This window comes from Oerskovia sp. 140933 (genome assembly GCF_059651515.1).
Window position 1 is genome coordinate 1 of record NZ_JAMXIO010000006.1, and the last position, 57671, is coordinate 57671.

At 73.8% G+C, this 57671-nt stretch carries 49 protein-coding genes (1 of these 49 running past the window's edge); 16 read left to right on the forward strand and 33 right to left on the reverse strand.

The genetic code is table 11. From position 1 onward, the window contains the following. Positions 1–33 precede the first annotated feature (33 nt). The 6 genes from NHG27_RS04900 to hisC all read right to left on the reverse strand — a co-directional run bounded on the left by NHG27_RS04900 (position 34) and on the right by hisC (position 7920). On the reverse strand, positions 34–2370 hold the full coding sequence (locus tag NHG27_RS04900) for a choice-of-anchor A family protein (protein ID WP_497014949.1): 2337 nt from the start codon (positions 2368–2370) through the stop codon (positions 34–36). Between the two features lie 44 nt (positions 2371–2414). Continuing rightward, positions 2415–3908, reverse strand: a complete 1494-nt coding sequence (locus NHG27_RS04905; protein WP_497014950.1) for a dihydrolipoamide acetyltransferase family protein — start codon at positions 3906–3908, stop codon at positions 2415–2417. A gap of 67 nt (positions 3909–3975) precedes the next feature. Then, complete coding sequence (locus NHG27_RS04910) at positions 3976–4980, reverse strand: alpha-ketoacid dehydrogenase subunit beta (protein WP_193719069.1); 1005 nt, start codon at positions 4978–4980, stop codon at positions 3976–3978. After that, complete coding sequence (gene pdhA, locus NHG27_RS04915) at positions 4977–6155, reverse strand: pyruvate dehydrogenase (acetyl-transferring) E1 component subunit alpha (protein WP_497015024.1); 1179 nt, start codon at positions 6153–6155, stop codon at positions 4977–4979. The genes NHG27_RS04910 and pdhA overlap by 4 nt, the downstream gene beginning before the upstream one ends. A gap of 354 nt (positions 6156–6509) precedes the next feature. After that, on the reverse strand, positions 6510–6791 hold the full coding sequence (locus NHG27_RS04920) for a DUF805 domain-containing protein (RefSeq protein ID WP_193719071.1): 282 nt from the start codon (positions 6789–6791) through the stop codon (positions 6510–6512). 55 nt (positions 6792–6846) lie between these two features. Continuing rightward, positions 6847–7920, reverse strand: coding sequence for a histidinol-phosphate transaminase (gene hisC, locus NHG27_RS04925; RefSeq protein ID WP_497015025.1), 1074 nt, complete (start codon positions 7918–7920; stop codon positions 6847–6849). Positions 7921–8084: 164 nt separating this feature from the next. Here hisC and NHG27_RS04930 point away from each other — a divergent pair, with 164 nt between their 5' ends. Then, complete coding sequence (locus NHG27_RS04930) at positions 8085–8474, forward strand: phage holin family protein (protein ID WP_193719073.1); 390 nt, start codon at positions 8085–8087, stop codon at positions 8472–8474. A gap of 72 nt (positions 8475–8546) precedes the next feature. Here NHG27_RS04930 and NHG27_RS04935 read toward each other — a convergent pair whose 3' ends face one another. The 6 genes from NHG27_RS04935 to NHG27_RS04960 form a co-directional block, all read right to left on the reverse strand. Beyond that, positions 8547–9224 carry a response regulator transcription factor gene (locus tag NHG27_RS04935; protein ID WP_193719074.1) on the reverse strand — a complete coding sequence of 226 codons (678 nt, stop codon included), beginning with the start codon at positions 9222–9224 and terminating at the stop codon, positions 8547–8549. Then, on the reverse strand, positions 9221–10645 hold the full coding sequence (locus tag NHG27_RS04940) for a sensor histidine kinase (protein WP_497014951.1): 1425 nt from the start codon (positions 10643–10645) through the stop codon (positions 9221–9223). The genes NHG27_RS04935 and NHG27_RS04940 overlap by 4 nt, the downstream gene beginning before the upstream one ends. Before the next feature lie 63 nt (positions 10646–10708). After that, positions 10709–11650: an ABC transporter permease subunit gene (locus NHG27_RS04945; RefSeq protein WP_497014952.1), complete on the reverse strand. Its 942-nt coding sequence runs from the start codon at positions 11648–11650 to the stop codon at positions 10709–10711. Then, entirely contained in the window at positions 11647–12603 is a 957-nt protein-coding gene (locus tag NHG27_RS04950) for an ABC transporter ATP-binding protein (protein ID WP_193719077.1), read from the reverse strand. Before NHG27_RS04950 ends, NHG27_RS04945 begins: the two co-directional genes overlap by 4 nt. A gap of 189 nt (positions 12604–12792) precedes the next feature. Next, positions 12793–14289 carry a hypothetical protein gene (locus NHG27_RS04955; protein WP_497014953.1) on the reverse strand — a complete coding sequence of 499 codons (1497 nt, stop codon included), beginning with the start codon at positions 14287–14289 and terminating at the stop codon, positions 12793–12795. After that, complete coding sequence (locus tag NHG27_RS04960) at positions 14286–14573, reverse strand: hypothetical protein (RefSeq protein WP_497014954.1); 288 nt, start codon at positions 14571–14573, stop codon at positions 14286–14288. The genes NHG27_RS04955 and NHG27_RS04960 overlap by 4 nt, the downstream gene beginning before the upstream one ends. Positions 14574–14748: 175 nt before the next feature. On the opposite strand from NHG27_RS04960, the gene purB reads away from it, so the two are divergent. After that, entirely contained in the window at positions 14749–16221 is a 1473-nt protein-coding gene (purB, locus tag NHG27_RS04965) for an adenylosuccinate lyase (RefSeq protein ID WP_497014955.1), read from the forward strand. An 87-nt stretch (positions 16222–16308) separates the two neighbouring features. On the opposite strand, the gene NHG27_RS04970 is transcribed toward purB, so the two are convergent. Then, entirely contained in the window at positions 16309–17358 is a 1050-nt protein-coding gene (locus NHG27_RS04970; protein ID WP_497014956.1) for a hypothetical protein, read from the reverse strand. Next, positions 17355–17753 carry a PadR family transcriptional regulator gene (locus NHG27_RS04975; protein ID WP_193719082.1) on the reverse strand — a complete coding sequence of 133 codons (399 nt, stop codon included), beginning with the start codon at positions 17751–17753 and terminating at the stop codon, positions 17355–17357. Before NHG27_RS04975 ends, NHG27_RS04970 begins: the two co-directional genes overlap by 4 nt. Before the next feature lie 260 nt (positions 17754–18013). Here NHG27_RS04975 and NHG27_RS04980 point away from each other — a divergent pair, with 260 nt between their 5' ends. Next, positions 18014–19681 (forward strand): glycoside hydrolase family 10-like protein, encoded by a 1668-nt coding sequence (locus tag NHG27_RS04980; protein WP_497014957.1) that lies wholly within the window; start codon positions 18014–18016, stop codon positions 19679–19681. Between the two features lie 123 nt (positions 19682–19804). On the opposite strand, the gene NHG27_RS04985 is transcribed toward NHG27_RS04980, so the two are convergent. Further along, the gene (locus NHG27_RS04985) at positions 19805–21172 is read right to left on the reverse strand and encodes an FAD-binding oxidoreductase (RefSeq protein ID WP_497014958.1); all 1368 of its coding nucleotides are present in this window, start codon (positions 21170–21172) and stop codon (positions 19805–19807) included. Positions 21173–21373: 201 nt separating this feature from the next. Here NHG27_RS04985 and NHG27_RS04990 point away from each other — a divergent pair, with 201 nt between their 5' ends. Next, a complete protein-coding gene (locus NHG27_RS04990) occupies positions 21374–22816 on the forward strand; it encodes a DUF2252 domain-containing protein (protein ID WP_497014959.1) in 1443 nt (480 codons plus the stop codon). A 65-nt stretch (positions 22817–22881) separates the two neighbouring features. Here NHG27_RS04990 and NHG27_RS04995 read toward each other — a convergent pair whose 3' ends face one another. The 4 genes from NHG27_RS04995 to NHG27_RS05010 form a co-directional block, all read right to left on the reverse strand. Then, positions 22882–23805 (reverse strand): Ppx/GppA family phosphatase, encoded by a 924-nt coding sequence (locus NHG27_RS04995; protein ID WP_497014960.1) that lies wholly within the window; start codon positions 23803–23805, stop codon positions 22882–22884. Positions 23806–23868: 63 nt separating this feature from the next. Next, positions 23869–24138, reverse strand: coding sequence for a hypothetical protein (locus tag NHG27_RS05000; RefSeq protein ID WP_193719086.1), 270 nt, complete (start codon positions 24136–24138; stop codon positions 23869–23871). A 5-nt stretch (positions 24139–24143) separates the two neighbouring features. Beyond that, positions 24144–25460: a TFIIB-type zinc ribbon-containing protein gene (locus NHG27_RS05005; protein WP_497014961.1), complete on the reverse strand. Its 1317-nt coding sequence runs from the start codon at positions 25458–25460 to the stop codon at positions 24144–24146. Between the two features lie 10 nt (positions 25461–25470). Next, positions 25471–26700 (reverse strand): SHOCT domain-containing protein, encoded by a 1230-nt coding sequence (locus NHG27_RS05010; protein WP_497014962.1) that lies wholly within the window; start codon positions 26698–26700, stop codon positions 25471–25473. A gap of 273 nt (positions 26701–26973) precedes the next feature. On the opposite strand from NHG27_RS05010, the gene NHG27_RS05015 reads away from it, so the two are divergent. Beyond that, positions 26974–27399 (forward strand): NUDIX hydrolase, encoded by a 426-nt coding sequence (locus NHG27_RS05015; RefSeq protein WP_193719089.1) that lies wholly within the window; start codon positions 26974–26976, stop codon positions 27397–27399. A gap of 50 nt (positions 27400–27449) precedes the next feature. On the opposite strand, the gene NHG27_RS05020 is transcribed toward NHG27_RS05015, so the two are convergent. After that, a complete protein-coding gene (locus NHG27_RS05020) occupies positions 27450–28859 on the reverse strand; it encodes a glutamyl-tRNA reductase (protein WP_497014963.1) in 1410 nt (469 codons plus the stop codon). A 49-nt stretch (positions 28860–28908) separates the two neighbouring features. Between NHG27_RS05020 and hemE the strand changes: the two genes are divergently transcribed. The 6 genes from hemE to hemL all read left to right on the forward strand — a co-directional run bounded on the left by hemE (position 28909) and on the right by hemL (position 36244). Continuing rightward, entirely contained in the window at positions 28909–30018 is a 1110-nt protein-coding gene (gene hemE / locus NHG27_RS05025; protein ID WP_497014964.1) for a uroporphyrinogen decarboxylase, read from the forward strand. Between the two features lie 54 nt (positions 30019–30072). Beyond that, positions 30073–31569, forward strand: coding sequence for a protoporphyrinogen/coproporphyrinogen oxidase (locus tag NHG27_RS05030; RefSeq protein WP_497014965.1), 1497 nt, complete (start codon positions 30073–30075; stop codon positions 31567–31569). A gap of 160 nt (positions 31570–31729) precedes the next feature. Next, complete coding sequence (gene hemC, locus NHG27_RS05035; RefSeq protein WP_497014966.1) at positions 31730–32881, forward strand: hydroxymethylbilane synthase; 1152 nt, start codon at positions 31730–31732, stop codon at positions 32879–32881. After that, complete coding sequence (locus NHG27_RS05040) at positions 32881–33873, forward strand: uroporphyrinogen-III synthase (RefSeq protein WP_497014967.1); 993 nt, start codon at positions 32881–32883, stop codon at positions 33871–33873. The genes hemC and NHG27_RS05040 overlap by 1 nt, the downstream gene beginning before the upstream one ends. 32 nt (positions 33874–33905) lie before the next feature. Next, positions 33906–34868 (forward strand): porphobilinogen synthase, encoded by a 963-nt coding sequence (gene hemB / locus NHG27_RS05045; RefSeq protein WP_497015026.1) that lies wholly within the window; start codon positions 33906–33908, stop codon positions 34866–34868. A gap of 5 nt (positions 34869–34873) precedes the next feature. Continuing rightward, on the forward strand, positions 34874–36244 hold the full coding sequence (hemL, locus tag NHG27_RS05050) for a glutamate-1-semialdehyde 2,1-aminomutase (RefSeq protein ID WP_193719186.1): 1371 nt from the start codon (positions 34874–34876) through the stop codon (positions 36242–36244). Between the two features lie 130 nt (positions 36245–36374). On the opposite strand, the gene NHG27_RS05055 is transcribed toward hemL, so the two are convergent. Further along, on the reverse strand, positions 36375–36962 hold the full coding sequence (locus NHG27_RS05055) for an HdeD family acid-resistance protein (RefSeq protein ID WP_193719096.1): 588 nt from the start codon (positions 36960–36962) through the stop codon (positions 36375–36377). Positions 36963–37184: 222 nt separating this feature from the next. Here NHG27_RS05055 and NHG27_RS05060 point away from each other — a divergent pair, with 222 nt between their 5' ends. From NHG27_RS05060 to NHG27_RS05070, 3 genes are all read left to right on the forward strand, one after another. Beyond that, positions 37185–37526, forward strand: coding sequence for a metal-sensitive transcriptional regulator (locus tag NHG27_RS05060; protein WP_193719097.1), 342 nt, complete (start codon positions 37185–37187; stop codon positions 37524–37526). Between the two features lie 26 nt (positions 37527–37552). Further along, positions 37553–37921, forward strand: coding sequence for a heavy-metal-associated domain-containing protein (locus NHG27_RS05065; RefSeq protein WP_497014968.1), 369 nt, complete (start codon positions 37553–37555; stop codon positions 37919–37921). A gap of 263 nt (positions 37922–38184) precedes the next feature. Then, on the forward strand, positions 38185–40845 hold the full coding sequence (locus NHG27_RS05070) for a heavy metal translocating P-type ATPase (protein ID WP_497014969.1): 2661 nt from the start codon (positions 38185–38187) through the stop codon (positions 40843–40845). Positions 40846–40947: 102 nt separating this feature from the next. Here NHG27_RS05070 and NHG27_RS05075 read toward each other — a convergent pair whose 3' ends face one another. From NHG27_RS05075 to NHG27_RS05105, 7 genes are all read right to left on the reverse strand, one after another. Further along, the gene (locus NHG27_RS05075; protein WP_497014970.1) at positions 40948–41259 is read right to left on the reverse strand and encodes a type II toxin-antitoxin system antitoxin; all 312 of its coding nucleotides are present in this window, start codon (positions 41257–41259) and stop codon (positions 40948–40950) included. Then, a complete protein-coding gene (locus tag NHG27_RS05080) occupies positions 41256–42206 on the reverse strand; it encodes an SPFH domain-containing protein (protein ID WP_193719099.1) in 951 nt (316 codons plus the stop codon). Before NHG27_RS05080 ends, NHG27_RS05075 begins: the two co-directional genes overlap by 4 nt. Before the next feature lie 183 nt (positions 42207–42389). Then, complete coding sequence (locus NHG27_RS05085) at positions 42390–43193, reverse strand: ABC transporter permease (protein WP_193719100.1); 804 nt, start codon at positions 43191–43193, stop codon at positions 42390–42392. Continuing rightward, entirely contained in the window at positions 43190–44260 is a 1071-nt protein-coding gene (locus NHG27_RS05090; protein ID WP_497015027.1) for an ABC transporter ATP-binding protein, read from the reverse strand. The genes NHG27_RS05085 and NHG27_RS05090 overlap by 4 nt, the downstream gene beginning before the upstream one ends. Before the next feature lie 95 nt (positions 44261–44355). Continuing rightward, a complete protein-coding gene (locus NHG27_RS05095) occupies positions 44356–44661 on the reverse strand; it encodes a transcriptional regulator (protein ID WP_193719101.1) in 306 nt (101 codons plus the stop codon). Continuing rightward, on the reverse strand, positions 44654–45391 hold the full coding sequence (locus tag NHG27_RS05100) for a hypothetical protein (protein ID WP_497014971.1): 738 nt from the start codon (positions 45389–45391) through the stop codon (positions 44654–44656). The genes NHG27_RS05095 and NHG27_RS05100 overlap by 8 nt, the downstream gene beginning before the upstream one ends. A 229-nt stretch (positions 45392–45620) precedes the next feature. Further along, positions 45621–46766, reverse strand: a complete 1146-nt coding sequence (locus NHG27_RS05105) for a hypothetical protein (protein WP_497014972.1) — start codon at positions 46764–46766, stop codon at positions 45621–45623. A gap of 116 nt (positions 46767–46882) precedes the next feature. Between NHG27_RS05105 and NHG27_RS05110 the strand changes: the two genes are divergently transcribed. Further along, positions 46883–47758 carry a CPBP family intramembrane glutamic endopeptidase gene (locus tag NHG27_RS05110; protein WP_497014973.1) on the forward strand — a complete coding sequence of 292 codons (876 nt, stop codon included), beginning with the start codon at positions 46883–46885 and terminating at the stop codon, positions 47756–47758. A 114-nt stretch (positions 47759–47872) separates the two neighbouring features. Here NHG27_RS05110 and NHG27_RS05115 read toward each other — a convergent pair whose 3' ends face one another. From NHG27_RS05115 to NHG27_RS05135, 5 genes are all read right to left on the reverse strand, one after another. Beyond that, on the reverse strand, positions 47873–49600 hold the full coding sequence (locus tag NHG27_RS05115) for a dipeptide ABC transporter ATP-binding protein (protein WP_497014974.1): 1728 nt from the start codon (positions 49598–49600) through the stop codon (positions 47873–47875). Beyond that, complete coding sequence (locus NHG27_RS05120) at positions 49597–50646, reverse strand: ABC transporter permease (RefSeq protein WP_497014975.1); 1050 nt, start codon at positions 50644–50646, stop codon at positions 49597–49599. Before NHG27_RS05120 ends, NHG27_RS05115 begins: the two co-directional genes overlap by 4 nt. Before the next feature lies 1 nt (position 50647). After that, the gene (locus NHG27_RS05125; RefSeq protein WP_193719105.1) at positions 50648–51760 is read right to left on the reverse strand and encodes an ABC transporter permease; all 1113 of its coding nucleotides are present in this window, start codon (positions 51758–51760) and stop codon (positions 50648–50650) included. 147 nt (positions 51761–51907) lie between these two features. Continuing rightward, positions 51908–53545, reverse strand: coding sequence for an ABC transporter substrate-binding protein (locus NHG27_RS05130; RefSeq protein ID WP_193719106.1), 1638 nt, complete (start codon positions 53543–53545; stop codon positions 51908–51910). 252 nt (positions 53546–53797) lie between these two features. Beyond that, positions 53798–54748, reverse strand: coding sequence for an HdeD family acid-resistance protein (locus NHG27_RS05135; protein WP_497014976.1), 951 nt, complete (start codon positions 54746–54748; stop codon positions 53798–53800). Positions 54749–54943: 195 nt separating this feature from the next. On the opposite strand from NHG27_RS05135, the gene NHG27_RS05140 reads away from it, so the two are divergent. Further along, positions 54944–57671, forward strand: partial view of a lysylphosphatidylglycerol synthase transmembrane domain-containing protein gene (locus NHG27_RS05140; protein ID WP_227748238.1) — the 5' portion only. 149 nt of this gene lie beyond the right edge of the window; only the first 2728 of its 2877 coding nucleotides appear in the window; its start codon is at positions 54944–54946; its stop codon lies beyond the right edge, outside the window.

The window sequence follows — 57671 nt, forward strand, 5'->3', positions numbered from 1 at the left end:
CGGCTCGCCACCCCTCGTCGTCGGCCGGTCCCGCTACGGGGTGCGCGAGGCCGTGCGGCGCCTGGCCACGACCGCGAGGAGCCCCAGGGAGACGAACAGCGCGGACAGCCCGGCGATGGTCGCGACGTCGGCCCCGGACATCGCGAGCTCGTCCCCCGGCGTCGTGGGGACGGGCGGGGTCGTGGGGACGGACGGCGTCGCCGGGTCGGTCGGGGTCGGCGTCGGGGTGACGTCGGCCGTGTTCGTCACGACGACCTGCGCGACGGACCCGCCGCCGACGACGAGCCGGTTCGTCGTCTGGCCGTCGACCGTGATGGTCGGAGTCCCCCAGGTGATGCCGGCGAGCCCCGGGAGCGCGATCTCCTCGAACGTGACGACGGTCCCCTCGGGCAGGTCCTGCGGCCCGTCCACGGCGGTCCCGTCGGCGGGGACCTGGACGTCCTGGCTGACGGTCGTGCCGCCCAGCTCGTAGGAGTAGCGCACGGTGAACGTGGCGTCGGTGGGGACCTGGGCGGCCCCCTCCCCCGCGAGCGCCTTCGCGATCCGGAACCCGCCGAGCGTGCTGCGGAAGGTGTTCGTCACGGTGACCTGGACGATCCCGGGCTCCCCCGTCCCGATCACGACGTCGGCCGGGACCACGTCCGACCCGCTCCACTCGTAGGAACCGTCGGCGAAGTCGCCGGGCCCCGTGGTGGGCGTCGCCTCGGAGAAGGTGCACGTGGCGCCCACCGGGAACCACGCCTCGCCGCCGTCGACGTCCGGTCGGGCCGTCGCGCCCGCGGCGACGCTCACCGTGCCGGACGTGACCGCGGGGTCGACCGCGACGCCGTCGACGTACGCCCCGGCGGAGCACTGCCAGTCGACGTCGAACGCACGGTCCCCCACGTACCCGCCCTCGGGACCGGACACGACCTTCGTCACGTCGACCGTGCCGAGCAGCGCGTTCGCCAGGCCGATCGTGATGTCCTGGCCCGCCTCCGTGATCTCGAAGACGTTCGTCGCCTCGCCGTCGATCGTGAACACCGGCTCGCCCCACTGCCGGTCCCCGACGTCGACGGGGACGAGGACACCCCCCACGTCCTCGTAGACCCCGTCGAGGTTCTCGACGATCGTGCACGTCTCGCCGACGGGGATGTTGCCGAAGACCGTGACCTCGTCGGCCTTGACGGCCCAGCGCGTCACGAAGACCGCCCCGCCCGGGAGCGTGCAGCGTGCCGACCCGGTGAACACGAGGTTCGTCAGCCCGGACCCGGGGGCGACGGTCTTGGTCACCGTGACCTGACCGACCTCGGTGGGGATCTCGGGTACCTCGTCGTCGCACGGGAAGGCCCAGTTCCACGGGTAGTTGTGGTGCTCGGTGCCCGCGCCGCCCATGACGTGGTCGCCACCGACGAGGATGCGGCCGTTGATGCTCGTGGTCGCGGTGAGGTCGATGTCCGGCCCCATGACCGAACCCATGAACTGGCCGTTCTGGCCGATCGTCACCGTGGTGTCCCCGGTGAAGTTCCACAGGAGGCTCGACGCGAACGCCCCGAACCCTGGGAAGCCGAACGCGTCGACCCGCACCCCGTCGGCGGTGAAGTCCTGCGGTGAGAAGGACACGGGCCCCCCGGTCACGTTGACCACGATCGAGTCGCCGTCGGGGATCGAGTTGAACTGGAGCGCGGTCGCGCCGTTGAGGGTGGTGGCGTCGACCTCGAAGACCTGGAGGCCCGCGTGGGCCGGTACGTCGGGCCCTGCGGTGAAGACGACGGTGTTCCCGGTGCGGGCGGTGGTGCCGTTCGCCGCGAACGCGGCCATCTCGGCCGACACGTCGTCCATCTCGTCCGGGAAGACCGTGGGGTCGTAGGGCAGCAGCGCGCTCGGCCCCATGTTCTCGATGGCGCCCGCCCCGTTGGTCAGCAGCCGCGAGTCGTCGTCGATGAGCCCCCCGACGTGCACCGCTCCGCCCCCGGTCGCGCCCGCACCGACGTCGACGGCCGACGACGGACCGATCGTCAGGGTGCCGCCCACGGCCAGCATGGTCGACCCGGGCGTGGGTACCACCCCGGACCCCGCGCCCACGACGCCGACGTTGAAGATCCCGTTCCGCAGGAAGCTCGCGTCGCCGTGGACGACCATGAGGCCCTCGCTCTCGGCAGCGTTCTCGTTCGCCGTGAAGTCACCGCCGACGTACGTCGCGACGGCGTTGTCGGTGAACAGGGGCGGCCCCACGGTCCCGTCGGTGTCGCCGTCGGGGCACGTCGGCAGCTGCACCGCCGCGGCGGGCGGGACGAACGGGCCGACCGTCGCCGCGCCGAGCGTCAGCGCAGCCGTGATTCCGACGACCGACGCCGCGACGGTCCCGGGACGACGAGAGGGGGAGGGCACGTCGCGTGCCCTCCCCCTCCTCGTGCCGGTGTCCGACGAGGCGCTCAGCCCCAGACGAGCGCCTGCGCCGGGTCCTCGAGGATCTTCGCGACGTCCGCGAGGACGTACGCGCCCAGGGCGCCGTCGACGAGGCGGTGGTCGAAGCTCAGGGCGAGCTGCGTGACCCAGCGCTTCTTGATCTTGCCCTTGTGGACCCACGGCTGCTCGCGGACCGCGCCGAACGCGAGGATCGCGGCCTCGCCCGGGTTGAGGATGGGTGTCCCGGTGTCGATCCCGAACACGCCCACGTTGGTGATGGTGATGGTCCCGTCGGACATGTCGGCGGGCGACGTCTTCCCGGCGCGAGCCGTGGCCGTGAGGTCCGAGAGCCCCTGCGCGAGGCCCTTGAGGTCGAGGCGGTGCGCGTCCTTGATGTTGGGCACCACGAGCCCGCGGGGCGTCGCGGCCGCGATCCCCAGGTTCACGTAGTGCTTGTAGACGATCTCCTGGGCGGCCTCGTCCCAGCTCGCGTTGATCTCCGGGTGGCGGCGCACGGCGAGCAGGAGCGCGCGGGCCGTGATGAGCAGGGGCGTGACGCGCACGTCCTTGAACTCGCGGTCCTCGCGCAGGCGCGCGACGAGCTTCATGGTCTTGGTGACGTCGACCGTGTGGAACTCGGTCACGTGCGGCGCCGTGAACGCGCTCTGCACCATGGCCTCGGCCGTGCGCTTGCGCACGGACTTCACGGGCACGCGCGTCTGGCGCCCGTCCGGGGTCACGGTGGACCCCGCGCCCGCGTCGTTGAGCCAGGGCGAGTCGTCGCCCGCGTACGTCGCGAGCGTGCGGGGCTCGGAGCGCGCGTTGTACGACAGCACGTCCTCGCGCGTGATGATCCCGCCAGGCCCCGTCGCGGGCACCGACGCGAGCTCGACGCCCAGGTCGCGCGCGAGCTTGCGCACGGGGGGCTTGGCGAGGACTGTCCGGCCGGTCGTCGCGGCGGAGACCAGGGCGCGGATCGGGCCCGACGGCGCCGGCCGGGCCTGCTGCGCGGGTGCGGCGGGTGCAGAGGCGGGCGCGGTCCCCCGGCTCGGGTCGGGTGCCGGGGCGGGCTGCACGGACGGTGCGGCGGGGGCGGTGCGCTGCGCCGTCGGGCCTGCGGGTGCTGCGGCCGTCGCGCCGCGGCGCGGGCGTCGCGCGCTCGCCTGCTCGGCGACCCCGTAGCCGACGAGGACCGCACCGCTCCCCTCCGACGGCTCGGCCTCCGGGGACTGCGCCGCAGCCGCGGCGGGAGCCGACGCGGACGGCGCGCCCGTCGGGTCGGTGTCGATCACGATGATCGGCACGCCGACCTCGACCGTGACGCCCTCGTCCGCGAGCAGCTCGGTGACGACGCCCGTGTAGGGCGACGGGAGCTCGACGAGGGACTTGGCCGTCTCGATCTCCACGATCGTCTGGTTGACCGTGACCTCGTCACCCACGGCGACGTGCCACTGCACGATCTCCGCCTCGGTGAGTCCCTCGCCGGCGTCAGGGAGCTTGAACTGCTCGAAGGTGGGCACTGCCTGCTCCTCGTGTGAACTGTGGTCGGGAAGGTCGGTGGGTCGAGGACCCGCTGGGCTGGGGGCCTCAGTACGCCAGGGCGCGGTCGACGGCGTCGAGGACGCGGTCGAGGCTCGGCAGGTACTCGTGCTCGAGCTTCGCGACGGGGTACGGCGTGTGGAAGCCGCCGACGCGCAGCACGGGCGACTCGAGCTCGTAGAAGCACTCCTCGGTCACGCGGGCCGCGATCTCGGCTCCCGAGCCGAGGAACGTCGCGGCCTCGTGCACGACCACGCACCGCCCGGTCCTGCGCACCGAGGCGACGACCGTCGCGGTGTCGAGCGGGGAGATGGTGCGCAGGTCCACGACCTCGATCGAGCGGCCCTCGGTCGCTGCCGCGGCGGCGACCTTGAGCGCGGTCGCGACCGTGGGGCCGTACGCGACGAGCGTCAGGTCCGTGCCCTCGCGCCGCACGACCGCGGAGTTGAGCGTCGCGTCCGCCACGGGGGCGTCGAGCACGACGTCGCCCTTGTCCCAGTAGTGACCCTTGGGCTCGAAGAACAGCACGGGGTCCGGGGACGCGATGGCCTCGCGGATCATCGTGTAGGCGTCCTGGGGCGTCGAGGGGGACACGACGCGCAGGCCCGGGGTGTGGGCGAACAGCGCCTCGGGGCTCTCGCTGTGGTGCTCGACGGCGCCGATCCCGCCACCGAACGGCACGCGGATGACCACGGGCAGGTTCAGGCGTCCGCGCGAGCGGTAGTGCATCTTGGCGAGCTGCGTCGTGATCTGGTCGTAGGCCGGGAAGATGAACCCGTCGAACTGGATCTCGCACACGGGTCGGTAGCCGCGCAGCGCCAGGCCGATCGCGGTCCCGACGATGCCGGACTCGGCGAGCGGGGTGTCGACCACGCGGTCCTCGCCGAAGCTGGCCTGCAGACCGTCGGTCACGCGGAAGACGCCGCCGAGCTTCCCGATGTCCTCCCCCATGAGCAGGACCTTGGGGTCGGCCGCGAGCGAGGCGCGCAGGCCCTCGTTGACGGCCTTGCCCAGCGTGAGCCGGGTCGCGGTGGTGGTGGTCGGCGCGCTCATCGTGCTCCTCCGTGCTGGTCGTGCGTCCGCGACGCGCCGTCGTCCGCGAAGGACGCCTCGTACTCCTCGAACCACCGGCGCTCGGCCGTGACGACCGCGTGCTCGGTCGCGTACACGTGCTCGAACATCGACTCGGTCGACGGGCGGCCCAGGCCGCGCACGAACGTCCGCAGCCGCTCGCCCAGGGCGTCGCCCTCGGCCTCGAGGTCCGCGGCCCACTGCACGTCCCACGCGCCCTCGGCCTCCAGCAGGAGGCGCAGGCGGTCGATGGGGTCCCGACGGCGCCACAGCGCCTCCTGCTCGGAGGTGCGGTAGCGCGTGGGGTCGTCCGAGGTGGTGTGCGCGCCCATGCGGTACGTGTACGCCTCGATGAACGTGGGACCGCCGCCCGACCGCGCCCGCTCGAGCGCCTCGGCCGTCGCGGCGTAGCACGCGAGGACGTCGTTGCCGTCGACGCGCAGGCTCGGGATGCCGAACCCGTGCGCGCGCTGGTGGATGGGCACGCGCGACTGCTTGGTCGTGGGCTCCGAGATGGCCCACTGGTTGTTCTGGCAGAAGAAGACGACCGGGGACTCGTTGACCGCGGCGAAGACGAGGGCCTCGCTCACGTCGCCCTGGGACGTGGCGCCGTCGCCGAAGTAGGTCACGACCGCGGCGTCCTTGGTCGCGTCCCCCGTGCCGACGAGGCCGTCGCGCTGGATGCCCATCGCGTAGCCCGTCGCGTGCAGCGTGTGCGAGCCGATCACGAGCGTGTACAGGTGGAAGTTGTGCGCCTCCGGGTCCCAGCCGCCGTGGTCGATGCCGCGGAACTGGCGCAGGATGTCGGCCACGTCGACGCCGCGCGTCCAGGCGACCCCGTGCTCGCGGTAGGACGGGAAGACGTAGTCCTGCGGGGCCAGCGCGCGACCCGAGCCGATCTGCGCGGCCTCCTGCCCGAGCGCCTGGGGGAAGAGCCCGAGCTCGCCCTGGCGCTGCAGCGACGTCGACTCGTCGTCGAAGCGGCGGGTCAGGACCATGTCGCGGTACAGGCCGCGCAGGGCGTCGGCGTCGAGGTGAGCCACCCGCTCGCGGTAGGCCGCGTTGTCCGGGGTCTCGACCCGCACCCCGGCGGGGGTCAGGAGCTGGAGCAGGTCCGCGTCGACGGGAAGGTCCGCCCCGGTGTCCGGCGAGCCCACGAGCGGGTCGCCGGCAGGCTCGGCTGCGAGGTCGGCCGCGGGGGCGGTGTGCTGCTGGTTCACGCGTTCTCCTTCGGTGCGGCCCGAGGCGTGAGCCCGGGTCGCTCGGGGGCGGTCCTCGGTCGTCTCCAACCGAACCTACGACACCGTAGCTTACGCAAGCGTAGGCTACGAGGCCCTCGGCTCCTCCGCCATTGGAGGACAAACCTTCCCCGCACGTCTTTGGAGGTTCCCTCCAAGCGAGCGTCCGCGTCTCCCCCCGAACCAGGGCGTCACGGACGGATCGGTTGGCGCAACCCGTCAGAATCCCGCGCCCGGACGAGGACGCGCGCCCGCCCGCTCCCGGCCTCGCGCTCACCCCGGCGGGTACACCCCGGGGTAGCCCCCGCGTGCACGCAGCGCGTCCCGCTCCCGCGTCACGGGCCACGTCGAGAACGCGAACACCAGGAACATCACGATGTTCAGCAGCGGCACGATCCCCACCAGGACCCACCACCCCGAGTACCCGGCCTTGCGGATGATCTGGATGTACGCGATCAGGAAGATGACGGCGACCGCGGCCCACAGGATCAGGCCCGCCGTGCCGAACAACCAGGCGTACTCGTCCGGGATCTCGTCGACCGTGGGAGTGTCCATACCGGGAGTCTTCTCCCGGGCGGACACCTCGGCAACAGGTGGCGACCGGTACCCGTCAGCGCCAGCCCGCCGCGACCTTCAGGAACGCCTCGGTCGCCTCCTCCTCGCCCACGCTCACCCGGATGCCCTCGCCCGCGAAAGGACGCACCAGCAGCCCGGCGGCCGACGCGCCCGCGGCGAGCTCCGCCGTCGGGCCGCCCAGCGGGAACCACACGAAGTTCGCCTGCGTCTCCGGCAGGTCCCACCCCTGGTCGCGCAGCCCCTCGACCAGGCGCTCGCGCCGCGAGACCAGGTGCTCGACGCGCTCGAGCAGCTCGTCCTTGACCGACAGCGCCGCCAGGGCCGCGCGCTGCGCGACGTGCGAGACGCCGAACGGCGTCGACACCGCGCGGACGCCCGCCGCGAGCGCGGGCTCGGCGACCGCGTAGCCCACGCGCAGCCCCGCCAGGCCGTAGGCCTTGGAGAGCGTGCGCAGCAGCACCACGTTGGGGTGCGCCGCGAGGACAGCGAGGCCGTCGGGCGCCTGCGGGTCGCGCACGAACTCGAGGTAGGCCTCGTCGAGGACCACCAGGACGTCGCCCGGCACGGACGCGAGGAACGTCGCGAGCTCGCCCGCGTGCACCACCGGGCCCGTCGGGTTGTTGGGCGTGCAGACCAGGACCACGCGGGTCCGGTCGCTGATCGCCGCGGCCATCGCGGGCAGGTCGAGGCGACCGTCCTGCGTCACGGGCACGCGCACCGAGGTGCCGCCCGCGACCGCGACCGCGATCGGGTACGCCTCGAACGAGCGCCACGGGTAGACGACCTCGTCGCCCGCGTCGACCACGGCCGACAGGATGTGCGCGAGCACGGCCACCGAGCCGTTGCCCACGACGACCTGCGACGCGTCGACCCCCAGGTCCGTGGCGAGCGCCTCCGTCAGGTCGGTCGCGTACATGTCGGGGTAGCGGTTGGTGTCGGCCGCCGCGTCGACGACCGCCGCGACCACCGCGGCGGGCGGCGGGTACGGGTTCTCGTTGGACGACAGCTTGAACGCGCTCGACCCCGGCGCGAGCCGCGCCCCCGGCACGTAGGCCGGCAGCGCGGCGACGGCGGGACGCAGGGGGACACGGGAGGTCTGGGGGGGCAGCTCGGTCACGCCCCCAGGATGCCACTGTCCCCCGCCGCCCGACGGCGCCGCCCACCTCCCGGGCCCACGCACCGGCCCGGGGAGCGCGGCGCGCGCCGGGCACGACCCACCCCTCGACGGCGTGGCCCCGCGGTCCCGTGGACAGGGATGGCAGGATGACATGCATGAGCTTCGTCATCCGCGTCATCGTCACCGGCATCGCGATCTGGCTCACGAGCCTGTTCATCGACGACCACTTCGCGATCGTCGGCTCCGACACCGTCGGCGGCCAGATCGTCATCGTCCTGGCCGTGGCCCTCATCTACTCGCTCGTCAACGCGATCATCAAGCCGATCGTGCAGATCATCTCGATCCCGCTCTACATCCTCACGCTCGGCCTGTTCACGCTCGTGGTGAACGCCCTGATGCTGATGCTCACGGCGTGGATCACCGAGCAGACCGACTGGGGCATCCGCATCGAGGGCGGGTTCTGGTGGGCGCTGCTCGCCGCGCTCATCATCGGCGTGCTGAACTTCGCGATCTCCGCGGTCGTCGCGCCCAAGTCACGGGTCTGACCGTGCGGGCCTGACCGTGGGGCCTGACCGTGCGGGCCTGACCGTGGGGGCCTGACCGTGCGGGCCCGCCGGTCAGTCGGTCCGCGCGCGCACGAGCCCCGACTCGTAGGCGAGCACCACGGCCTGCAACCGGTCGCGGACCCCGAGCTTGGCGAGGATGCGCCCCACGTGGGTCTTGACGGTCGTCTCCGACAGGAAGAGCCGGTCGGCGATCTCCGCGTTCGACAGGCCCTCCGCGATGCAGTGCAGCACGTCCGTCTCGCGCGGCGTGAGACCCGCCAGCCGGGGATGCGTCGCGCCGGCGGCCGGGGCCGCGCCGGACTCCGGGAACCGGTCGGCGAACAGCTCGAGCATGCGCCGCGTCACCCGCGCCGAGACCACGGCGTCCCCCGAGGCCACCGTCCGGACCGCCGTCACGAGCTCGGCGGGACCCGCGTCCTTGAGCAGGAAGCCGCTCGCCCCGGCCCGCAACGCCGCGAACGCGTACTCGTCCAGGTCGAACGTCGTCAGGACGAGGACCCGGACGCCGGGATGCTCCGCGACGATGTCCCGGGTCGCGTCGATGCCGTTGACGCCGGGCATGCGCACGTCCATGACGACGACGTCCGGCCGCAACGCCCGGACCTGGTCGACCGCGCTCCCCCCGTCGGCCGCCTCGCCGACGACCTCGACACCCTCCGCGCTCTCCAGCAGGAGCCGGAAGCCCATGCGGACCAGCGCCTGGTCGTCGACCAGCAGGACCTTCGTCATGCGACTCCCTCGTTCAGCGGCAGGACCGCACGGACCTGCCATCCTGCCCCGTTCCGCCCCGCCTCGACCGTCCCGCCGAACACCGCGGCGCGCTCACGCATCCCGACGAGCCCGCGCTGCGCCCCGTGGGCCGGCTCGACGGGGACCGTGGGGCCGCCGTCGGTCACGACGACCTCGACGTGCTCCCGGCCCCGGGTGACCCCCACCTCGACCGCAGGCGTGCCCGGCGCGTGCCGCAGCACGTTGGTCAAGGCCTCCTGGACCATCCGGTAGACGGCGAGCTGCATGCTCGCGTCGAGGCCGTCGAGGCCTGCGTCGGTCAGGCCCGACGCCGTGACCGGCAGGTCGGCCGTGCGGAAGCGCTCGACGAGCGCGGTCAGGTCGGGGGTGCCCGGCTGAGGTTCGAGCGGCGCGCCCCCGACGGTGCTCGCCGGCGTCCCCACGTCGCTCGTCGGCGCCCCCGCAGCGGCCACCGGCCCGTCGGCACCGTCGCCGTCGTCGTCGTGCAGGACGTCCAGGACGCGCCGCATGTCGCCGAGCGCCGAGCGTCCCGTCGCGACGAGCTCGTCGAGCGCGGTGCGTGACCGGTCGGGCGCCCAGTCGATCGCGGCGGCCGCACCCCCGCCGAGCGCGACCATGACCGAGATGCTGTGCGCGACGACGTCGTGCATCTCGCGCGCGATGCGCGCCCGCTCCGCCGCCTGCGCCAACCGCTCGCGCTGCTCCAGGTCCCGCGCGAGCGCGTTGGCGGCGTCCACGAACGCCGCGACGTGCAGCCGACGGTTGCGCACGCTCGTCCCCAGCGCGACCGCGAGGAGCGCGAGCACCAGGACGGGGACCGCGGTCTGGTACCAGACCGCGCTCTGGAGGAAGGCCCCCACCCGCCCGGCCGCGGCCTCGGCGGCGTCCCCCGGGTCGAGCCCCATGCTGATGGCGCCCACCGTCGTCGCCAGGGGCAGCAGGCGGGCACCGACCAGCAGGGCGGCCACCGACGCGGCGCACACGGCCCACGTCACGACCGGCCGCCTCGACCGCGCGACCGCGTACAGGGCGATCGCGACCCCCACCTCGAAGCCCGACGTCGCCCCCGTGGCCGCGAGCGCCGCCACGCCCAGGACGCTCATGACCACGGCCACGAGAACCGGACGGCGACGCCGCCAGCACAGCGCCACCGCCCCGCACACCGTGAGCGCCAGCGACGTGAGCTGCATCTGCAGGACCTGCTCCCCGCCCAGGTAGGCGTGCAGGACGTACATCGAGTCCGCGCCCAGGCCCATGAGCGACGCCCAGGCGGCGAAGCACACGACGAGCAGCACGTCCACGACGACCGGGTGCCGCACCAGGTACCGGCGGACCGGCCCCAGCCGGCGCGCGGACAGCTCGGTGAAGACCGGGGGCGGTGCAGACGTCTCGTTGCTCATGCTCTCTCCTCACCACGAGCCACCCGCCCGGGGGCGGTGCCGCGCTGGGGGCGGGTACCACGCTCAGGCGTCCCGACGACGCAGGAGCACCCCGGCGACGGCGAGCACCACGACGACCCACACGAGCAGTACACCGTAGCCGCCCCAGGGGGACAGCGCCGTGCTGCTCGACGTGGTGATCACCGAACCGACGGCCTCCGACTGGAGCAACCGGCTGCCCGCGCTCGACGGCAGGTACGTGACGAACGTCTGGACCGGTCCCCACGGGATCGCGGCGAGCCCGTTCTCCACGACGAGCAGGAGGCCGAGCACGATCGTGACGCCCCCGGCCGAGCTCCGCACGATCGTGCCGATGCCGAACGCGAGCGCCGTCACGGCCGCCAGGTAGAGCGGGACGCCCAGGACGATCCGGGCGTCCTCCGCCCGTGCGAGGTCCACCGACATGCCGGTCGCGTCGAACCACGCGGCGCCGGCCGCCCACGCGAGCGCGACCCCGGCGAGCGAGGCCACCGCCACGGCGCCTACCGTGACCACGAGCTTGGCCCCCAGGGCCGGCACGCGGGCCGGCGCGGCCGCGAGCGTCGACCGGATCTGCCCCGTCCCGTACTCCCCCGTGACGGCGAGCACGCCCAGCGTGCAGAACGCGAGCTGGGACAGCACCACCCCGGACGTCACGTACACGGCCCCGACCAGGCCCGGGCTCCCGACCGCCTCCGGGACCTGGGCGATGCTCGTCATCCGCGACGCGGCGAGCGCGGGCAGGAACAGCAGGCCGACGCCGAGGACCCACCAGCTCGACCGGAGCGAACGGAGCTTGGTCCACTCGGCCGCGACGAGCCGGCCGAAGGTCGCCGGGCGGACGGGCACGAGCCGGGACGGTGTGCCGACGGGCCCTGCGGCGGGCCCCCCGGGGGCGGGCGTGGCCGGGGCGGACCCAGCCGGGCCGAGGGTCGTCGGTCCGGCGGGCGCGCTGGTGGCGGACGCGCTGGTGGCGGGCGTGGTCATCGAGAGCCTCCGAGGCTGGCGCGGCCCGGCGCGGGAGCGCCGGGGACGGGGGTCGAGCGGTACTCGACCGCGTCGGCGGTCAAGCGCAGGTAGGCGTCCTCGAGCGAGGTCCGCACGGGGGCGAGCTCGTGGACGGCGACCCCGACGGTCGCCGCGGCGGCGACCACCTCCGGGGCCGTGCACCCCGTCACGTCGAGCACGTCACGCTCCACGGACGTGACACCCACGCCCGGGCGACGACGCAGCTCCCGTTCGAGCTCCGCGGTCATGGGCGTCCTGACCCTGACCGTGGCCGTCTGGGCCCGGGCCACGATCTCCGCCAGGGGGGCGTCGGCGATCACACGGCCACGGCCGAGGACGACGAGGTGGTCCGCCGTGAGCGCCATCTCGCTCATGAGGTGCGAGGACAGCAGCACGGTCCGCCCCTCGGCCGCCAGACCGCGCAGCAGCGTGCGCACCCACAGCACGCCCTCGGGGTCCAGCCCGTTGACGGGCTCGTCGAGGATCAGCGTCCGAGGATCACCGAGCAGCGCCGACGCGATCCCGAGGCGCTGCCCCATGCCGAGCGAGAACGTCCCCGCACGCCTGCGTGCCACGGGCCCGAGCCCCGTGGACTCGATCACCTCCTCGACGCGGCGGCGCCCGAGCCCGTGCGTCCTCGCCTGGGCGAGCAGGTGGTCCCTGGCCGACCTTCCCGGGTGCACCGCCCGCGCGTCGAGCAGGCTGCCCACCTCCCCCAACGGGGCGCGGTGCCGTGCGTAGGGTGCGCCGTTGACCGTGACCGTCCCGGCCGTCGGCCGGTCCAGACCGACGATCATCCGCATGGTCGTCGACTTCCCCGCACCGTTGGGCCCCAGGAACCCGGTGACCACCCCGGGCCGGACCGTGAACGAGACGTCGTCGACCGCCGTCTTCTCCCCGTACCTCTTCGTCAGGCCTGCTGCCTGGATCATGTGCGTGCTCCTCCGTCGGTGACCTCCTCAACGTAGGAGGGCAGCCCCCTGCCCGGGACGTCCACAGGGACGAGATCCCGCGGCGCGCAGGGTCCTCCCTTCGGAGGACCCTCACGGACCGTCCCGCCTCCGCCCCGCCCCGCCCCGCGCCTCCCTGCGGGCCGACGCCTGCGGCGGCAGCCGGCGACGTCACGGCGGTGCGACGGCGAGCGGGGCGAGCGCCCCGCGGAAGTAGCGCTCCTCGACGCGCCTCCCGGAGACCGCTCGCTCGATCGCGTCGAGGTTGTCCGCGAGTCCTGGCTGGCCGACCTCGCGGGCGCGGCCCAGGACGTCGACGTGGAACGGCACGCCGTGCGGGACCACGGCCCTGGTCTCGGGCGCCCCGGCGGCGTCGAGGTCCGCCCGGACCGTGACGCGGTCGGGGCCGACCGGGTTGTCGGTGCCGTCGAGCTGGGAGATCACCTCCTGCTCGATCTCGACGTGCGTCCCGCGCACCGTCGTGGGCAGCGTCGCCCCGCCGACGGGCGCGCCGGCCGTCAGGACGTGTCGGACGTCGTAGCGGGGGCCTCCACCCGCGCGGCCCGCTCCCGCCCCGGTCGCCGCGGCCGCGACGGCCATCGCGACCATGCCGCCCTGCGAGTGGCCGACGAGCACGACCTCCTCCCCCTCGGGGATCTCGGCCTGACGCATCGCGGCGAGGACGTGCGCGGTGCTGTCGGCGTCGTCCCCCTGCACCAGGTCGAAGTTGGAGGTCATGCTGAACGGCGTCGTCGCGCTGCCGAGCTGGGTGCCCGGCACGGTCACGACCCAGGTGGCCTTCTCGTCCTCGTCGACGTACTTCTCGACCGACACGACCGAGTCCGGGAGGCCGTTGCCCTTGCCGTAGACCACGTCGATCCCGGACAGGAGGTCCTCGGCGCTGTGCGCGACGGGCTTGCTGAAGCCGGCGGGCAGGGCGTCGCCGGTCAGCTCGGTCGTGACGACGGCCGGGGCGAACCTCCGCCGGTAGGACTCGGTCATGCCCCGCAGCATCCCGGCGGCCTCTCCCACGGCCGAGCGGTCCTCGAGGTCGGGCACCGGGTTCACGCGCGCGAGGAAGGTGCTCAGGTCACGGACGGCCTCGTCGTGGTAGGCCGCAGAGCCCCGGACGAACCGCTCCCAGCGGACGCCCTGCCCTGCCGCCGCCCACACCGCGACGTCCACCAGCCCCGCGCCCACGGCCAGCACGACCCCGGTGCCCGGTACGCGCGCGGCCCACGACAGGAAGCCCTCGACGCCGGACTCGCTCTCCTCGTAGATCCCTGCGGCCTTGCGGAGCCTGTCGACCAGCCCGTCGAGCCGGCGTCCGGCGATCAGCAGCGCGTCGGTGCAGGCGGCGATCTCCTCGAGCAGCGCGGAGCGGGCCGCGGCGACCTCCGGCGGGACGGGGGTCCACGACGCGGGGAGCCCCGGGTCGAGCGACGGGTGGCACGCGGCCCTCCCACCCGCCCAGGCCACCGAGGACGGCGGCGGGTCGAGGATCCCGCTGACCAGCCCGTGCGCGCGTCGGCCGTGAGCGAGGGCGGCCTCGACCCGCAGCACGGCCTCGGTCACGACCGCGGCGGCCGCCACCAGGTCGGCCGTCTCGACGCTCGTCACTCCCCCGGAGACGACGATCCCCGCGGTCGGGTCCGGCGGGCGGCTCATCGCAGGCTCGCCTCGGCGTTCGCGGCGTCGACGGCCCGGAGGTACCGGACGGCCGCCCCGACGGCCCGGTCGGCCTCGATGTCCGCCCGGCGCAGCGCGTCCACCGCATCGGCGACGAGGTCGCGGTACCCGTCCGACGCCTTGCCCTTCCACGCGACGTCGGCGCTCCTGCGCACCAGCGCGACGGCCTGGGCCGCCTGGTCCGCCGCGCGCTGCAGCTCGGGGCGGGGATCGGCGGCGTCGAGCGTGGAGGCCCAGGAGGGGGGCGAGGCGAGGGTCGACATGCCGCAGACCGTAGGGCGTGCCGACCCCGTCCTGGCAGCCCGCGCACCTTCCTGTGGGCGGGAGGATCACGTGCTGGGCCTGTGCACGGCCAGGTCCGCCACGGCCCGTGGCAGGGCGGGGAGACGACCGCGAGACGCCCGCTCCGCCGTCGGGCACGCGTGGGAGAATGGCGCCATGCCTACGGACTCCGCCGACTCCGCCGCGCCTGTGACCACCACCCAGCGCGCCACGCTCGCCGACATCACCCCGCCCATCGCCCTGGGCCCGCTCGACGGGCGCTACCGCGGCGCGGTCGCGCCCCTGGTCGACCACCTGAGCGAGGCCGCGCTCAACCGCGAGCGCCTCCACGTCGAGGTCGAGTGGCTCATCCGTCTCACCGAGGGCCCCGTGGTCCCGGGCGCGCCCACGCTGAGCGACGCCGAGAAGGCGTACCTGCGCGCGATCGTCACGGACTTCGACGCCGCGGGCATCGCCGAGCTGGGGGAGATCGAGCGCGTCACGGTGCACGACGTCAAGGCGATCGAGTACTACATCAAGCGTCGCCTCGAGGCCGCCCCGGGCGCCCTGGGCGAGGGCACGGTCCTGCCGTCGGCGGGCGAGCTGGTGCACTTCGCGTGCACGAGCGAGGACATCAACAACCTGTCGTACGCGCTCATGGTGCAGGGCGCGGTGCGCGACGTGTGGCTGCCCGCCGCGACGGCCCTCACGGACCAGCTCGCGGACATGGCGCGCGAGCACGCGGCCGTCCCGCTGCTGAGCCGCACGCACGGCCAGCCGGCGACGCCGTCCACCCTGGGCAAGGAGCTCGCGGTGCTCGCGCACCGCCTGCGCCGCCAGCTGCGCCGCATCGAGGGCGCCGAGTACCTCGGCAAGCTCAACGGCGCGACGGGCACCTACGGTGCGCACACGGTCGCGGTCCCGGGCGTCGACTGGCCGGCCGTCTCGAAGTCCTTCGTGGAGGGCCTCGGCCTCACGTGGAACCCGCTGACGACGCAGATCGAGTCGCACGACTGGCAGGCCGAGCTCTACAGCGACATGGCCCGCTTCAACCGCATCCTCCACAACCTCAGCACCGACGTGTGGACGTACATCTCGCTCGGCTTCTTCAAGCAGATCCCGGTGCCGGGCGCGACGGGGTCGTCGACCATGCCGCACAAGGTCAACCCGATCCGCTTCGAGAACGCCGAGGCGAACCTCGAGATCTCCTGCGCGCTGCTCGACACGCTCGCCTCGACGCTCGTGACGTCGCGCCTCCAGCGCGACCTCACGGACTCGACGACGCAGCGCAACATCGGCCCGGCGTTCGGCCACTCGCTGCTCGCGGTGGACAACGTCTCGCGCGGCCTGCGCGCCCTCGCGGTCAACGCGGACCTGCTCGCCGCAGACCTCGACGCCAACTGGGAGGTGCTCGGTGAGCCCATCCAGTCGGCCATGCGCGCGGCGTCGGTCGCGGGCGTCCCCGGCATGGAGAACCCGTACGAGCGCCTCAAGGACCTCACGCGCGGGCACCGCCTGACGGGCGAGGAGATGCGGGAGTTCGTCCAGGGCCTCGGCCTGCCCGACGACGTCACGCGCCGCCTCACGGACCTCACCCCGGGCACGTACACGGGCATCGCGGAGCAGCTCGTGGGCGAGTACCTGGACTGACCGGGGTACCCAGGTGCCGAGAACGGGGTTGAGGTCGTCATCCGACGGATGACGACCTCAACCCCGTTCTCGTCCGCGGGCGACCGGTCAGGTCGGCGTGCCGAGCAGCGCGCGGTGCGCGGCGCGCACCTCGGCGAGCTCGTCGAGCCGGTTCACGACCCAGCGCGCGGCGACGACCGCGAGCAGCGCGCAGCCGACCAGGGCGAGGACGTTGCCCGCGTCCACGGCCTCGGCGTTCACGTTCCCCGACCAGAACAGCCCTGAGCGCCCGAGCCCGACACCCACGACTCCCCCCAGCAGGACGGGAACGGCTTGCCGGGTCCGCGACCAGAGCGCCGCGCCGGCCAGGACGGCGACGACCGGTGCGACGAACCCCCCGAGGGTCCACGCGCTCCCGTACGGAGCCACCCACCACGGGGCGCCGTTCCAGGCGTTGTCGGGCGCGATCACCATGACGTACGCGCCGAGGGCGCCGACCACGGCCCCCGCCGTCCCGGCCGCTCGGCCCCACCGGCGCCCCGGTGCCAGGCGACGGTCGTGCTCCGCGACGACCACCGCGTGCGCGACCAGCCCGAGGACCCACCCGGCCTCGAGGTAGGCGGTGTGCTCGCGCCCCGACCCCACGAGCACCACGAGCGTCACGAGCCCCGCGACAGCCGCGGCCGCGACCAGTGCGCGGCCCGTGCGGGCGAGGCCCGCGAGCACCGCGACGACCCCGACGCACCAGACCGCCCAGGTCGGCGCCAGGGGCGTGACCTGCAGGAGGAGCGGTGCGCCGTCACCACCCAGGGTCCAGGCGGCGTGGGCGAGCGCCCTCGCCGCATGGATCCCGAGGACCGCCGGGAGCAGCACGGTCAGCAGGCCGGTCGCGGCGCGGCGCTGCCGGGCGGTCGATCCGAGCGGCGCGAGCAGCCACTCCCTCGCGGCGGCGCGCAGCAGGTCGGTGCGCTCGGCCGGTGTCGGGCGGGACTGGCCCGGCGCGGCGCCGTCGAGCAGGTGCCCGAGCACCTCGGTGCCGTGGTCGCGGCGATAGGCGAACGGGAAGAGACGCACCAGGCGGCGGTAGTCACGGACGAGCACGGGCGCGACGGGCAGGGCCTGGTCGGTCTGGCCGTGCTCGGCGCCGGCGGCCGTCATGCGGGCACCGGTCCTGCACCCAGGCCCGACGGCGCTGCCCCCGTCGTGCGTCCGGGCGCGGCGGTTCGTGGGCTGCGTCGGGCGCCCAGGCGTTCCAGGGCGCGGCGGGCCTGGGCCTCGGCCCGGTGCGCCTCGGCCTCGAGCCGCACCCCGCCCTCGGTCGTGAGCCGGTAGTACCGGCGCAGGCGGGAGTCGACGACCTCCTCGTGGTCGACCTCGACGAGCCCTGCGGCGACGAGCCGGTCGATCGCGCCGTAGAGGGTCCCGACGCGCAGGGTGATGCGGCCCTCCGAGCTGGCCTCGACGTCCTTGGCGATGCCGTAGCCGTGCAGCGGGCCGGTCGCGAGCGCCGACAGGACGAGGAACGCGGGTTCCTGGAGCGGTTTGGATGCCATGCCGAGGAACATACTCTCGCCACGAATCCATCGGAATCCGACACGCCGGCCCCGGCGCCCGGAGCACTCACCCCCGGTTCGCCGCGCCGAGAACGGGGTTGAGGTCGCGATCCGTCGAATGGCGACCTCAACCCCGTTCTCGGCAGCGGCCGACCGGCCAGACCGGCCCGGCGCACCCTCAAGCGACGTGGCGCAAACCTTCACAAACTGTGAGAACTATGAAACTCTCTTCCATGCATCGGACCCGTACCAATGGAGGCATGGACATGACGCACCACCCGACCGACCCCGACGAGGCCACCCCCGTACCCGACACCCCCACACCCAGCGGGCTCGGCCGCCGCGGCTTCCTCACGCTCGCGACCGCAGGCGTCGCGGCCAGCACGCTGAGCGTGACGATCGGCTCCCTGTCCCCCGCGGCAGCCGCGACCGCACCCGTCCCCGCGACGGGAGCTGCGCCGTCGGGCCCCGTGCCGCGCAAGCGCGAGCTGCGCGCCATGTGGATCTCGAGCGTCGTCAACATCGACTGGCCCTCGGCCGCCGGGCTCAGCGCCGAGCAGCAGAAGGCCGAGTACCTGCACTGGCTCGACGTCGCCCAGCAGTACCGCCTCAACGCCGTGTTCGTGCAGGTCAGGCCCACGGCCGACGCGTTCTGGCCCAGCCCCCACGAGCCGTGGTCGCAGTACCTGACCGGGACCCAGGGCAAGGACCCCGGCTACGACCCGCTCGCGTTCGTCGTCGAGGAGTCGCACCGGCGCAACATCGAGATCCACGCCTGGTACAACCCGTACCGCGTCTCGATGCAGGCCGACCCCGCCCAGCTCGTCCCCGAGCACCCCGCCCGCCGGCACCCCGAGTGGGTGTGGGCCTACGGCGGCAAGCTCTACTTCGACCCGGGCCTGCCCGAGGCCCAGGAGCACATCCAGCGGGCGATCCTGCACTCGGTCGAGAACTACGACCTCGACGGCGTGCACTTCGACGACTACTTCTACCCCTACGCGGTCGCGGGCCAGACCATCCCCGACGCGCACACCTACGCGACGCACGGCGCGGGCTTCGCGACCGTCGAGGACTGGCGCCGCCACAACGTCGACACGTTCGTGCAGTCCATCTCGCAGCGCATCAAGCAGGTCAAGCCGTGGGTCAAGTTCGGGATCAGCCCGTTCGGGATCTGGCGGAACGCCTCGACCGACCCTCGCGGCTCGGCCACGAGCGGCTCGCAGTCCTACGACATGCAGTTCGCCGACACGCGCAAGTGGGTCACCGAGGGGTGGCTCGACTACATCAACCCGCAGATCTACTGGCAGATCGGGCTCGCCGTCGCGGACTACGCCCGGCTCGTGCCGTGGTGGGCCGAGGTCGCGGCACAGTCCGGCACGCAGCTCTTCGTCGGCGAGGCGCTCTACAAGGTCACGTCGGGGGTCTTCACCGACCCTGCCGAGATGTCGAACCACCTGACCTTCACGCAGCAGGTCGACGCCGAGGTCGCGCCCGTGCTGGGCAACGTCTACTTCTCGGCCAAGCACGTCCCCGCCGACCCGCAGGGCTCCATGACCCGGGTCCTCGAGGACCACTACCGTCACCCAGCGCTCGTGCCCGCGATGCCCCGGCTCGGGGTCTCGCCGCTGCGCGTCCCGGTCCTCGCCAACGCCCGACGGGTCCCCGACGGCGTCCGGCTGCACTGGAACGACACGGGCCCCCGCCGGACCCGGGCCACGTCCTTCGCGGTCTACCGGGTCGAGGGCGACGCCCGCCACATCGACATCGAGGACGCGACCCACCTCGTCGCGACGGTCCGCACCTCGGGGCACGTCGTGCAGGACTGGGTGGACGAGACCGCGCTCACCGGACGCCGCTACACCTACGCGGTGACGGCGCTCGACCGGCTGTGGAACGAGTCGCGGCCCAGCGGGGTGCGCCGGGTCTGACACGCCCTCTGCCCTCGCCGTCGGACGGCGGCGCGGGAGGACGGCGGCGCACGGCGTGACGTCCCGCCTCGTGCTCCCGTCCTCCCGCGGCGCGTCCTCGCGGGACCTGCGGCACGCGCGGCCTCACGCGGGCAGCGCGAACCGCCCGTCCGGGTCGAGCTCGCGGCGCACGGTCGCGAGGTGCGCCTGGTCGCTCGGCGACCACAGGTCGAACGGGGCGGCCTCGCTGATCGCCCCCGCGAAGTTCGCCTGGGTGCGCCCGAGCGACCAGGGGCGTGCGGCCTCGAGCAGGCCGTTGATCGCCGCCGGCACGGCCTCCGCGAACAGCTCCGGGACGGGGAGGCCGATCGTGAAGAGGGCGAACGCGGCGTCACGGCCCGTGACGGAGTCGGGGCCGTGCGTGCCGTCGGCGAGCGCCCCGCCGAGGTGCCGGATCTCGGTCATCATGAGCGGGGTCTGCGTCTGGGGTCCGGCGAACTCGAGCACCGCGTCGGCCGTCCGGGGCTCGAACGTGTGCAGGAGGGTCGACCCGTCGAGGAACGGCATGGGATCGGTCGGGTCGGCGTGCACCCCCCCGATCTGGGCGTAGGGGATCTCGGCGATCGAGTCCATCACGATCGGCACGGTCGTGCGCAGCGGCGCGATGGCCCGCAGGACCTCGGACAGCGGCCGCGTCGAGGCCACGCGGACGTTCGCGACGTACTGGCCGCGCAGCGGCTCGGGCACGAGCTCGAGCGGCGGCAGGCGCAGCAGCGCGACCGAGGTCGTGATGTCCGACGGCGCCGTCGCGACCCAGTCGGCGTAGGTGCGGAAGAGGGTCGCGGCGTCGTCGCCCAGGGCGAAGAAGTTCCCGCCCGTGACCGTCTCCAGGTTCAGCAGGCGAACCGTCACGGAGGTCACGACGCCGAGCCCCCACTTGCCGCCGCGCAGGGCACGCAGCACCTCGGGGTGGTGGGCCTCGTCGACGTGGATCAGCTCGCCGTCGCCCGCGACGACGTCCGCCTCGACGAGGTAGCTCGACCCGAAGCCGACCTCGCGCGCCAGCGGACCGATCCCGCCGCCGAGGAGGAAGCCGACCGCTCCCACGTCGGGCGACGACCCGGTGACGGCCGCGAGCCCGAGGGGGGTGACGACGTCGAGCACGTCCCGCCAGCGGGTCCCCGCCGCGATGCGGGCCGTGCGTGCGGGCTCGTCGACCTCGACCCCGGTCAGGTCCGCGGTGCTGAGCGCGATCCCGCCGTCGATCCCCCGCGCGAACCCGTGGCCCGTGCTGAACACCGTGACGGGCAGCCCGAAGAGCTTGGCGGTGCGGACGGTCGCCTGGACGTCCTCGGGGGACGTGGCGTGGACGACGTAGTCGGGGTGGTGCTCGACCGCGATGTTCATGCCGGAGAGCCGGGCATCGGGGTCCGTCCCGGCGAGGACGCGGCCGGTGACGCTCTGTCCGAGCGCGGCGAGCACGACGTCCTGAGTGGTCTCGTGGGCAGTCATGGGAAGTACCTCTCGCAGGATGGTGGCGCGGAGCAGCGCTATCAGAGAGGGAGGACTGGGAGCGCTTCCGGTGACAGTCCCGCCGTCGGGTGACGGAAATGTCCTCCCCTCGGGTCGTGCGCGCCACGCGGAGGCGCCCCCCGTGGAGCCGCGCCATGATGGGCAAGGGCGCGCGCACGCCCCCGGAGCCGAGGAGCGACGATGCCCCACCCCACGGACCACCCCCAGCCCACCCCCGTCGCCCCGCTGCGCGGCACGCCCCCGCCCGAGCTCCGCCGGCAGGAGGGCCGTGCGGCCCGCACGCTCCTGCCCCGGAGCACCACCGCGACCTGGGCGCCGCCCGCCGACCGTCGCGACCCCGTCGGGATCCTCACCGCGCAGAACGCGAGCCGCGTCCCGGACCTCGTGCCGCTGCGCATGGGCCGCATGGCCGCGACCCCGTTCTCGTTCTTCCGCGGCGCGGCCGCGGTCATGGCCGCCGACCTCGGCACCGGGCCACGCTCCGGTCTGACCGTGCAGCTCTGCGGCGACGCGCACCTCGCGAACTTCGGCGGCTTCGCGTCCCCCGAGCGCTCCCTCGTGTTCGACGTCAACGACTTCGACGAGACCCACCACGGCCCGTTCGAGTGGGACGTGCAACGGCTCGCGGCCAGCCTGGAGATCGCGGGCCGCCACCGCGACCTGCCCCCGGCCGCGAGGCAGCAGATCGTCCTGGCGGCCGCGCGCGCCTACCGGGAGACGCTCCGGACGTTCGGGGACATGGGCCACCTCGACGTGTGGCACGTCCAGCTCCGTGGCACGGAGGTCGTCGAGAAGTGGCGGGACTCCGTCCCGCGGAGCGTCGTCGACAACCTGGGCAAGGCCCTGCGCAAGGCACGGACCAAGGACCGGCAGAAGGCCCGCCGCCGCCTCACCCGGGTCGACGACGACGGCGAGCTGCGCTTCCGCAGCGACCCGCCCCTGCTCGTCCCGGTGCGCGAGCTGTTCGACGACGACGAGCAGTCGCGCCTGCTCCAGGTCGTGGTCGGTGCGCTGTCCGCCTACGGCGAGTCCCTGACGGGGGCCCGTCGCGTCCTGCTCGAGCGCTACCGGCTCGTGGACCTGGCACGGCGGGTCGTCGGGGTCGGGAGCGTGGGCACGCGGTGCTGGGTCGCGCTCCTGGTGGGCCGCGACAACGACGACCCCTTGTTCCTGCAGGTCAAGGAAGCCGAGCCGTCGGTCCTGGAGGCGTACACGTCCCCCAGCCCGTACCCCGAGAACGGGCGGCGCGTCGTCGAGGGCCAGCACCTGCTCCAGGCCACGAGCGACGCCCTGCTCGGGTGGAACACCGTGCAGGGCGCGGACGACCGCCGGCACGACTACTACTTCCGCCAGCTCTGGGACTGGAAGGTGTCGGCGGACCTCGACGCGATGGTTCCCGACGCCATGGCCGCGTACGCGCAGATGTGCGCGTGGGTCCTCGCGCGCGGTCACGCCCGCTCCGGCAACGCGCTCGCGATCGGGAGCTACCTCGGCAAGGGAGACGTCGCCGACCGCTCGTTCGCCGAGTTCGCGACCCGCTACGCCGACCAGAACGAGCTCGACCACCGTGCCCTGCTCGACGCGATCGCCGCGGGGGACGTCGAGGCCGTCACGGGCGTCTGAGGCCGGCCCTCGCCAGGGACGTGCCCGACGGCGGCGCTCGCCTCACGCGCCCGGCCGCGCGGGCGTCAGATCTGGTCGAGGCGACGCAGGATCGCCCCCTCCCGCAGGGCCCACGGGCAGATCTCGACCTCGGCGACCTTGAGCGCCTTCATGGTCTCCTCCGCGACCACGCCGCCCGCGACGATCTGGAAGGTCCGCTCGGCCGTGATGCCCGGGAGCTCGGTGCGGCCCGACGCCGGGATGCGCGCGAGGCGCGGCACCCAGTCCGCGAGCTGCGAGCGCTCCATGCGCCACCGTTCCTCCGGCCCCACGACCGCGACCTTCATGCCCGCGAGCCGCGCGAGCGACCGGAACGTCTTGGACGTCGCGACCACGTGGTCCGGGCGCGGCAACGCCTTGACCTCACCCAGCGCCCCCGCCAGGACCTCCCGCACGTGCGCGCGCAGCGCGGCGACCTGCCTGGCCGAGGGCGGGTCGTCGGGCAGGAACTCGATCGTCATCCGACCGGCGCCGAGCGGGACCGAGACCGCGACGTCGGGCTCCTCGTCGAGGCCCGACGCGATCTCGAGCGAGCCCCCACCGATGTCGAGCACCATGAGGCGGCCAGACGCCCACCCGTGCCACCGCCTCGCGGCGAGGAACGTCAGCCGTGCCTCCTCGGGCCCCGACAGGACCTCGATCGGGACACCGACGCGCTCCTCGATCGCGGCCAGCACCTCCGCGCCGTTGGTCGCCTCGCGCAGCGCCGAGGTCGCGAGGGCCAACGACTCCTCGGCCTCGTACTCGCGGGCCAGGGCAGCGGCCTCGTCGGCGGCGACCAGGAGCGCGTCGACACCCTCGGCCGAGATCGAGCCGTCCGGCTGCAGGTAGCGCATGAGCCGGACGACCGAGCGGCCGGACGCCGCCGGGTCCGGGCGCGCGCCCCGCTCGGCGTCCACGACGAGCATGTGGACCGTGTTGGAACCGATGTCGAGCACCCCGAGTCGCATCAGGCCACGGTAGCGGTCACCCGTCCGGGACGGGCGCGCCGGGACGGCAGGCGCGCCGTCCGCCTACGACTCGTGGTTCGCGCCGTGCATGGTGCGGTTCGTGCGGCCGACGAGGCGACGCACGTGCGTGTCCGCACCCCGCTCGGCCGCGGTCGCGGACCGGGTGTCGCGGCGGTGGTCGTGGCGCTTGCCGGTGTTGCGGTACCGCCCCCACGTGAGCCCGTAGAACAGGGGACCGGCGAGCAGCAGCGCGATGACGACGACCGCCTTGACGGCCCCCTCCTCGCCGGACGAGGAGTCGGCGACGACGGTGAGCGCTTCCAGGGCGAGCACGTGCATCAGAGTCCGATCACGACGAGGAGGAGGGCCGCGACGGCCGCCACGGCCTCCACGACCACGGACACGGCGAGCAGCCGACGGTGGTTGACCGGGACCGACCCCATGGTCTCCCCCGTCCTGCCGTTGACCGCGACGTAGTGCAGGCGCGAGCTCCCGTTCCGGCGGACCTCGTTGTAGGAGTACAACCACACCGGCAGGTACGCGGCGACCCAGCGCTGCCCGACGACCGTGAGCCGCTCGTGGTCCCACCGGACGCCGCGGTCGTAGAACTCGACCATGTCCCGGGCCCGGAACCGGGCGATCTCCTTGGCCTGGGCGAACGCGGGCTCACGCACGCCGTCGACGTCGGTGTCGCGCCGCTCGGCCGTGAACCCCGACAGGTAGCCGGAGTCGTAGCGCACCGCGTTCTCGACGTCGAACGGCAGGATCGTGTTGATGACGTTGTTCGTCCGGGCCCCGGCGCCGTGGTCGCGCCGGTCGGCCGACGACTCGATCGTCAGGTCGTCGACGTGCAGGTCGAACTCGCGCACGACGTCGTACAGGTCGGCGTCGTAGCGCGTCTCCGACCGCTCCTGGCCGTTCGCGTCCTTGATCGTCACGGTGTACCTGCGCACGAGGTGCTCGCCCTGCCCCTCCAGCCGGGCCTTGGCGTTGAGGTCGACGACGAGGTACGGCATGTAGACGCCGACGACGTTCTCCGGGACGAACTCGGCACGGAACCGTGGGTGCGCGTAGAACTGCCGCTTGCCCACGAACTCCCTGACCCGCTCGACCGCGTCGGCCTGCGGCAGCCGGAACGGAAGCAGCACGTCGGGCACGGAACCGTTCGGGACCTGCTGGTTGACCGACAGGACGCTGCGGCACCAGTGGCAGCGAGCCTGGGTGCCGTGCGCCGTGTCGACGACGACGTCCGCCCCGCACCCCGTGCACCGGAACGTCAGGACCTCGTCGGACGAGGGGACGATGTCGGTGCTGCCCGACCCCAGCACGACGCCCTTGAGCGACCCGATGTCCCCGTCGAGCCCGAGGTCGGCGAGCGTCACGGCGCTCACCCACTCGTACCGGCAGAACCCGCAGCGCAGGGTGGCCTTGACGATGTCGTACGCGATCTCGGTCGCCCCGCACCGGATGCACTTGACCAGGCCGTCCTGCGCACCGGCGTCGGTGCGCACCACGGTCGGGCCCCCGGTCTGGCCTCCGGTCTGCGGCGCCCCGGGGTGCGGGCCGCCGGCCCCGGCCGCGCCGGCCTCCGGGGGCATCGACCCCTGGGACGGTGCGTGGGGCGGTGCGACCGGGTCCGGCTCGTGAACGGTCATCGTCGGGCCCTCAGAACCCGAGGACCTTGGCCTTGGCGGCGTCGTAGTCCGCCTGGGTGATGAGCCCCTGGTCGAGCAGCGACTTGAACTGGGTCAGCTTCGCGACGGGGTCCTCGGCCGCAGGGGCAGCGGGTGCCGCGGGTGCTGCGGGCTCCGCGGGCGCCGCCTGCTGGACCGGCACCTGCTGGACGGGCACGACGGGCTGCTGCAGCCCGGACATCGCACCCCCCGCGGCGTTCATGCCCATGCCGAGGATCGCCATGTTCGCCCCGCCTCCTGCGCCTCCGGGGTTCTCCCCCGCGGCCTGGATGCCGCGCGCCGCGGCCTGCTGGAGGAACGAGTTCCCGCGAGCCCCGGCGAGCGCGTCGGCCTTCTTGACGTCGCTGAGCAGCGCCCGCGTGTCCTCGTCGTACTCGATCGCGGCGAGGGCGACCTTGACGATCGACAGGCCGCGGTAGGAGGTCCACTGGTAGCCCTCCTCGACCGCGCCCGCCAACGACTCCGCGAAGCCCACCGAGTCGCTCTGGATCCGGGTGATCCGGTTCCCCTTGTCGGGGTCGTTCGTGTAGTTCGAGAACGCGGCCGCGAGCGACCCGACGACCTCGGTGAAGAGCTGGCTCGCGGCGTCGTTGTCGAGGTCCGAGAAGTCGAAGACCTTCGCGCCGGCCCCGAGGTAGGTGAGCGGCACGAACTGCTTGACGAAGAGGATCGGGTCGACGATGCGCAGCGAGTAGGAGCCGCGGGTGATCGCGCCCACCTGGGCGCCCAGGTAGGCGTCGTCCCAGTAGATCTCCGACTGCGTGCCGAACCGGTTGTTCGGCAGCTCCTTGAGGTTCACGTAGAACCCGAGCTGCTGCGAGCCGGGCTGCCCGCCGAACTTGAACCGCTCCCAGGACGTCGTGACGAGCGGGCTCAGGAAGCCGTTGTCGGCGAAGATCGACTGGGAGTTCTGGTCGTCGGACGTGAACACGTACCCGCCCGGCTCGGCCACGAAGCCCGTGAGCGCGCCGTCCTGGAACGTCAGGAGCCCGTAGCCCTCGGGGACGACGAACCGGCTGCCGTTCGTGATGATGTTCGCCGAGCCCTTGGTGTTGGACCCGCGCCCCGCGTTCTGCCCCTGCGCGACGGCCGGGAAGAGGGCCGCGGTCGGCGCGAGGTGCGGCGGCGGGGTCAGGAAGTCCTTCCACTGGTCCGCGAGGGTGCCGCCGAGGGCACCGGCAAAGGCCTTGATGAAACCCATCGAGCTCTCCGTCCGATCGGGCGGACGGTGCCGCGCGTGACCTGTCGTCTTCGCGTCCGGGCCGTCGTGGACCGTCCGCGATGGGCACAGTATCGACTTTCGCCCTGGAACGTCACGCTCGGCCGCTATGGGGCCTTCTGCTCTCGCAGTGCGGACGTCGGCGTCCCAGCAGCAGGCCGCACCGGTGGCACGACGCCCGCACCCCGGTGGTGCTCATCGGTGGTGCTCACCGGGGGGCGAGGCGGGCGGGCGGCTCGGTGGAAGAATGGCGTCGTGCCCCACGACACCCCCGCAGCCCCCCTCCGGACCGTCGGCTGGATCCACGTCCGGGACGGTCGGCTGCTCGTCGTCCGCAGCCGTGACAACGAGCTGTTCTTCATGCCGGGCGGCAAGCTCGACCCCGGCGAGAGCGACGCCGAGGCGCTCGTGCGCGAGATCGAGGAGGAGCTCGGCGTGCTGCTCGACCCGGCCACGGTCAGGTCCGGGTTCGTCGCCGAGGCGCCCGGGCACGGCCTGAGCGGCAGGCTCGTGCGCATGCACTGCTTCTACGCCGACCCGCTGCCTGGCTCCCCGGACGCCGCCCCGCAGGCGGAGATCGGAGAGCTCACCTGGATCGGCGCGCGGGACGCGCACCGCGTCCCGCCCGCGGGCCGGATCGTCCTGGAGCGGCTGGTGGAGGCAGGGGTCCTGGCGGCCTAGTTCGTCTGCTCGCCGGAGAGCAGCAGCGGGCAGCGGCGGGCAGCGGCGCCTCAGCGCCCTGCGCGCACCTCGTCGCGCCCCGCGGCCTCGGCGCCCAGGACCGCCTCGGCGTCGGCCACCACTGCCGAGGCCTCCTCGCGGGCTGCGGCCAGCGCGGACGACCGGGCGGCGACGATCGCGTCGTGGAGCTCGGCGTGCACGCGCCGCCGGACGGACCGGGCGAGCGCCTCCTCCTCGGCCTCCTCGACCCGGGCCCCGGCCGCACGCCTCTCGGCCACGTGCTCGGCGACCTCGTCCGCGATGCGCCGGTCGGCGTCGTCGAGCAGTGCGACGACCGCCGTGTCGGCCGCGCGTCCCAGGCGGGTCTCCTCGAAGTCCTGCGTCGCCCGGTCCACGATCCTCCGGGCCTGCCCGACGACGAGCGACCCCAGGGCGGGTGAGTGCGCCTTGAGGGAGGCCAGGTCGTAGAGCAGGACCCCGTCGAGGTCCGCGACCCGCGGGTCGACGTCGCGGTGCAGGGCCAGGTCGAGGACGACCATGGGGCGGTGCGGGGCCTCGTCCCCGGCGGCCTCTGCCGCGCGGGAGCGGGCACGGACGACCGCGGCCGCGTCGAGCACGTGCCCCAGCGCGTCACCGCCCCCCGCGAGCACGTCCCCCTCGGCGGGCAGCGCCTCGGCCCGGGCGGCGAGCGCCCGTCCGCGAGCCCCGCTGCACGAGACCACGAGGTCGGCGTCCTCGAGCGCCTCCACGAGGTCCGTCACGGCCTCGACGCCGCGGTCTGCCGCGAACTGCTCGGCTCGCCCTGATCCCGAGTACACGCGCACGTCGTCGCAGCCGCGGGCTCGCAGCGCCGCGAGCGAGGCCCCGGCGTAGGAGCCCGTGCCGATGAGCACGGCGCGGACCTGGCGCCACGGCGGCAGCTCGGCGCTCGCGAGGTCGAGCCCCAGGGACACGACCGACCGGCCGTTCCCGCCCAGGGTGGTCTCGTTGCTGATCTTCTTGGAGGTCCGCGAGGCCGTCTGGAACAGGAGCTCGAGCGTGGACGACGTGACGCCGCCCTCGCGGGCTTCCTCGAGGGCGCGCTTGACCTGCCCGGCGATCTCGCGCTCGCCGACGACCATGGAGTCCAGGCCGGCGGCGACCTCGAAGAGGTGAGCCGCGACGTCGGGCCCGGTGCGGGTCGAGAACGCCCGCACGGCGACGTCCTCCTCGACTCCCGAGGCGGCGGCGACGAGGCGCGCGACCTCGTGCGCGGCGTGCTGGACGCCCCAGCCGTCGACGGGCGAGTCGACGTCCAGGTACACCTCGAACCGGTTGCACGTCGCGACGACGACGGCACCGGTGATCGCTTCGCAGGTCGCGACGGCCGTCCGTCCGACCGACCCGGCGCCCGTGGACAGGAGCTCGAGGGTGGACATGTCCAGCTCGTGGTGACTTGCAGTCATCGACAGGAGAACCACAGTGCTCCGATTCAATCATTGCTGCCTGTGCGGGGCAGAATCGGTTCTTGTGACGTTCACCGCGCTTTCCGACAACCATCCTCTCGTCGACGGTCGGACGACGAATTCCCCGCTCGTGCGTGCATTGCGCGGGGAGCGGCCAGAGACCGCCCCGGTGTGGTTCATGCGCCAGGCGGGCCGCTCGTTGCCCGAGTACCGCGAGCTGCGCCAGGGCGTCGGGATGCTCGACTCGTGCCTGCGCCCGGACATGGCGAGCGAGATCACGCTCCAGCCGGTCCGCCGCCACGGCGTGGACGCGGGCATCTTCTTCTCGGACATCGTGATCCCGCTCAGGCTCGCGGGGGTCGAGGTGGACATCGTCCCGGGCGTGGGCCCGGTCATGGGTCAGGCCTACCGGACGCCCGACGACGTCGCGCGCCTGGTCGAGCACGAGCTCACCCCGGAGTCGCTCGCGCCCGTCACGGAGGCCGTCGCGCTCACGGTCGCGGCGCTCGGGTCGACGCCGCTCATCGGGTTCGCCGGGGCCCCGTTCACGCTCGCGGCATACCTGGTCGAGGGGCGGCCCTCGCGCGACCACCTCGCGGCGCGCACGCTCATGCACGCCGACCCGGAGTCGTGGGCCCGCCTGACGGCGTGGACGGCGCAGATCACGGGTGCGTTCCTGCGGGCGCAGGTCCTGGCGGGGGCGAGCGCTGCCCAGCTGTTCGACTCGTGGGCCGGGAGCCTGTCCCTGGAGGACTACCTCGTGGGCGCCAAGCCGGGCAGCACTGCCGCGTTGTCGCAGGTCAGCGACCTGGGGGTGCCCGCGATCCACTTCGGGACGGGCACCGGGCACCTGCTGGGGGCCATGCGGGACGTGCTCACGGAGGCAGGCGTGAGCCACCCGACCGTGGGCGTGGACTACCGCACGCCGCTCGACGAGGCGGCCCGCACGCTCGGCGGGTACGTGCCGGTCCAGGGCAACATCGACCCGGCCCTGCTGGCCGCGCCGTGGCCCGTGCTCGAGGCGCACGTGCGCGACGTCCTGCGTCGTGGGAGCGCTGCCCCGGGGCACGTGGTCAACCTGGGGCACGGCGTGCCGCCCGAGACCGACCCGACGGTCCTGACCCGGGTCGTCGAGCTGGTCCATTCCGTCCGGAACGTGTCAGAACCAGCGTGACCCCGGGCTCGCGCCTGGTCTGACACACCCTCGCGGCGGGGGCACACTTGACGTGTGCATCCCGTTGCTGATGGATCGTCCGGCCCTTCCTCCACCACGTACGACGCGGTCGTCGTGGGCGCCGGCGTCGCCGGCCTCACCGCCGCGCGCACGCTGCGCCGTCGGGGCCTGCGGGTCCTCGTCCTGGAGGCGGCCGACCGCCCAGGTGGCCCCGTGCACGGCGACAAGCTGGGCTCGACGGGGCTGTCCGTCGACGTGGGCGCCGAGTCCTTCGCAGCCCGTGGGTCCGCGGTCGGCGACCTCGTCGAGGGACTGGGCCTGACCGTCGTCGAGCCTGCGCCGATCAGCGCGTGGGGCTACGCCGCGAGCCGCGCGTTCCCGCTGCCGCAGGCCGGGATCATGGGCATCCCGGCCCACCCGTTCGCGGCCGACGTGCGCCGCGCCGTCGGTTGGCCCGGTGCGCTGCGCGCGGGCCTGGACCGCATCAAGCCGCGCCGCTGGGTCGACGAGGAGAACCTCGAGACGTTCACGCGCTCGCGCCTGGGCCGCCGCGTCGCGGAGCGTCTGGTCGCGCCGGTCGCGGCGGGCGTGCACTCGGCGCCGCTCGAGCGCCTGGACATCGACGCCGTCGCCCCGGGCCTGCGCGACGCCTACGCCCGCGAGGGCTCGCTGAGCAAGGCCGTCGCGGCGCTGCGCGCCCAGGCCCCCGCGGGCTCCGCGGTCCGCGGCATCGAGGGTGGCATGCACCGCCTGGTCGAGGAGCTCACGGTGGCCGTGACGGGCGACGGGCCCGGCGGCGCGGCTCCGGCCGGGGGTGTCGGCCCGGCCGGAGAGCTCCGGACGCGCCACGAGGTGGTGGGCCTGGAGCACGCCCCCGACGGGGGTTGGGCCGTCCAGGCCGAGGGCCCCGGCGGTCCCGTGACCTTCCGTTCCCCGCGCCTGCTCGTGACGACCCCCGCGGTCGTGGACCTGGTGTCCCCGCTCGCGGGCCGCACGGCCGACCCGGTCCCGGACCCCGAGCCGGGAGCGGACATCCGGCTCGTGACGCTCCTGCTCGAGGCCCCCGAGCTCGACGGCGCCCCGCGCGGCAGCGGCATGCTCGTGGCCCCGAAGCCCCGTACGTGGTCGACGCGCGACGAGAACCACCGGGCGGGCGCGCACGACCCGGTCCAGGCCAAGGCGCTGACCCACTCGACCGCGAAGTGGCCGTGGCTGGCCGCCCGGGTGGCGGGCGCCGTCGGGCCGGGGCACCACGTGGTGCGGCTGAGCTACGGGCGCATCGGGGAGACGGTCGAGCCGTCCCTGGAGCAGGTGGTGCGTGACGCGTCGGTGCTGCTGGGCGTGGACCTCGAGGGCAAGGTGCGCGAGCACCTGTCGACGCGCTGGAACGGGTCGCTCCCCCCGCCCACGCCCGTGTACCGGCGCGAGGTCGCGGCGTTCGTCGAGCGGGTCTCGCACGTGGACGGCCTGGGGGTCACGGGCGGATGGATCGCGGGCACGGGCCTCGCGGCGATCGTGGGGCACGCCCAGGAGTGCGCGGAGAAGCTCTGAACAATTGTTCCGGGACCCATTCCGGACGTGCTGACAATTCGTCTTCTCGTCATGACGTGATGTCAGGTCAATGTCACTCCCGGGACAATTCCCCGGAAAGCCGCACCGAACGGGTGCACGCGCATTTCGGGTTGCCCCACCCGCAGAGGACACTGGGACCGTGAGCATTCGTGTCGGAACCCGTGGCAGCGCCCTCGCGACGACCCAGACCGGTCTCGTCGCCCGGCGCATCGAGACGCTGACCGGGCAACCGGTCGAGATCGTGCGCATCCGCACCGAGGGCGACGTCCGCACCGGCTCGCTCGCCCAGATGGGCGGCACCGGGGTGTTCGTGACCGCGCTGCGCGAGGCCCTGCTCGACGGTCGCTGCGACGTCGCCGTCCACTCCCTCAAGGACCTCCCGACCGGGGCCGCCGAGGGCCTGACCCTCGTGACCCCCGAGCGCGAGAACCCGCGGGACGTCCTGTGCGCACGGGACGGCCGGACGCTCGAGACCCTGCCACGCGGCGCCAGGGTCGGCACGGGTTCGCCCCGGCGCGCGGCCCAGCTCCTCGCGGTCCGCCCCGACCTCGAGGTGCTCGACATCCGTGGCAACGTCGACACGCGCCTCGCCCGCGCCCTCGGCCCCGACGCCGACCTCGACGCCGTCGTCCTCGCCTACGCGGGACTGTCCCGCCTGGGCCGCCTCGACGCCGTGACCGAGGTCATCGACGTACGCGTCATGGCCCCCGCGCCCGGGCAGGGCGCGCTCGGGGTCGAGGTCAGGACCGCGGACCTCTCGCCGCTGTCCTCGTTCGACCTGCTGCCCGACGGCGGCACGAACCGCCCCCTCGACCTCGCCGACGTCGTCGCGGGCCTCGACCACCTCCCGACCCGCCTCGCCGTGCTCGCCGAGCGCGCGCTCCTCGCCCGCCTCGAGGCCGGCTGCGCAGCGCCCGTCGGCGCGCACGCCGTGGTCGAGGACGACGAGATCCGGCTCTCGGCCGTCGTCGCCCGGCTCGACGGGGCGCAGGTCCTCACGCACGCGGCCCGGGTCTCGCTGCCCTCGACCGCAGGCCGGGCGGGAGCCGGTGGCACGCACGGCGACGCCGGCACGGCCGACTCCCTCGCCCGGGGCCTGGGCGTCCAGGTCGCCGACGCGCTCCTCGGGGGCGGGGCCGCCGAGCTCGCACCGCTGCGCGCGACCGGGCCGGGCGCTCGCACCGACTCGCTCTGGGCTCCCGGCACGGCCCCGACGGACGGCGGGGTCGGGACCGACGAGCCGCTGACGGCCGGCGGCACCGACGCCCCCGTGGACCCGGAGCAGCGCTGATGCCCGGGCGGCTGCGCGACCCGCAGCGCGGGCGGGACCTGCCCTCGCTGCCGCCGGACCCCGTGACGGACGCCGCCCCGGCGAGCGACGCCGTCGGGCCCGACGGCAACCACGCGGACACCGGCGCCCTGCCCCTGCGGGGGAAGACCGTGCTGCTGCCCCGCTCCCCCGAGCGGGCCGCCGCCCTCGCGGCACGGTTGCGCGCCGCCGGGGCGACCGTGCTCGTGAGCCCCGCGATCGAACGGGCCCCCATCGAGGACACGGCCGCGATGGACGCCGCCGTCGCGGACCTCGGGGAGTTCGCGTGGGTCGTCGTGACGAGCGTCAACGCGATCGACGAGCTGGCCGCGAGCGCCGCCCGTCGTGGCCTGTCGCTCGCCGAGCTGTCGGGACGGGCACGGCCTGGCGGTCCCGCAGGTCCCGGCACGCGGTGGGCCGCGGTCGGTCCGGCGACGCGGCGCGCGCTGGAGGCCGCGGGGGTCCACGTGGACCTCGAGGCGCCCGTGAACTCGGCCCGCGGGCTGCTCGCGGCGTTCGACGCGCTCCCCGCCCCGTGCGCCCCGTGGCGCGTGCTCGTGCCCCAGGGCGACCTCGCGAAGCCCACCATGTCCCAGGGCCTGCGCGAGCGCGGCGGGGACGTCCACGTCGTGACCGCGTACCGGACCGTCGCGCACGCGCTCTCCCCGGACGTCGTCGAGGCGTGGCGGGCCGGTACGGTCGACGTGGTCGTGCTGACGTCGGGCAGCGTGGCGCGCGAGGTCGCGGCCCAGCTCGGCACGGACCCGCGCGTCGCGGGCGTCGCGATCGGTGAGCCGACGGCGGAGGCCGCGCACGCGGTCGGGCTGCGGGTCGAAGCGGTGGCCGAGCAGGCGACCGACGACGCCCTGGCCGCCGCGGTGCTGCGCGTCGCCGCCACCTCGCCCGCACCACCCGGCCCGGGCCGTGCCCGTGCCGACCTCGCATCCCCGACAGAAGGCAGGAACCACCCGTGATCCGTCCCCGCCGCCTGCGCTCGACCCCGCAGATGCGCCGGCTCGTCGCAGAGACCCGGCTGCACGCCGCCGACCTGGTCCTCCCCCTGTTCGTCAAGGAGGGCCTGACCGAGCCCAAGCCGCTCGGGTCCATGCCGGGCATCGTGCAGCACACCGAGGAGAGCCTCGCCGAGGCCGTCGCGCAGGCCGCCGCGGCCGGGGTCGGTGGCGTCATGCTGTTCGGCATCCCCGAGCACCGCGACGCGACCGGCTCGCAGGCCGACGCCCCCGACGGGATCCTCAACCGCGCGATCCGCATCGCGCGCGACGCCGCCCGGGACGCCGCCGCGGGCACGGGCCGGCCGGGCCCCGTCGTCATGGCCGACCTGTGCCTCGACGAGTTCACCGACCACGGGCACTGCGGGGTCCTGACGGCCGGCCCCGACGGCGACCTGGTCGTGGACAACGACGCGACCCTCGTCCGCTACGCCTCGATGGCCCTGACCCAGGCCGAGGCGGGCGCGGAGGTCGTGGCGCCGTCGGGCATGATGGACGGCCAGGTCGCCGTGATCCGCGAGGCCCTCGACGACGCCGGGCACACGGGCGTGAGCATCCTGGCGTACAGCGCCAAGTACGCGAGCGCGTTCTACGGCCCGTTCCGCGAGGCCGTCGACTCGACGCTCCAGGGCGACCGCCGCACGTACCAGATGGACTCCGCGAACTTCCGCGAGGGCCTGCACGAGGCCGATCTGGACCTCGCCGAGGGCGCCGACATGGTCATGGTCAAGCCCGCGGGCTCGTACCTCGACGTGCTCGCGGCCGTGGCCGAGCGCAGCGACGTCCCCGTCGCCGCCTACCAGGTCTCGGGCGAGTACGCGATGATCGAGGCGGCGGCCGCGAACGGCTGGATCGACCGGCGCGGTGCCGTCCTGGAGTCCGTGCTCGGCATCAAGCGGGCGGGCGCCGACATCATCCTGACCTACTGGGCCCTCGAGATCGCAGAATGGATTCGGTGACACCGATGACGATCCACCCCGCCGGCTCGCCGGCGCACGCGACCACCCTCCACGACAACCACGAGGCGTTCGTGCGCGCCCAGGGCGCGATCCCGGGCGGCGTGAACTCGCCCGTGCGGGCCTACGGCTCGGTCGGTGGCGACCCGCGGTTCATCGCGAGCGCGCGCGGCGCGTACGTCACCGACGTCACGGGCCGCGAGTACGTGGACCTCGTGTGCTCGTGGGGCCCCGCGCTCCTGGGCCACGCGCACCCCGCGGTCGTCGCGGCCGTGCAGGACGCCGCGGCGCGTGGCCTGTCGTTCGGCGCCCCGACGCTGGGCGAGGTCGACCTCGCGGAGGAGGTGCGGCGCCGGGTCCCCGCGGCCGAGCGCGTGCGCCTGGTCTCGACGGGCACCGAGGCGACCATGACCGCGGTGCGCCTCGCGCGAGGCGTCACGGGCCGCAACCTGGTCGTCAAGTTCGCGGGCTGCTACCACGGGCACGTCGACGCGCTGCTCGCCGAGGCGGGCTCGGGCGTCGCGACGCTCGCGCTGCCCGGCTCGGCGGGCGTGACCGAGGCGAGCGCGGCCGAGACGCTGGTCCTGCCGTACAACGACCTCGAGGCCGTCGAGGAGGCGTTCACCGAGCGCGGCTCGGAGATCGCCGCGGTCATCACCGAGGCCGCCCCGGCGAACATGGGCATCGTGCCGCCCGGGCCGGGCTTCAACGAGGGCCTGCGCCGCATCACGTCCCAGCACGGCGCGCTGCTGATCCTCGACGAGGTCCTCACGGGCTTCCGGGTGGGCCCGAGCGGCTGGTGGGGCCTGGAGTCGGGGGCGGCCTCGGGCGACACCCCCGAGTACACGCCCGACCTCTTCACGTTCGGCAAGGTCGTCGGCGGCGGCATGCCCGTCGCGGCCCTGGGCGGACCGGCCACGATCATGGACCAGCTCGCACCCGCCGGCCCCGTCTACCAGGCGGGCACGCTCTCGGGGAACCCGGTCGCGGTCGCGGCGGGCCTCGCGACGCTGCGCCTGGCCGACGACGCCGTGTACGCCCGCGTCGACCACGTCGCCCAGGTCGTGGGGGACGCCGCGAGCGCGGCCCTGGCCGCGGAGGGGGTCCCGCACGCCCTGCAGCGCTCGGGCAACCTGTTCTCGATCATGTTCGGCGACTTCGCCGCCGCAGCCGGGGTCCGCAACTACGCGCAGGCCCAGGCGCAGGACGTGTTCCGCTACAAGGCGTTCTTCCACGCGATGCTCGACGCCGGGGTCAACCTGCCGCCGTCGGTCTTCGAGGCGTGGTTCGTGTCGTCCGCGCACGACGACACAGCGGTCGAGCGCATCCTCGCGGCCCTGCCCGCGGGCGCGAGGGCGGCCGCGCGAGCCCAGCGCTAGCCCGCGCGGGGCGAGGTGTCCCGGCGGCGTGAGCTGCGCCGTCGGGCACCTTCCTCCGTGCCCGACGGCGCCGCCCACCTCACGCCCGACCGCGCCGTGGCGAACGGCTCGGCGGGCGGCTCGGGCTCGGTCAGTAGCTGATCTGCCCGACCTTGCGGCCCAGGCTGCGGATCTGGAAGCCGAACAGGACGAGCGACACACCCCACACGAGGGCCAGGATCGCGAGGATCCACACGATCGACACGACGCCCGCGCCCACGTTGAAGAGCACCAGCAGACCGAACACGAGGGACAGCAGGCCCGCGAAGACCCCCCAGCCCCAGCCGCTGCCGGGAACCTTGCGGAGCTCGATGCTCGCGACGGTCTGGAAGATCCCGAGGACCACGGCCCACAGACCGACGATCCACACGAGGACCTCGGCCGTCTTGCCGGGCCACACGAGGAGCACGACGCCGACCGCCACGCTCACGAGGCCGACCGTGACGAGCGCCGCGGTGCCGCCGGTCCCCCGGCGGCGGATGCCCTCGACGATCTCGAAGAGGCCGTCGACGAGCGTGAAGATCGCGACGATCCAGATGAAGACGACCGCCGTGATCTCCGGCCACACGAGGGCGACGATGCCGAAGAGGATCGCGACGAGGCCGCGGATCACGGGCCAGTACCAGACCTGCTTGGCGGTCGTGGAGAAGGCGGTGAGGATCGGGTCCTGCGTGGCCATGGCGGGCTCCTGCCGTCGGGTCGTGTCCCGCCGGGAACGCTGGAGCACCGTCCGTGCGGGCTGTTCGATTCTCATCGAACACCCGAAACGCCTCCATGTCGTGGCGAACGGCGCATTCGTGGCAGGACCTTCGCCCTCTTGACAGCCGCATACCCCTCGGGGGTACCTTGGACCAGTGGTACCCCACAGGGGTATCCGAGCGAGCGATCACGGAGGCCCAGCATGAGCGACACGACCACCCAGCACCCGGTCGAGCCGGGCGCCACCCCTGCCCACACCGGCCCGCACGGGTACGCCTCCGACAAGGAGGCCTACCTCAAGCGCATGCGCCGCATCGAGGGCCAGGTCCGAGGGATCGCCCGCATGATCGACGAGGACGTCTACTGCATCGACATCCTCACCCAGGTCTCCGCGGTGACCAAGGCCCTGCAGGCGGTGTCCATCGGACTCGTCGAGGACCACCTCGGTCACTGCGTCGTCGACGCCGCCCGGTCCTCCGAGGCCGAGGGCGCCGCCAAGGTCCGCGAGGCGTCCGAAGCCATCGCCCGTCTCGTCCGCAGCTGACACCCCACCCCTCCCAAGGAGCACCCATGAGCACCGTCACCACCCTCGGCGTCACCGGCATGACCTGCGGCAACTGCGTCTCGCACGTCACCAAGGACGTCGGCGCAGTCCCCGGAGTGGAGAACATCACCGTGGACCTCAACGTCGGCGGCGCCTCCGAGGTCACCGTGTTCTCCGACGAGCCGCTCGACGAGGCCGCGCTGCGCGAGGCCGTCGACGAGGCGGGCTACGAGGTCGCGAGCTACGAGGTCCAGCTGAACGCGCAGGCCGCGCAGTCCGCCGAGCAGGCCGCCGACCGCAAGGCCCACAACTGCGGCTGCGGCTGCGGCACGGACGCCGCCGCGGACGCCGCGCCGGCCCAGAAGACGTACGACCTCCAGGTCCCGCAGGTCTGACCACCTCGACCGACGCACCCGCCCGACGACGGAGCACCGGCCGGACTCCCGGCCCACGCCCCGTCGTCGGGCACCGCTCCACCCCGCAGGCCGCTTGCCGACACCTCAGCCGCGCCCCTCACGCCGCTGACCCAGGCCGCCCGCGCCGCGCACCCCCCACCCGGAGTGCGCCCACCGCCCCCGCCCGCGCACAGCGGACCGCGGCGGAGACCCCACCCCGGCGGGACCCGCCGGACGCACCACCGGACCTCCGAGGAGCACAGATGACCACCCCCACCGGCCTGACCGCCGGCCCGACCTTCGTCGAGGTCGACCTCGCGATCGAGGGCATGACGTGCGCGTCGTGCGTCGCGCGCGTCGAGAAGAGGCTCAACCGCGTCGACGGCGTCGAGGCCACCGTGAACCTGCCGCTCGAGAGCGCGCACGTCGTGCTGCCCGAGGGCGTGACCGACGCCGAGCTCGTCGCCGCCGTCGAGAAGGCCGGCTACCAGGCACGCGTGACCGGGCGCCGCGCCGCGACCCCGGCCGTCGCGGCGAAGGCCGCGGGCGCCGCCGCCCCCGCACCCGCACCCGCGGCAGGACCTGCGAGCCCGCAGGCGACCGCTCGTCGTGACGACCAGCCCGACACCCGGCCCGCCCCCTCGATCGCACCCCCGACCGCCCCGGCGCCCGACGCGGCCGACACCTCGGCCCCCACGCGCGACCGCGGCGCCGACCTCGGTCGCCGCCTCAAGGTCGCCGCGATCCTCACGCTGCCCGTCGTGCTGCTCTCGATGGTCCCGGCGCTGCAGTTCCCGGGCTGGCAGTGGGTCGTGACGGCCCTGGCCCTGCCCGTCGTGACGTGGGGCGCGTGGCCCTTCCACACCGCGGCGTTCCGCGCGGCCCGCCACGGCGCCTCGACCATGGACACGCTCGTGTCGATCGGTGTGATCGCCGCGACCCTGTGGTCCCTGTGGGCGCTGCTGCTGGGCGGCGCGGGCGAGATCGGGATGCGCATGACCGTCTCGCTGCTGCCCTCGCGCGAGCACGGCTCCATGCCCGAGCTCTACTTCGAGGTCGCTGCGGTCGTCACGACGTTCCTCCTCGCGGGCCGCTGGTCCGAGCACCGCTCGCGCCGCAAGGCCGGCGACGCGCTGCGCTCGCTCCTCGCGATGGGCGCCAAGGACGCCGAGCGTGTCACGACCGACCCCGACGGTCAGCGCGTGACCGAGCGCGTGCCCGTCTCCGCCCTGCGCGAGGGCGACCTGTTCACGGTCCGCCCGGGCGAGAAGGTCGCGACCGACGGCGTCGTGGTCGAGGGCAGCTCCGCCGTCGACACCTCGCTCCTCACGGGCGAGCCCGTGCCCGTCGACGTGACGCCGGGCGACGACGTCACGGGCGCGACCGTCAACACCTCCGGCCACCTGCTCGTCCGCGCGACGCGCGTGGGCGAGGAGACGACGCTCGCCCAGATCGGGCGCCTCGTGAGCCAGGCGCAGACGGGCAAGGCGCCCGTGCAGCGCCTCGCGGACCGGATCTCGGCCGTGTTCGTACCGATCGTGCTCGTGCTGTCGGTGCTGACCCTCGGCGGCTGGCTGCTCGCGGGGGCGAGCACGCAGTTCGCGTTCACGGCCGCGGTGGCCGTGCTCATCATCGCGTGCCCGTGCGCCCTGGGCCTCGCGACGCCGACCGCCCTGCTCGTCGGCACGGGCCGCGGAGCGCAGCTCGGGATCCTCATCAAGGGCCCGGAGATCCTGGAGTCCACGCGCCGCGTCGACACGATCGTGCTCGACAAGACCGGCACCGTGACGCAGGGCCGCATGGCGCTCGAGCGCGTGGTCACGCGCGAGGGCTCGCTCGACCTGGGGTCGGAGGCGGCGCGGGCTGCTGCCGGCTCACCGAGCGAGGGGCCCGACGGCGCCGCGCACCACGCCCTGCAGCTCGCCGGCGCGGTGGAAGGACTGAGCGAGCACCCGATCGCGCAGGCCGTCGCGGCGGCCGCGGCCCGGGTCGCGGGGTCGACCGCAGGGTCGGTCGCGGGGTCGGCCACGGGGTCGGCCACGCCGGAGAACACGGCGGCGCAGCCCGCGACCGTCGAGACCGGGGCCGACGGAGTCGTCATCGGCTCGGCACAGGTCTTCGACTTCGTGAGCTCACCCGGCGGCGGCGTGAGCGGCCTGGTCCGCACCGCGCACTCGGGTCTGTCCCCCGACGGGGCGCTCAACGCGCAGCGGGTCCTGGTCGGTCGCCCGACCTGGCTCGCCGAGCAGGGCATCGCGTTCGACGCGTCGGACGGTTCCGCGGGCGGGACGGACCTGCGCCGCGCGTTCGACGAGGCCGAGTCCACGGGCGCGACCGCCGTCGTCGTCGCCTGGAACGGCGCCGCGCAGGGCGTCCTCGTGCTCCGCGACCCCGTCAAGGAGACCTCGGCCCAGGCCGTGACCGAGCTCCGCGAGCTCGGCCTGCGCCCCCTCCTCCTCACGGGCGACAACGCGGGCGCGGCCCGGGTCGCGGCCCGCCAGGTCGGCATCGCGGAGGAGGACGTGATCGCGCAGGTCCTGCCGCAGGACAAGGTCGACGTCGTCGCCCGCCTGCGCGCAGAGGGCCGCGTCGTCGCGATGGTCGGGGACGGCGTGAACGACGCCGCCGCGCTGGCCGGGGCCGACCTCGGCCTGGCCATGGGCACGGGCACCGACGTCGCGATCGAGGCGAGCGACATCACGCTCGTGCGCGGCGACCTGCGCTCGACCGCGACGTCGATCCGGCTCTCGCGCCAGACGCTGCGCGTCATCAAGCAGAACCTGTTCTGGGCCTTCGCCTACAACGTGGCGGCGATCCCGCTCGCCGCGGCAGGCCTGCTCAACCCCATGATCGCCGGGGCCGCGATGGCCATGAGCTCGGTGCTCGTGGTCGGGAACTCGCTGCGGCTGCGCCGGGCGGGCTGAACCCGACGTTCCGCGCGGTCGAGAACGAGGTTGAGGTCGTCATCCCCGGGATGGCGACCTCAACCTCGTTCTCGGCACGGGGGGCGGGCCCGGTGCCGGCGGCTACTCCGCCGGAGGACGCCCCGGGCGCCGGGCCGGACGGACGTCGCGCGGCAACCTGCCCTCCGCGTCGAGGGCGCGGCGCAGCACCATGTCGATCTGCGCGTTGACGCTCCGCAGCTCGTCCGACGCCCACCGTGCGAGCGCGTCGTGCACCGCCGGGTCGAGGCGCAGCAGGACCTGCTTCCGCTCGGTCCGCGCCCGCCGGGCCGCACCCGTCCCCCCGGCGGACGCGGCGGACGCGGCGGCGTCGGGCTCCGGGACGCCGTCCCCCGGCTCCCCGCCCGGAGCGGGCGCCGGGACCTCGGGGGTCACGAGTACAGCGACCCCGCGTTGACGACGGGGGTCGCACGGCTGTCGCTGCACAGCACGACGAGCAGGTTCGAGACCATCGCGGCGCGGCGCTCGTCGTCGAGCGTGACGATCGACTCGGCCTCGAGACGCTGGAGAGCGTCCTCGACCATGGACACCGCGCCCTCGACGATCCTCGACCGGGCCGCGATGATCGCCCCGGCCTGCTGGCGCTGGAGCATGGCCTGCGCGATCTCGGGGGCGTACGCGAGGTTGGAGATGCGGGCCTCGACGACCTCGACACCGGCGATGACGACGCGCGCCGCGACCTCCTGCGCGATCTCCGCCGACACGAGCTCGGTCGCGCCGCGCAGGGACTCCTCGCCCTCCTCGGCCTGGTCGTACGGGTGGGACATGGCGACGTGGCGCAGCGCGGACTCGGACTGGACGCGGACGAAGTCCTGGTAGTCCTGGACGGCGAACGTGGCCTTCGCGGTGTCGGCGACCTGCCAGACGACGATCGCGGCGATGTTGATGGGGTTGCCGTCGGCGTCGTTGACCTTGAGCTCGCTCGTCTCGAAGTTGCGCACGCGCACCGAGACGCGCTTGTGCGTCGTGAGGGGCACGGTGAAGACGAGCCCCGTGCGGCGGATCGTGCCGAGGTAGCGGCCGAAGAGCTGCACGACGAGCGTCTGGCCCGGGTTGACGACGCCGAGCCCGGTGAGCAGCAGGATCGCGAGGACCGACACGACGACGCCGCCCAGGACCGCGGGCCCCTCTCCCACGGCGAACAGCGCGACCGCGCCGACCGCGAGCAGCGCGACGCCGAGCAGCGCGACCAGGGCGCCGCCCGCACCGGTCGACCAGGCGGGGCGCTCGGTCACGTCGACGCGTGTGCCGTCGTGGCCGACGGGGCGCCCGCTCGGCTCGCCACCCACGGACTCCTGCGGGGGGACGGTGGTGTCGCTCATGACGGTTCCTCTCGTCGGGCTGCGGCGCCTCGCGCCCCGCATCTATCAAAGTGATATCACATTTACCCCGACGGGTGGAAGCGAGAGGACGGTCGTCCCGCTCGCGCCCCGTCGAGAACGAGGTTGCGGTCGCCATCCACCGGACGACGACCGCAACCTCGTTCTCGACACCACGAGACGCGCCTACCTGAACCGGCGCCCCTCGTCCCGCCGGTACGCCCACACCGCCAGCGCCGCGAACACCACGGTCCACCCCAGCAGCACGACCCACGCGAGCCCGTAGGCCGGCTCTCCCGTGAGCGCCTGGATCATCAGGTCACGGCCCGCGCGCGTCGGGGTGGCCTCGGAGATCGTGTTCAGCCAGTCGGGGAACAGGAACGGCGGCACGAACAACCCGCCCAGGAACGCGAGCGGGAACAGGATGACCTGCACCACGGGCAGCGCGGCCTTGGCCGAGAGCGAGTAGCCGATCGCGATGCCCAGCAGCACGAACGGCACCGACACGAGGAGCACGGTCCCCACGCCCGCGAGGAGCTGCGACCACGTCACGGAGGCCGCGGTGAACAGCCACCCGATGAGGATGAGCGGCACGAGCCCGAACAGCGAGAAGATCCCGCCGTTGAGGATGCGCGCGATCATGCGCGGCGCGGGGCCCGCGGGCAGCGAGCGCAGGAACGGGTCGAACGGCAGCGCGCGGTCCTCCGCGACGCCCAGGCCGTAGGTGAACAGGCTCGCCGAGCAGATCGCGAACAGTCCGAGCGACGCGACGGCCATGGTCGCCGCGACGGGGTCGCCCGCGACGGTCGGCTGCGGCACGACGAAGAAGAACATCGCGAGCGCCGGGAAGAGCAGGTTCCCGAGGACCGCGATGGGCACACGCACGGTCTCGAGGAACTGGTACTTGAGGTGGATCCAGGTGAGGGTCGCGGCGCCGGGCGGGCGTCCGCTCACGCCGGGGGTCGTGGTGACTGCGTCGGGGGTGCTCATCGCGCGCTCTCCTCCTCGGAGGTCCGCCGGTCCAGGGTGCCCGACGGCGTCGCGCCCGTCGGGGTCGGCGCCCCACCGGGGGCGGTGGTCGCGCCAGGTCGGGCGCCGGGCGGAGCGGCACCCGCGGGGGCGCGCGCGACCATCTGCTCGAACGCCTCCTCGAGGCTCGCGCCCCGGATCTCGAGGCCGTGGAACGGCAGTCCCGAGGTCACGAGCGTGCGGACGAGCTCGTCGGCGTCGGCCGTGAACAGCTCGTAGCGCCAGCCTCTGGCGGACCCGGCAGACCCTGCCGCCGCGGTGCCACCGACGGCGTCCGGGGCCCCGGCGGTCCTGGCCGCCGGGCCGTCGGGGGTCCGCTCGGACCGCACGACGCCCGGCAGGTCCGTCCCCAGGTCCGCGGTGCTGCGCACGACGACCCGCCGCAGCCCGACGCGGCGCAGGATCGCGTCGAGCGTGTCGTCGGCCTTGACGACGCCCTGGTCGATCACGACGACGCGCTGGGCGAGCGCCTGCACCTCCTCGAGGTAGTGGCTCGTGAGCAGCACGGTCCCGCCGTTCGCGTGATACTCGCGGATCGCGGCCCACAGCGCCTGCCGCGCACCGACGTCGAGGCCCGTGGTGGGTTCGTCGAGCAGGACGACCCGGGGCCGGCCGACGAGCGACAGCGCGACCGCGAGGCGGCGCTTCTGCCCGCCGGACATGGCCCCGGTCTGGCGTCCCGCGAGCTCGGACAGCCCGAACTGCTCGAGCAGCTCTCCCGTGGGCACCGGGTTCGCGTAGTGCTTGCCGACGAAGTCGACGACCTCGCGGACCTTGAGCGTCGCGGGCAGGCCGGTCTCCTGGGGTGTCAGGCCGAGCCCCTGGCGGGACGAGGCGTCGCGCGGGTCGCCGCCGAACAGGCGGACGACGCCCGTGTCGGGTTTGCGCTGCCCGCTCACGAGCGAGAGCAGCGTCGACTTCCCGGCGCCGTTGGGGCCCAGGAGGCCCACGAGCTCACCGGCCCCGACCTCGAGGGTCACGTCGTCGAGCGCGACGACGTCGCCGAAGCGTCGGGTCACGTGCTGCACGGAGACGAGCGCCGTGCGCGGTGCTGCCTGGCTGGACGGCGACGGGGTTGAGGGCTCCCCGCGGGCGCCCTCTGCGGCGTCGGCTTGCTGGCTGGTCACGATCCGGCTCCTCTCAGGAGCATGCTCAGGGACTCGGTGTAGACCTCGAAGGCGCGTCGCCCGCGAGGGGTCAGGCTGATGTAGGTGGCCGGGGTGCGGCCCTCGTGCGTCTTGGTGACGGTCACGTACCCGGCGTCCTCGAGCTTGCGCAGGTGCGTCGAGAGGTTGCCCGCCGTCATGTCGAGGAGCTTGCGGAGGCGGGGGAAGGCGATCTGGTCGCCCGTGCCGAGGGCCGCGAGGGTCGCGACGACGCGCAGCCGCGACTGGGCGTGGATGACCGGGTCGAGCTCGACGTCAGGCACGGACGTCTCCCGCGATCCGGCGGCGGGTCCGCACGCGCAGGACCTGCTCGACGAGGGTCATGAGCAGGAACCCGCCTCCCCCTGCGGCAGCCATGACGAGGTAGAGGCCCGGGAGGCCCACGATCGTCGCGGCTCCGGCGACGATCAGGATCCACACGCCCAGGACGTACAGGCGGCTCTCCTGCCACATGGCCCCGCCCGCGAGGTACATGATCCCGACGACCAGGCACGACAGGGAGTTGCTCGCGAGCGCCATGACCTCGGGGTTCGCGTCCGCACGGGCGAGGCCGGCGAGGACCATGCTCATGGCTGCGAACGAGATGAACCAGGCCCAGCCGTAGAGCGCGCCCGAGCGGGCACCCGTGCCGCGCAGCCCGCTGGTGCGGGTCAGGACGTGCACGATCGTGACCGCCACCGCCGAGACGATGAGGAACGTGAAGGCGAGGAAGGCCCAGGGCTCGGGCTGCCCGACGGCGCCGCCCGCCCCGGCCGCTCCGGTCACCGTCGCTGCTGCGTCCGCCGTGCGCAGCGAGCTCGCGTAGAGCGTCGTGTAGCCCAGCCCCCATGCCAGCCCCCAGACCCCGTAGAGGACGCGGCCGTCGGGCTCGACGTCCTTGACCTTCTCCTGCTGGGCCGCGATGAGTCGCAGGCTCTCGGCAGGGTCGAGCGGCAGGTCGTCGTCGGACCCCTGGGTGGGTCCGGCGGTCTGGTCGGGCGTCTGGGCGGGCACGGCGGCTCCTCCTGAGGTTTGTACTGCAAACTACTTTGTAGCCTGACAGCAGGAGCGGGGTCTGCGCAAGGGGTGGACCGGGATCCGTCGGACGGGCGCGGCCAGGCAGACATGGCCGGGCAGACGACGAGAGGCGCCCTCCGCAGAGGACGCCTCTCGTGTCGTGGGGCGCGTCGCACCGGGGGCACCGTCAGGAGCAGCGCCGAACCCGGGGTGCCGGAGCCCAGGCCTAGTGCGCGGTCCCCGCCCCCGAGACGCCGCCCGGCAGGCTCTCGGCACCCGTGCCGCTGCCGGTTCCCGTACCGGGCAGCTCCTCGAGGTCGGTGACTCCCGAGCCGGAGCCCGCGCCCGAGCCGTCCGTCCCCGCACCGGAACCGGTGCCGCCCGACTCCTCACCGGTCCCCGGCGTCGGGTTCGGCTCGGGGGACACCGGCGCGGTCGGCTCGGGGTCCGGGACCGTGGTCGCGGGGTCGCTCGGGGCCGGGGCCGGCACGGACTCGCTCGGAGCGGGCGTGCTGCCCGTGCCCGGCGAGTCGGTCGAGGTGTCGCCCGTCGTGTCGCCCGTCGTGTCCCCCGTCGTGTCGTCGGTCGACGCGGGCGCTCGCGAGACGACGTGGCTGATCGACGTGCCCGAGCCCTCCTCGCCGCGCAGGATCTCGCTCAGGGGGCGCCCCGCGATCACCTCGACCAGGGTCACGCCCAGCAGGATCACCGCGAAGACGCCGACGGCCGACAGGATCAAGGTCTTGCGGCTCGGGCGACGCGAGGTCGCACCGTCCGCCTCGTCGCCGTCCGCACCCTCGTCCGGGCCGTCGCCGTCCTGCCCACCGTCCGCGACGACGTCGGGCCCGTCGGCCGCCGCGGTGTGCAGGTCGCCCAGCGGCGTGCCGTCGAGGTCCGTCGGGTCCAGGACCACGGTGCTGTCCGGGTCGTGCGTGCCGTCGACCGCGGGCAGGACCGCGGTGCTCTCGAGGGTGTCGTCGGTCCGCCCGTCCCCGTCGGAGCCCGACGAGCCGCCCGTCGACCGGGACGGCGCGAGCGTCGGCCGCAGGACCTTGCGCCCGTTCTTGCCCACCGGCAGCACCACGCCCGCCTGCAGCGCAGCCTTCATCTGGCGCCGCGTCTTGAGGATCGAGCGCGTGTAGAGGTTGTTCCCGACGACCGTCAGGACCGAGGCGACGCCCGCACCGATGATCGTCCCGGCGACCCCCAGGTACGACAGCAGGACCGTCGAGCTCACGGCGGCGAGCGCGCTCGCGACGACCTGCGTGACGGAGAGGCCTGGCGGCTTCTCGTCGAGGTCGTCGTCGGGGTCGTTCGACGCCGAGGCGTCCGGGGCGGTCGGGCGGATGGAGGGAGGAGTCTGAGAAGTCACGGTCCTTCCAGGGTAGGAAGGTCGTCTGCAGGCCGCTCGGACGCCCCTTGACCAGCCGACGAGGATTCTGTGAAGACCGTGCGGCAGTCGGCATCAACCGGTGCTATAACGACGAGGTGACCATTCCCCCCGGCCCGCCCGGCACGGCCGCCGGCACAGACACCACCCCCGGAGCGTCGGCCGACGGCAGGCGCTCGCGCTGGGCCCCGACGACGGCCGACCGCCCCGAGACCCGCCGGCGCATCGGTGCCGAGATCTGGATCCTGCTGGGCCTGAGCCTGGGGCGCTCGGGCGTGTACGCGGTCGTCAACATCGTCGCGCGGCTGACCGAGGGCACCCCGCTCGCCGAGCAGAGCGCGAGCATCAACAACAGCCAGTCACCCCGCCCCTACCTCGACCTGACCTACCAGATCCTCAGCATCGGCTTCGCGCTCGTGCCGGTCGCGCTCGCGCTCTACCTGCTCTCGGCGCGCGGCCGGTCGGCCACCCGGGCGATCGGGCTCGACGGCAGCCGGCCGTGGCGCGACACGGGCTGGGGGTTCGCGCTCGCCGCGGTCATCGGCATCCCCGGGCTCGCGCTGTACGTGGCCGGCCGTGCGCTGGGGATCACGGTCCAGGTCAACCCCGCCAACCTCGCCGACTACTGGTGGACGGTGCCGATCCTGATCCTCGCGGCCCTCCAGAACGGGCTGCTCGAGGAGGTCATCGCGGTCGCGTACCTGTTCGAGCGCACCAAGGACCTGGGCTGGGGACGCGTGAAGTTCGTCGTGTGGAGCTCGCTGCTGCGCGGCTCGTACCACCTGTACCAGGGCATCGGACCGTTCATCGGGAACGTCGTCATGGGCGTCGTGTTCTCGTGGTTCTACACGAGCAGGTGGGGGCGGCACCGGGTCGTGCCGCTCGTGATCGCCCACACGCTCCTCGACGTGGTCGCGTTCGTGGGTTATGCCCTGCTGCCGCGCGAGTGGCTCGAGGCGCTGGGCGTCGGCTGACCGCCGCCGCCAGGCCACCCACGCGCCGCCGAGTGCGGAGCAGTTGTCGTCAGAACTCCTGTTCGGCAGCAACTGCTCCGCACTCAGCGCGCGGGCGCGCGGGCGCGCGGGCCCTCAGACCCGCAGCGCCCGCAGCTCCTCCCGGCGCTCGGCCTGGAGCACCGGGTCCGGCACGGGCAGCGACGCCAGGAGCTGCTTGGTGTACGTGTGCCGCGGCGCCCCGAGGACCTCGGCCGACGTCCCCTCCTCGACGAGCCGGCCCCGGTAGAGCACCGCGATCCGGTCCGCGAGCAGGTCCACGACCGCGAGGTCGTGACTGATGAACAGGCACGCGAACCCCAGCTCTCGCTGGAGCTCGGCGAACAGCTCGAGCACGCGCGCCTGCACGGACACGTCGAGCGCCGACGTCGGCTCGTCCGCTACCAGCAGCTCGGGGTCGAGCGCGAGCGCCCGGGCGAGGCTCGCGCGCTGACGCTGCCCGCCGCTGAGCTCGTGCGGGTACCGGTCGCCGTACGAGCGCGGGAGCTGGACCGACTCGAGCAGCTCGTCGACCCGGCCGCGCGCGTCCGCCGCGTCACCGGCCCGGCCGTGCACCACGAGCGGCTCGGCCACGCACTCGGCGATCGTGAGGAGCGGGTTGAAGCTCGACGCGGGATCCTGGAACACGAACCCGATGCGCGGCCGCACGGGCCGCACGGCACGCTCGCGCGCACCGCACATCTCCACGCCGAGCACCGAGAGCGACCCGCCCGTGACGGGCGTGAGACCGCCGATCGCCCGGCCGATGGTCGTCTTGCCGCTGCCCGACTCCCCCACGAGCCCCAGCACCTCGCCGGGGCGGATCGTCAGGTCGACGTCGTCGACCGCGAGGAACGCGGGCTTGCGGAACCGGCCCGGGTACTCGATCCGCAGCCCCTGGGCCACGACCACGGGCGCGCCCTCGGCCCACCCCTCGGCACGCGCCTCGACGCGGGCGGCCGCGTTGGCCACGCCGCCACCGACGCGGGGCACGGCCGCGAGGAGGGTGCGCGTGTACTCGGCCTGCGGGTCCGCGAACAGCGTCCGGACGTCGGCCTGCTCGACGACCTTGCCCTGGTACATCACGGCCACGCGGTCCGCGAGGTCCGCGACCACGCCCATGTTGTGCGTGATGAGGACGATCGCCGTCCCGAACTCGTCGCGGCAGCGCCGCAGGAGGTCCAGGATCTCGGCCTGCACGGTCACGTCGAGCGCGGTCGTCGGCTCGTCGGCGACGATCAGCCCGGGGTCGAGCGCGAGCGCCATCGCGATCACCACGCGCTGCTTCTGCCCGCCGGAGAACTGGTGCGGGTACTTGTCCACAGCCGTCTCGGGGTCGGGGATGCCGACCCGGCGCAGCACGTCGATCGCCTGCTCCCGCCCCTCGGCGCGCCGCACGCGCCGGTGCGCCCGCAGCCCCTCGACGATCTGCCACCCCACGGTGAAGACCGGGTTGAGCGCTGCCGACGGCTCCTGGAAGACCATCGCCACGTCCGTGCCGCGCACGGCCCGCAGCTGGGAGCGGCTCAGGCTCACGACGTCGGACTCGCTCGTCCCCGCCTTGTTCGCGAGCACGACGGCGCCACGCGCCGTCGCGGTCTCCGGGAGCAGGCCGAGGATCGTCTTGGCGGTCACGGTCTTGCCGCTGCCGCTCTCGCCGACGACCGCGAGCACCTCGCCCGGGGCCACCTCGAGGTCCACGCCGTCGACGGCGAGGATCGGTCCGGCGTCGGTCGCGAACGAGACCGTGAGGTCCCGGACGGTGACGACCGCACCCGAGGCGCGCGACGCCGTCGGGCCGGTGGTTGGTGCCTGCGCGCTCACGGGCGCACCTCGATTCCCTCGTCGCCCAGCGTCCCCGAACCTTCCAGACCGCCCAGCCCCGCGGGGCCGGCCGTCAGCGCACCGCCCGGCACGACCGACGTCTCCGCGACCTCGCCCGCACCGACCGCGGCCGCCCGGCGGCTGCGCAGGCGCGGGTCCGCCAGGTCGTTGAGGCTCTCGCCCACGAGCGTGATGCCCAGGACCGCGAGCACGATCGCGAGGCCGGGGAAGAGCGCGGTCCACCAGATGCCGCTCGTCACGTCGGACAACGACTTGTTGAGGTCGTAGCCCCACTCGGCCGCGGCCGTCGGCTCGATGCCGAAGCCCAGGAAGCCGAGCCCCGCGAGCGTGAGGATCGCCTCCGACGCGTTGAGCGTCACGATGAGCGGGAGGGTGCGCGTCGCGTTGCGCAGGACGTGCCGGCCCATGATGCGGCGGTGCGGCGTCCCGATCACGCGCGCCGAGTCGATGAACGCCTCGGCCTTGATCCGCACCGTCTCCGCGCGGATCACGCGGAAGTACTGTGGGATGAACACGACCGTGATCGAGAACGCGGCGGCGAGGATGCCACCCCACAGGTCAGACTGGCCGCCGCTGATGACGATCGCCAGCAGGATCGCGAGGAGCAGCGACGGGAACGCGTAGATCGCGTCGCACACGACGACGAGGACGCGGTCGAGCCAGCCCCCGAAGTACCCCGAGACCAGGCCCAGCAGGACCCCGACCACGATCGACGCCGCGATCGCGACCACGATCACCAGGGCGGCGGTCCGCGCGCCCCAGATCACGCGCGACAGGACGTCGTACCCGCCCACGGTCGTGCCGAGCAGGTGCTCGGCCGACGGCGGCTGCTGCGCCCCGAACAGGACACCGTCCGCGCGGAGCTGGCTGAAGCCGTACGGCGCGAGCCACGGCGCGGCGATCGCGGTGAGCAGGAAGATCGCCGTGACGACCAGGCCCGCGACGAGCATGCCGCGCTGCAGGCCCACGCTCTGCCGGAGCTGGTGGACGACGGGCAGGCGGCCCCAGGAGAGTCGGCGGGCCATGTCAGTACCTCACCCTCGGGTCGATGAGCGCCGCGAGGACGTCCACGAGGAAGTTCGTGACCGCGACGATCACGGCCAGCAGGACGACGATCCCCTGGACCGCGACGAAGTCACGGGCCTGGAGGTACTGCGCGAGCATGAACCCCAGGCCCTTCCACTCGAACGTGGTCTCCGTGAGGACGGCCCCGGCCAGGAGCATCGCGATCTGCATGCCCATGACCGTGATGATCGGGATGAGGGCTGGACGCCACGCGTGCGTGCGGACGAGCCGGCCCTCGGAGACGCCGCGCGAGCGGGCCGCGTCGACGTAGTCGGTCGCGAGCGTGCCGATCACGTTGGTGCGCACGAGGCGCAGGAACACCCCCGCCGTCAGCAGGCCCAGCGCCACGCCCGGCAGGACGGCGTGCAGGAGCACGTCGCCCAGGACCGCGGGGTCGCCCGTGCGGATCGCGTCGACGACGTAGAAGCCCGACGGGTCGGGCAGCGCCATCATCTGCAGCTCGGCGCCCGTGGACGCTCGGCCCGCGACGGGGAACCACCCGAGACCGACCGAGAAGACGAGCTTGAGCAGGAGGCCCGCGAAGAACACGGGCGTCGCGTAGCAGAGGATCGCGAAGATGCGCAGGACGGCGTCGGGGATCCGGTCCCGGTGGTGCGCCGCGACGAGCCCGAGCGGCACGCCGACCAGGAACGCGATGATCAGCGCGTAGACCGCGAGCTCGAGCGTCGCGGCGCCGTAGGTCGTCAGGACCTCGGACACCGGACGGTTGTCGCTGATCGTGGTCCCGAAGTCGCCGCGCACGATCCCGCCCAGGTACTCGAGGTACTGGACGACGAGCGGACGGTCGTACCCGGCCTCGTGGATGCGCTCGGCGAGCTGGTCCGCCCGCAGGCGCCCGCCGAGCGCGGCCGTGATGGGGTCGCCCGTCGATCGCATGACGACGAACACGGTCGTCACGAGGATGAAGACGGTCGGGATGATGAGGAGGAACCGGACCAGGACGTACCGCCCCAGCCCACCTCCTCCGGACGTCTTCTTCCGCGGGGGTGTGGAGCGGGAGGTCCCGGTGCCCGGCGGGTCGGCCGTGGTCACCTGGTCGGTCGTCGTGGTCATGTCGTCCGTTCGTCGTGGTCCGAGCCGCGCTGCTCGGTGGCCTGCGGTCCTGCTGCGCGGGCCCGGGGCTCCCGTGACGGGAGCCCCGGCGAGAGTGCTCGGGGCGGGCCGGACGCCGTCGGCCGGACCACCCCGAGCGCTGTGGGGTCAGCCCTTGGAGAGGGCTCCGTAGCGGAACTTGAAGGACGCGTCGAGCGTGTCCTCGGTCCCTTCGACGCCCGTTCCGACGACCGCGACCTGCGCACCCTGGAGGTACGGCACGGTCGAGAGGTCCTCGGCGACCTTGGTCTGGATCTCCTCGATGAGGGCCGTGCGGGCTGCCGCGTCGGGCGTGGCGGCCTGCTGGAGGATCAGGTCGTTGACCTCCTGGTCGGAGTAGTGGTTCGCGAGGAAGTTCTCCTGGAGGAAGAACGGCGTCAGGTAGTTGTCGGCGTCGGAGTAGTCCGGGAACCAGCCGAGCTGGTAGGCGGGGTAGACGTCGGCCGTGCGGTCCTTGGAGTACTGGACCCACTCGGTGGTCTGCAGGTTGACCGCGAACAGGCCGCTCTCCTCGAGCTGGTCCTTGATGAGCGCGTACTCCTCGCCCGACGACGGACCGTAGTGGTCGTTGCTGTACTGCAGGTCGAGCGCCACGGGGACCGTGACCCCCGCGGCCTCGAGGCGCGCCTTGGCCGCGTCGGCGTCGGCACCGCCCTGGCCGTCGCCGTACTGCTCCTTGAGGGGCTCGACCGCGCCGGTCAGGCCCGCGGGGACGTACGAGTACAGCGGCGTGTAGGTGCCCTTGTAGACCTGGGTCGCGATGGCGTCGCGGTCGATCAGGTCTGCGACGGCCTGGCGCACGGCGAGCGCCTTGGCAGGGTCCGCCCCCTCGGCCTTCGCGCCGTACGGCTGGGAGTCGAAGTTGAACGTGATGTAGCGGATCTCGCCGCCCGGGCCGTCGACGACCTTGACCTTGTCGTTGCCCCGGAGGTCGTCGATGTCGGTCGCGGACAGGCTGCGGAAGGCGACGTCGATGTTGCCCTCCTGGATGTCCAGCTTCAGGTTGGACGCGTCGGCGTAGTACTTGGTGTTGACCTTGGCGGTCGCGGCCGGGCCGAGGACGCCCTGGTAGTCGGCGAAGGCCTCGTAGGACACGAGGTTGTTGAAGTCGTAGCTCGCGATCGAGTACTGGCCCGCGAACGCCTTGCCGGCGACGATCTCGGTGTCGGGCGTCAGGGCGTCCGCCGCGAAGACCTCCTCGTCGACGATGGGGCCGGCGGGGCTCGACAGGATCTGCGGGAAGACCTGGTCGTCGGGCGACTTGAGCGTGAAGACGACGGTCGTGTCGTCGGGCGCGGCGACGCTGGCCAGGTTGTAGAGCAGCGACGAGGGGCCGTTCTCGTCGTTGATCGCGACCTGCCGGTCGAACGTGAACTTCACGTCCGAGGACGTGAGCTCGTTGCCGTTGGCGAACGTCAGGCCGGGCTTGAGCTTGACGGTGTACTCGGTGGGCGCGGTGAACTCGGCCGACTCCGCGATGTCGGGCTCGACGTCGGGGCTGCCGTACGGGGTGTTCAGGAGGAACGGGTACACCTGGTTCATGACCGCGAAGGACCCGTTGTCGTACGAGCCGGCCGGGTCGAGCGTCGTGACCTTGTCGGTCGTGCCGATGGTGAGCGCGCCGCCCGCGCTCGCGTTGCCGCCGCCGTCGTCGTTGCCGCCGTCGCCGCACGCCGTGAGCGTGAACGTCACGACGGCGAGGCCCGCCGTTGCGGCGAGGAGCCGCTTCCTGGAAACGGTCGTCATCCGTCACACCTCTTCTTCGGGGTCCTGGGGCAGGGGCGCGGTGGCGCTCCCACGGCCTGGCACTGTGACCAAGGTGCGTGATGTCTAACACATCATTGTTTCGGTCAAGCACCCCCGAAGGGCGAGATGGTGCGGTTCCGGTCATGTTGTTACCGGGTCGTAACTCCCGCCTCCACATGGTGAGACGGATCACAGGGTGAAGTTACCCAGGAGTACGTTCCGGTGCGTCACGCCCTGTTCGGAGCGGGCCGCTCACCGACCGGACGTCCCCTGCCCGACGTCGGACCCCGGCTCGGGCGGCCGGGTCACCTCCTCGGGCGCGACGTCACGCGCGGCCACGCCTCCCGTCTCGGCCGCCTCCCCCGGGGCCGCCTCCCCCGGGGCCGCCTCCCCCGGCGCCGCTGCGCCCGGGACCTCGCCGACCTGGACCTCGCCGCCCGGGGTGATCTCCGCCGTCGGGCCCGCCTGACCTCCCCCGACCGGGGCGGGCGCTGCCGCGGCCTCCGCGACCACCGGTGCCGACGGCCCCGCCCCCAGCACCGACCCTCCCGTCACGACCACCCCCGCCGCGACCGCCCGGGCCCGCAGGTCCGCGAGCTCGCGCGCGACCGACCGCACCCCGAAGCCCGAGACCACGTGGATCGCCCCCGCGACGAACGCGTACAGCCCGAACACCACGACCGTCAGGCTCAGGACGTCTCCGGCGTCGACCGGGCGCGTCACGAGCAGCAGGCCGAACAGCGCCGACACGATCCCGAACGTGAGCATCCACGACCACCCCAGGTCGCGGTTGCGCACCAGGCCCGCCGCCCCGACGATCGCCGTGACCCCCAGCACCAGGACCCACACGACCAGGACGTAGTAGAGCGCGACCACGCTCAGGTCCGGCCAGAACGTCACCGCGAGCGCGAACAGGACGTCGACGACCGCCTGCGCGAGCCACCACCGCCACCCCACCTGCCGGCGGTGCGCCAGCCCCTGGGCCGCGACGAGCACCGCGTCCACCACGAGGAACGCGCCGAACACCCATCGCAGCGTCTCGAGCTGCTCGAGCGGCTGGATCATGAGCAGCAGCCCCAGGACCACCAGGGCGACGCCCCGCACGACCGGGAGCCACCAGACGTTCTTGAACGCGTGGGGCTGCTCCGGGAGGCCCGCCGCGTCCTCGCTCCGTGCCTTGCTCCGTGCCTTGCTCCGTGCCACGAGCCACCGCCGTCCGCGTCGTGCGCTCTGCCGGGGCGACCCGGCGTGGGAGCGCTGCCTGCGGTTCATGGTGCTGGAGGTTGGTCACACTCGCGCGCCGAAGGGCGCCGAACACCAGGACCAAGCGGGCAAATCACCCGTCGAAAGTGGCGAAATACCGCGCCTCCCGGGACCTCCCGCCCTAGACTCGCAAGCATGCCCGCGCGCGCTCACGACCCAGCCGGACCCGCGGCGGCGGCGGAGCCAGGCCCTCAGGTCCACGAGGTCGGTGCCCGCGGCCGCACCGAGCCCGCCGCGCCCGACCCCCGATCCCTCCGGGCGTTCCTCACGACCCCGCGCCCCGTGGGCGACGGGACCGACCCGACCGTCCGGATCGTCGACACCCCCGAGTCGCGCGTCCGCCACCCCAGCGACCTCGTCGGGATCGTGCTGTGCGCACTGGGCATCGCGCTCGTCATGTTCATGTCGGTCTACGCGCACGGCACCACCGCGGGCGTCGCCGAGGACGTCCAGGGGTTCTCCGACCTCCTCGCCACGATCCTCATCATCCCCGTCGCGGTCCTCGAGGGGCTCGTGACCCTCGTGATCCCCACTGCCGTCCTCATCGAGCTCGGCATCCGCAAGCTCGGCCGCCAGGTCGTCGAGTCGATCGCCGCGGCAGCCGTCGGCATGCTGCTCGGCATCGCCCTCACCTTCTCGGTGCTGACGTTCGGGTCCGACGACCTCATCCAGGGGCTCTCGGTCCGCAAGCAGGGCGTCTGGGCCATCAGCATCCCCTGGTACGTCGCCGCGATCAGCGGGCTCCTGACCGCAGCGGGTCCCCGCACCCGGCGCCGGACGGTCGCCTGGTCCTGGAACCTGCTGTTCGTCGCGCTCGGCGTCGTCCTCATCACGGCCCAGGTCTCGCTGCCCGGCGTGATCATCACCCTCCTGCTGGGCCGCATCGCGGGCAACACCGTGCGCTGGGTGTCCGGCGTGCGCAGCGAGCGCGCGTACGGTCCCCACCTGGTCGACGGCGTACGACGTGCCGGCTACTCGCCCACCGCGCTCGTGCGCGTGCGCGACGTGTCCCAGCCGGCCGAGCTCGCCGAGGCCGCCGAGGACCCCATCACCGAGGTCAACGCCGAGGGCGAGATCACGGGCGAGGTGCACGTCGGCGTGGTCCGCATCGCCGGGTCCGACGAGGACTCGGCCCTGACCGCCGACGCGCGGATCGCGGGCGACCACCTGTCCGGAGCGCTCGGCGAGGGCGTCCGCGAGCCCGCCGAGGCCCCGTCGGACCCCGCCGCGATCGCCCTCACCCGGTCCGGCGACAACCGCGTCTACGCGATGTTCACCGAGGACGGCGTGCGCCGCGACGTCGTGGTGCTCGACGGCGACCGGCAGGTCGTGGGTGTCATCACCCGGTTCTGGCGCTCGCTCCGGCTGCGCGGCATCGAGGGCCGCGCCGCGATCTCGCTCAAGGCCGTCGCCGAGCGCACAGCCCTCCTCGCCTATGCCGCCCGCGCGGCCGGCGTCCGCACGCCGCGGCTGCTCGGCGTGGCCGAGGCCGACGACTCGATGATCCTCGTCCAGGAGCACGCCGTGGGCGCCGTGTCGCTGCGCGACCTGCCCGACGACGAGGTCACCGACGCCGTCCTCACCGAGGCGTGGCACCAGATCCAGCTCGCGCACGACGCCGGGCTCTCGCACCGGGCGCTCACCTCCGACGTCATGCTCGTCAGCCGGGGCGAGCCCGGCGGCGCCGCGACCCACCCCGCCGGGACCGGTCCGGGTGCGGGCACCGCCGAGGGGTCCACCGCGCCCGCGGACCCCGACGACCCGGCGGTCGGCCCCGACGACTCCGAGGTCAAGGTCTGGCTGACCGGCTGGGAGCAGGGCGACATCGCGTCCTCCGAGCTCTCGCGCCGCATGGACCTCACACAGATGGTCGCGCTGCTGGCGCTGCGCGTGGGCGCCCAGCGCGCCGTGGCCTCGGCCGTGAGCGTGCTGCCCAACGAGGACATCGCGGCGATCGGCCCCCTGCTCCAGTCGATCGCGCTGCCCGTGAGCACGCGCGAGGAGATGCGCGCCAACAAGGAGCTCTTCAAGGACCTGCGCGCAGCGCTCGTCGAGCGCCTGCCGGAGACCGACGTCGAGCCCCAGCGCATCACGCGATTCGGCGCCCGGACGATCATCACGCTGACCCTGACGATCGTCGCGGTGACCGTGGTCGTCACGACGATCAACTTCCAGGAGATCGCCGAGGCCGTGAGCTCGGCGAACCCCTGGTGGGCCGTCGTCTCGTTCGCCCTGGGCGTCCTGACCTGGTTCGGCGCGGCCCTGACCTTCGTGGCCTTCTCGCCCGTGAACCTCCCCATGGTGCGGGCGACGCTGACCCAGATGGCGGGCTCGTTCGTGGCCCTCGCGGCCCCCGCGGGGATCGGCCCGGCGGCGCTCAACCTGCGGATGCTGACCAAGCGCGGCGTCTCGACGCCCATGGCGGTCGCGACCGTGGCCCTGGTCCAGGTGTCGCAGTTCGTCGTGACGATCCTCCTGCTGGCGATCCTGTCGGTCTCGACCGGCTCGGGCGGCCTGGTCAACCTGCCCTCGACGACGGTCCTGATCGCGATCACCGGGGTGGCCCTGGCCGTGGTCGCGACGCTCCTCGTCCCGGCCGTGCGCCGGTGGGCGGTCGCGAAGCTCCGCCCGATGCTCCAGCAGGTGTGGCCCCGCCTGTCCGAGATGCTGAGCCAGCCGGGCCGCCTCGCGGTGGGCGTCGGCGGCAACATCGTCATGACGCTGGGCTACGTGCTGGCCTTCGACGCAGCGCTCGCGGCGTTCGGGGTGAACCTGACCCTCATCGAGGTCGCCGTGATCTACCTGGTCGGCAACGCGGCAGGTGCTGCGGTCCCCACCCCCGGTGGCCTGGGCGCGATCGAGA

Excerpts from the sequence above, each read along its gene's own strand:
- NHG27_RS04910 (WP_193719069.1), bottom strand. The coding sequence starts at position 4,980 with ATGAGCGCGCCGACCACCACCACCGCGACCCGGCTCACGCTGGGCAAG.
- NHG27_RS04920 (WP_193719071.1), bottom strand. The coding sequence starts at position 6,791 with ATGGACACTCCCACGGTCGACGAGATCCCGGACGAGTACGCCTGGTTG.
- NHG27_RS04930 (WP_193719073.1), top strand. The coding sequence starts at position 8,085 with ATGAGCTTCGTCATCCGCGTCATCGTCACCGGCATCGCGATCTGGCTC.
- NHG27_RS04935 (WP_193719074.1), bottom strand. The coding sequence starts at position 9,224 with ATGACGAAGGTCCTGCTGGTCGACGACCAGGCGCTGGTCCGCATGGGC.
- NHG27_RS04940 (WP_497014951.1), bottom strand. The coding sequence starts at position 10,645 with ATGAGCAACGAGACGTCTGCACCGCCCCCGGTCTTCACCGAGCTGTCC.
- NHG27_RS04945 (WP_497014952.1), bottom strand. The coding sequence starts at position 11,650 with ATGACCACGCCCGCCACCAGCGCGTCCGCCACCAGCGCGCCCGCCGGA.
- NHG27_RS04950 (WP_193719077.1), bottom strand. The coding sequence starts at position 12,603 with ATGATCCAGGCAGCAGGCCTGACGAAGAGGTACGGGGAGAAGACGGCG.
- NHG27_RS04955 (WP_497014953.1), bottom strand. The coding sequence starts at position 14,289 with ATGAGCCGCCCGCCGGACCCGACCGCGGGGATCGTCGTCTCCGGGGGA.
- NHG27_RS04960 (WP_497014954.1), bottom strand. The coding sequence starts at position 14,573 with ATGTCGACCCTCGCCTCGCCCCCCTCCTGGGCCTCCACGCTCGACGCC.
- purB (WP_497014955.1), top strand. The coding sequence starts at position 14,749 with ATGCCTACGGACTCCGCCGACTCCGCCGCGCCTGTGACCACCACCCAG.
- NHG27_RS04970 (WP_497014956.1), bottom strand. The coding sequence starts at position 17,358 with ATGACGGCCGCCGGCGCCGAGCACGGCCAGACCGACCAGGCCCTGCCC.
- NHG27_RS04975 (WP_193719082.1), bottom strand. The coding sequence starts at position 17,753 with ATGGCATCCAAACCGCTCCAGGAACCCGCGTTCCTCGTCCTGTCGGCG.
- NHG27_RS04980 (WP_497014957.1), top strand. The coding sequence starts at position 18,014 with ATGGACATGACGCACCACCCGACCGACCCCGACGAGGCCACCCCCGTA.
- NHG27_RS04985 (WP_497014958.1), bottom strand. The coding sequence starts at position 21,172 with ATGACTGCCCACGAGACCACTCAGGACGTCGTGCTCGCCGCGCTCGGA.
- NHG27_RS04990 (WP_497014959.1), top strand. The coding sequence starts at position 21,374 with ATGCCCCACCCCACGGACCACCCCCAGCCCACCCCCGTCGCCCCGCTG.
- NHG27_RS04995 (WP_497014960.1), bottom strand. The coding sequence starts at position 23,805 with ATGCGACTCGGGGTGCTCGACATCGGTTCCAACACGGTCCACATGCTC.
- NHG27_RS05005 (WP_497014961.1), bottom strand. The coding sequence starts at position 25,460 with ATGACCGTTCACGAGCCGGACCCGGTCGCACCGCCCCACGCACCGTCC.
- NHG27_RS05010 (WP_497014962.1), bottom strand. The coding sequence starts at position 26,700 with ATGGGTTTCATCAAGGCCTTTGCCGGTGCCCTCGGCGGCACCCTCGCG.
- NHG27_RS05040 (WP_497014967.1), top strand. The coding sequence starts at position 32,881 with ATGCCCGGGCGGCTGCGCGACCCGCAGCGCGGGCGGGACCTGCCCTCG.
- hemB (WP_497015026.1), top strand. The coding sequence starts at position 33,906 with ATGCGCCGGCTCGTCGCAGAGACCCGGCTGCACGCCGCCGACCTGGTC.
- hemL (WP_193719186.1), top strand. The coding sequence starts at position 34,874 with ATGACGATCCACCCCGCCGGCTCGCCGGCGCACGCGACCACCCTCCAC.
- NHG27_RS05055 (WP_193719096.1), bottom strand. The coding sequence starts at position 36,962 with ATGGCCACGCAGGACCCGATCCTCACCGCCTTCTCCACGACCGCCAAG.
- NHG27_RS05060 (WP_193719097.1), top strand. The coding sequence starts at position 37,185 with ATGAGCGACACGACCACCCAGCACCCGGTCGAGCCGGGCGCCACCCCT.
- NHG27_RS05065 (WP_497014968.1), top strand. The coding sequence starts at position 37,553 with ATGAGCACCGTCACCACCCTCGGCGTCACCGGCATGACCTGCGGCAAC.
- NHG27_RS05070 (WP_497014969.1), top strand. The coding sequence starts at position 38,185 with ATGACCACCCCCACCGGCCTGACCGCCGGCCCGACCTTCGTCGAGGTC.
- NHG27_RS05080 (WP_193719099.1), bottom strand. The coding sequence starts at position 42,206 with ATGAGCGACACCACCGTCCCCCCGCAGGAGTCCGTGGGTGGCGAGCCG.
- NHG27_RS05085 (WP_193719100.1), bottom strand. The coding sequence starts at position 43,193 with ATGAGCACCCCCGACGCAGTCACCACGACCCCCGGCGTGAGCGGACGC.
- NHG27_RS05120 (WP_497014975.1), bottom strand. The coding sequence starts at position 50,646 with ATGGCCCGCCGACTCTCCTGGGGCCGCCTGCCCGTCGTCCACCAGCTC.
- NHG27_RS05125 (WP_193719105.1), bottom strand. The coding sequence starts at position 51,760 with ATGACCACGACGACCGACCAGGTGACCACGGCCGACCCGCCGGGCACC.
- NHG27_RS05130 (WP_193719106.1), bottom strand. The coding sequence starts at position 53,545 with ATGACGACCGTTTCCAGGAAGCGGCTCCTCGCCGCAACGGCGGGCCTC.